A 55711-nucleotide genomic window follows, 5' to 3' on the forward strand; every position below is an offset into this window, starting at 1 on the left:
GCCGTCGGCTACCTCCACGGGACCGACCGGCGCTTCCAGATGGACCTGTTCGCCCGTCGGATGCGCGGGGAACTCGCCGCGGCGGTCGGCGAACAGGGCGTCGAGTCCGATCGGTTCCACGCACAGATGGATTTCACTGCGGCCGCGGAGGCGAACTGGGCCGCACTCGAAGAGACCGAGACAGGGGCCGACCTCTCGGCGTTCGCCGAGGGCGTCACCGACGCGACCGACGACGGGTCGCTCCCGGCGGAGTTCCAGCTGCTCGACTACGAGCCACGGGAGTGGACACCCGTCGACACCCTGCTCATCCAGAAGCAGATCGGCTGGGGACTGACCGGAAGTTTCCGGACGCTCCGGGTGGCCGCCGCTGCGGACGCCCTCGGCGCCGACGCCGCCGCCTCGCTGTACCCGAACCGACTCGACCACGACAGCCCCATTCTCCGCCCGTCGGCGACGTTCCAGCGGCGCGGGTCGGAAAGTGACCCATCCGCGGGCCGATCCGTCGACCCCGAACTGGCTCGCTGGACGTCCACGTTCGAGTGGCCAGATGGAGTCGGCTCGAACTCCTGGGTCGTCTCCGGGGAACATACTGCCAGCGGACGACCGCTGCTGGCGAACGACCCCCATCTGACCCTGCTGGCGCCGCCGGTGTGGTACCGACAGCACCTCCGGGCGCCGGACCTTCAGGTCGGTGGTGTGGCGTTCCCCGGAGTCCCGTTCGTCGTCATCGGGGAGAACGACGCCGGCGCCTGGGGCTTTACGAACGCCGGCGCGGACTCTATCGACTTCTATCGCTACGAGACAGACGGCGAGCAGTACCGGTACGGCGACGAGACGCGCTCGTTCGACGTCGCGGAACGGACCATCGAGGTCGCCGACGGCCGTGACAGGAGTGTGACGGTACGCAAGTCGGCCCACGGGCCCGTTCTGGAGCGGTACGGCCAGCGAGTCGGCGTCGCGTGGGTCGGGCTCCAGGCCACCCGGACCGCGGCGGCGATCCGGGACCTGAACTACAGCGGCGGGCGCGAGGAGGCGCTTGCGGCGCTCTCCCGGTTCGACCACCCCACCCAGAACGCCGTCTACGCCGACCGCGAGGGCAACACCGCCTACTACATGACAGGGCTCGTCCCCCGCCGACGGACCGGCGGGGAGCCGGTCCCCGGCGACAGGGTGTTCGACGGTTCGGCACGGGAGGGCGAGTGGCTGGGGTACGAGCCCTACGGCGTCCCGGACTACGACGCCTACGTCGCCAGCGAGGACAAGCCACAGGTGCTGGACCCCGACTACATCGCGACGGCGAACCAGCGTATCGTCGACGACGACCGACTGGACTACTACCTCGCGGAGGCCTACAGCGCTCCCTGGCGGGGCCAGCGCATATACGATCTTCTCGACCAGCGCGCGCTGAGCGACGAACCGATGGATCCCGAGTTCATGCGCCGCGTCCAGCGGGACGTCCGTGACGAGCGAGCGGCCATGTTCGTCCCGACGATTCTCGACGCTCGGTCGGCGATGGGGAGCGATGCACGCGCTGCGGCGGACGACCTCGACGGGTGGGACTACCGGATGGAGCGGGACTCACGGGCCGCGCTCGTCTTCGCGTCCTTCCTCGACGCCTACCGCTCGCAGATGTTCGACGACGCGTTCGAGGCCACGGGGCTCGACGACGCGTTCTATCCCAACGACTGGGTGCTGCTGACGCTCCCGTCCGACAGTCGGTGGTTCACGGATCCGCCTGCTGGCGAGTCCAGAAACCGGGCCGAGGTGATCGCCGCGGCCATGGACGACGCGGTCGCGGCTATCGAGGAGGCCGGCCACGAGGTGTACGGCGATTACAACCGGACCGACATCGACCACCCCTTCGACCAGTCGTTTCTGAACTACCCGCGGTACCCGACCGACGGGTCGCCGGCGACAGTCAGGAACGTCCGGGTCGAGTCCGGCGTCGGCAGCAGCTACCGCCTGCTCGCACGGTTCGACGGCGAGTCCTCGCTGTCGGTCATCCCCGGCGGCAACGACGGCAGCCCGTTCTCCGACCACTACGACGACCAGCTTCGGGCGTGGGCCGACGGCCGGTACCGTGAGCAGACGCCGACGACCGGCGGGGAAGTCGACATCCGGTTCACGGAGGTAACTGATGAGTAGCGCGCTCCTCGATACGCTCTACGCGCTCCAGACCGACCCGCGACGCCGACTCCTGGCGACGGCGGTAGCCGCCGCCGTGGGACTCGCGCTCGGCGCGGTTCACTGGGTCGGACTCGTCGCCGGCGGTGCGCTCGTGGGGCTGTGCTGGCCCCGACTCCGTGAGGCCCTCCTCGCTGGCTTCGGATTCGGTGTCGTCGTCGTGGTCGTCTTCCTCGCCAGGCTCGCCCTGGCAGGGACTCTCGCCGGCGCGCTCGGGATGGGTCCGCTTGTGGGTATCGCCGTCCTGACGCCACTGCTGGCCGGGTCGCTCGGGGCGCTCGTCCGTGGGCTCGTCCCCCCACCCCGGTAGCGACACTGCCGCCACGACCGTTCGTCGACACGTATTTTCCACTCGTTCCCCTACTACCGGTGTGAACGTTCGCCGGGAGCGCTCGATCCTGGCCGGGGTCGTCTTCGCCGTCCTGCTCGCGCAGGTGCTGCTCTATCCGGGCGTCGACACGCTCGTGCGGGCTCTGGGCGCCGAGACGGACCTCGACGCCAGTATGTGGTTCCTCGCCGCCGAGTTCGCGGCTTTCGTCGCCTTCGCGGGCGTCTGGGGGCTGTTGAGCGACGCCACCGGGCGACGGCTGCCGTTCATCGTCGCTGGAGCCGTCCTCGGTGGGCTCCTGTACGGACTGCTGGCGTGGTTACCGACTCTAACGACGGTCTCCTTCGAGACGGTCCTGCTCGTCCGGGCACTCCAGGGCGCGGCGACCATCGCTCCGTTCTCGCTGTCGATGACGATGCTGATGGACCTCTCGGGCGGCCACGGCAAGAACATGGGTGCTGCGGGCATCGCGATCGGGTCGGGGACGGCACTGGGGGCACCGCTCGGCGGCCAGCTATACGGCGTCTCGCCGACGCTCCCGCTGGCGGTCGCCGGCGGCCTCCTCCTGGTGGTCGCGTTCCTGGCGACGCTGCTGACCGACCGAAGCCCGGCCGACAGCGGGCGGATTCGCGACGCGCTGGCCGGCCTTCGGGGGACGCCGACGCTGGCGATCCCGTACACCTTCGGCTTCGTCGACCGCCTGACGGCCGGCTTCTTCGCGCTCGTCGGGACGCTGTACTTCCGGACGGCGTTCTCGCTGACGCCGGCGGAGACGGGCGTGATGCTCGCGCTCTTCTTCGCGCCGTTCGCCCTGCTGCAGTACCCCTTCGGCGTCCTCTCGGACCGTATCGGGCGGACGGTGCCGGTCGCCGCTGGGTCGACGCTCTACGGACTGGCGGTCGTCGGCGTCGGCCTCGCTCCCACGGTCCTGCTTGCCGGTGTCGGCATGGTCGTCGTCGGCGTCATCGGCGCCCTGATGGCGCCCGCGACGATGGCACTGGTCACCGACCTGGCCGGTGCGGCCGAACGCGGCGGGGCGATGGCCGGCTTCAACGCCGTCGGCAGCGTCGGCTTCCTCGCGGGCATCCTCGTGGGCGGCCTCGTCGCCGGCGAAGTGGGCTATCTCGCCGCATTCCTCGTCGCCGGTGGCGCCGAACTGGCGGTCGCGCTGCTGGCACTGCCGGGGCTGCTCGCGCTCGACCCGCCGGCACAGGAGCAGCCAGCGGACTGATTTCGCGACCACTCTGCCGGTACCTGGTTTTCGTCCACGGCTCCGACGGAAACGGTCTGTGTGGCCGGTAGAAACGCTATCGGACGTGTGCTAACAATTGTCTAGCTAGGTATAAGCTGTCGCCGAGCGTATATAAATTGATCGACTATGGCAACCACAGTTACAACCTCGGAATCGAGCGGCTCCCGGTGGGGTTCGCTCTCGACCGTCGAGAAGGTGCGCCTCGCCGCGTTCTCGCTCGTCGGGCTGGCGATCATCGGGCTCAACGTCGCGCTGACGCCCGTAGAGGTACTCCTGGCGCTGTTCCTCAGCTGGGGCGGTGAGTTCGGGATCCACCAGGTCCACGACATGGTGATCTCGGGACTGCTCTGGATCGCCATCCTCGTCCCGTTCGCGATCATGCTGTACCACCCGCGTGAACGGGTCAACACTATCCTGGCACCCGTCTTCGGCGTGATCGTCGTCGCGGTGTTCGCCTTCCTGGCGAACTCGCCGCTGTTCACGGGATTCATGACCACCAGCGCGCTCGCGGTCGTCGCGCTCGTGTTGCACCCGGCCGGCCGTTCGCTCATGCGGTTCGACATCGTCGACCGTGTCGACAGGCGCCTCGCCGGGCTGTTCACCCTCGGAGCCGTCCCGCTGCTCGCGTTCGCCGGCATCGAGACGCTCAAGCAGGTCGGCCCGATGGACGAGCACGTCCTGTTCGTCCACTACGGCGCGATGGCGATCACCGCCGCGCTCGTGGTGCTGATGGGGGCACTCGCCGTCTTCCGCAAGCGGGACTGGCGCTTCGCCGCCTGGAGTAGCGGCCTGCTCGCGATCGTCCTCGGCGTGGTATCGATCGGCTTCCCCGCCATCGAATCGAGCCTCGGACTGGTCGGCGGGGCGCTCCTGACCGTCTGGGCTATCGCCTTCGTCGCGGGCGTGGAGTACGTCCGCCGGGACGGCGATTCCGTCGACGAACACGGCGGTGGCGCTGTCTCCGAAGCAGTCTGAATACCGTGTTCTTCCGTCTGTGCGACGCTCCAGCGGGAGCTACGTCGCGTCTTCGAGTGCATCCAACGCCTCCGGGTTCTCGATGCTGGAGAGATTGCCCAGGTCCTCGCCACGGTAGACCGACGCGATAGCGCGGCGGACGATCTTCCCACTCTGGGTCTTCGGGAACGCGTCGACGAACAGCACCTCCCGCGGGCGGAACGGCTTCCCGAGTTCCGCGCCGACCGTCTCGCTGATCGCCGCCGCGAGGTCGTCGTCGGCCTCGTACTCGGGGTGGAGCACGACGTAGAGGACCACAGCCGTCCCCGTGGTGTCGTCCGGCGCGCCGACGGCGGCGGCCTGGTTGACCGCCGGGTGTTCGATGGCCGCGCCCTCGACCTCCGCGGGGCCGACCTTCCGGCCCGCGACGTTGAGCGTATCGTCGGCCCGACCGTGGAGGTACCAGAGGCCGTCCTCGGCCTTCTGGGCCCAGTCGCCGTGGTCCCACAGGTCCGGCCAGGTCGACCAGTACTCCGCGACGTAGCGCTCGTCGCCGTCCCACAGCGACCGCGTCATCGAGGGACAGGAGTCACGTGCGACCAGATACCCTCGCTCGTGGCTGTCGACGACCGACTCCCCCTCGCTGTCGACGATGTCGACGTCCATCCCGAGTCCTGGCCCACCGAGCGTACAGGGGTTCAGCGACTGGATCGGCATCGGCATCAGGAAACAGCCCATGATCTCGGTCCCGCCCGAGATGTTGATGATGGGGCACGATCCGTTCCCCACGTGCTCGTAGAACCACTCCCAGCTCTCCTCGTCCCAGGGCTCGCCGGTCGACCCGAGCAGTCGCAGACTGGAGAGGTCGTGGCCGTCCAGCCACTCTTCGCCCTGTTTGCGGAGCGCGCGGATAGCCGTCGGCGAGACGCCGAACACCGTCAGGTCGTGGCGGTCGATCATCGACCAGAAGCGGTCCGGCTCGGGGTGGTCGGGCGCGCCCTCGTACATGAAGACGGTCCCGCCGAAGGCGTGGTTGCCCAGCAGCGTCCAGGGCCCCATCATCCAGCCGATGTCGCTGACCCAGAAGAACCGGTCGGCCGGGTCGTGGTCGAAGCCGAAGTACACCTCCTTGGCGGCCTGCAACAGTGCGCCGGCGTGGGTGTGGACGATGCCCTTCGGTTTCCCGGTCGTCCCCGAGGAGTACAGTAGCATCGACGCCTGCGTGCTTGGCAGCGATTTCGCCTCGTAACTGTCCGGTTGGTCGCCGACTGCGTCGCGCCACCACTCGTCGCGTCGGGTCCACTGGAGCGTCTCCTCCGGGTCGTCGGCGGTCCCCACGCGGTCGTAGACGACGGTGTGTTCGACGCCGTCGCCGTCCAGGCGTTCGCTGGCGTCTTCGATGGCCTCGTCGGCACTCTCCTTGAGTCCGACGACCGACCCGCGACGGTAGAAGCCGTCGGCGGTGAACAGCACAGAACACTCGGCGTCGGCGAGTCGGGTCGCCGTCGCGTCGACGCCGAAGCCCGAGAAGATCGGCACGGCGATGGCGCCGACCTTCAGACAGCCATAGAGGATGGCCGCGACCTCCGGTACCATCGGCATGTAGAGGCCGACCGTATCGCCCGTCCCGACGCCGACGGATTCGAGATAGTTGGCGACCTGGCTGGCCTGGCGGTCGAGCGTGTGGAAACTGATCTCTCGGACGTCCCCGGGTTCCCCCTCCCAGACGATGGCGGCGTGATTGCGGCTCCCGCTGTCGCGGGCGGCGTGCCTGTCGAGGGCGTTGTAGGCGGCGTTGATCCGGCCGCCGGGGTACCAGTCGGTGAACTGCGGTCCGTCGTAGGTCTCGCCGCCGACCTCGCGGGACCGGCGCTCCCGGACTGCGTCGTACGGCTCGAAGAACTCGATGCCCAGATAGTCGACGAGTTCGTCCCAGAACCACTCGACGCCCGCGGGTGGATTCTCGCCCGCCTCGCCGGTCGTCCGCGCGACGAGTTCCTCGTAGTCCGCGATGTCGTAGGTCTGCATGAACTCCCAGACGTTCGTCGATGCGACGAACTCGCGGGACGGTACGTGTCGGTAGTCGCCCTCGTCGGTGCCCATACAGTCCACTCGATGACACAAGCCAAAGAAGTTGTGCGCCCGTGCGGTGATCAGGCCAGTCTGGGACACCGGCAAACCCTTTTGCCGTGGCCAGCCAAGGCCGATGTATGTACGTCCGGGACGCAAAAAACCGTGAGGAGGTCTGGCTGCTGGACCGCATCGAGGAGATGGGACTGGACGAGACAGCGTTCCGCTCCCGTGACTACGTCGTCGCCATCGACGAGCAGAGTCACGAGAAGGCCGGGTTCGGCCGGATCCGAATCCACAAGACCGACGACGCCGAGTACTGCGAACTGACGAGCATCGGTGTCCTCGACGAGTGGCGCGGGCAGGGCGTCGGTGCACACGTCATCGAGCGCCTGGTCGAGTACGCCACCGACGAGGGGTTCGACGTGGTCTACTCGCTGACGAACGCGGCGGCGTATCTGGGGCAGTTCGGCTTCGAGCGCATCGAGCCCGAACAACTGCCCGACAAACTGCGTGAGCGCCTGGTGACCAAACAGGAGAACATCCAGCCCGACGCCGTCCCGCTGCGACTCCAGGTCGACCGCTTCCGGATGCCCGACCGCTTCCGCGAGCGGTTCAAAGCCGCGTCGGCCCAGGAGGCCACCGAGTCCGAACCCGACGAGTCCGCCGAGGACTTCGGGATCGACCCGGACGAAGCGACCTACAAGTACGACACGAGCTAGCCCCAGACGTCGATCACTTCGACCTCGAACACGAGCGTCTTGCCGGCGAGTTCGTGGTTGAAGTCCACCTCGACGGCCTCCTCACGGACCGCGGTCACGTCGCCGTGCAGGTCGTTCTCGGCGTGGACGTGCATCCCGACCTCGGGTTCGGCGCCGACCATCGCCTCGAAGGTCGCGGGATCGTACTCCCTGACCTTGTCGTCGTCGACGGGGCCGTACGCCTCGTCCGGAGCGACCGTGATCGTCGCTTCCTCGCCCTCGCCGAGGCCGACGAGGGCGTCGTCCAGCCCGGCGATGACGTCGCGGTTCCCGACCCGGAAGGAGAGTGCCTTGTAGTTGCTCGGGTCGGCGTCCCGTGCCTCGGCCAGGCCGTGCTCCGCTGCGACCTCGTAGCGGGACGTGTCGAATATCGTCCCGTCCTCGAACCGACCCACGTACTCGATGGTGACGCCGTCGCCCGCTTCGATTGCCATGCACGCAGTTCGGAGCAGCAGTCTGATAAACGTCCCGTCGAACGAACTCAGAGCCGCTTCCGGTAGCAGACCAGCGTCATCGACTCGCTCCCGACGGTGAACTGCTCGGCCCGCACCCGCTCGAAGCCGATTCGTTCGTAGAACTCCTGGGCCCGACGCTGGGATCGGCCGGTGTTCAGGACGAGCGTCTCGATCCCGGCCTTCCGGGCGCGGCGTTCGAGCACGGTGTAGACCTGCCGGCCGAACCCGCGGCGCTGGTGGCTCGGGTCGACCCGCATCCGACACAGCTCCATCGTCCGTCCGGACGCGTCCGCGTCACAGACCTCGCCTGGTGGCGCGTAGGCGCCCATCGCGACGATGATCCCATCCAGTGTACCAACCAGGAACTCCCCGCCCCGGTCGTAGTAGTGCGACTGCAGGTCCTGGAGGTCCTCGTCGGCCGCGTCGGCGACGTACTCGTCGGCCGACAGCATCGCGACGTGGTGGAGTTCACGCAGTCTGTCGATGTCGGTGGGACGGGCACGGCGGATGTCGAGCGATAGCGTGGTCATGTGTCGATGGGAGGCCTGGTCTCGTACATCGAGAACTGCTCGCACAAGTCACTGACGGTCTCGTGAACGGCGGCCAGCGTCGTGTCGTCCCCCGGCGCGTCGACGACGCGAGCGATGCAGTCGGCGACGGTCCGGAGTTCCGCCGGGCCCATGCCGCGTGCGGCCAGCGCGGGGGTGCCCAGTCGGACGCCGCTGGCGACGGTCGGCGGCCGCGGGTCGCCCGGCACTGCGGACTTGCTGGTGACGATGCCGGCCTCGGCGAGCGAGTCCTCGACCGTCTGGCCTGTCGTCTCCGGGTGGGTGTCCTGGAGGTCGACGAGGACGAAGTGGTGGTCGGTACCGCCGGTGACCAGATCGAGACCGCGCTCGCGGAGGCGGTCGGCGAGCGCCACGGTGCCGTCGACGATACGGTCGACGTAGTCGGCGAAGGCGTCGGTCTGTGCCTCCCGGAAGCCGACGGCCTTCCCCGCGAGATTGTGGGCCAGCGGCCCGCCCTGGCAGCCGGGGAACACCGCTCGGTCGACGGCGTCGGCGTACTCGGGACTGGCCAGCACCATGCCGCCACGGCCCGCGCGGATGGTCTTGTGGGTCGACCCGGTCACCACGTCGGCGACGCCGACCGGCGAGGGGACCGCGCCGGCGGCGACCAGGCCGGTGATGTGGGCGATGTCGGCCACGTGGACGGCGTCGACGGCCTCGGCGATAGCCTGGAACCGTTCCCAGTCGGGGACGCGAGGATAGGCCGAGTACCCCGAGACGACGAGGTCCGGGGCGACGGTCTCGGCCTGCTCCCGCACCGCGCCGTAGTCGATGTAGCCGGACTCGGGGTCGACGTCGTAGTGAACGACTTCGTAGAGGTCCGAGACGGCCGAGGCGTCGTGGCCGTGTGAGAGGTGGCCGCCGCTTGCCAGCTCCAGCGAGAGGATAGTGTCACCGGGCTCCAGGACCGCCAGATAGGTCGCCAGATTCGACTGCGTACCTGAGTGGGGCTGGACGTTCGCGTGGTCGGCGTCGAACAGCGACTTCGCTCGCTCGACGGCCACGCTCTCAATCTCGTCGACGTGCTCACAGCCGCCGTAGTAGCGGTCGCCGGGGTAGCCCTCGGCGTACTTGTTAGTCAGCACCGACCCCTGGGCGCGCAGGACCGCCTCGCTCGCGTGGTTCTCGCTGGCGATCATCGACAGCGTCCTGCGCTGGCGGTCGCGTTCGGCGGCGAGACTCTTTGCGACCGTCGCGTCGGCCTCCATCAGTGGGTCGGGGCTCATGTGGAGAGCCAGCGGCGGTCCGGGTAAAGCTACTCTCCTGTCGGAACCGACACTATGTCGTCTGTGTCAATGTTGTCGTCACAGTCTTTAGGTGCGACCCGGCGGGACAGTACTCCATGGAGGTCCAGGAACGCGTCCACGTGATGCCGGTCGGCTACGAGAACGACCGGGTGGTGTTGCCGGCCCAGCGCCTCCGGGCCGACCACGTCGTCCTGCTGGCGTACACCGACGAGACAGATCACCCCTCGTACGTCGAGACCATCCGCGAGCGCCTCGACGAGGCGGGCATCGACCACGAGACGGTCCCGTGTGACATCTTCGACTTCTATGACTCCATCGGGACCGTCGCGGAGGTGGCGACGGCCTTCGCCGACGAGGACGTCCACGTCAACCTCGCCTCGGGCAGCAAGGTCACCGCGATCGGCGGCATGATCGCCTGCATGGCGACCGGCGCGACGCCGTACTACGTCCGGGCCGAGCGCTACGCCGCCGAGAGCGAGGGCGACGTCGCCGAGGGCATCCGGGAACTGACCGAACTACCGACCTATCCGATGGAGAGTCCCGACCGCCAGCACGTCGCAGTCCTCGACTACCTCGACCAGGACGGCCACGTCCGGAAGCGTGATCTCATCGAGTACGCCCGCGAGGCAGGATTGCCGGTGTTCGCGGACCGGGAGCCCGCCAACCGCAAGAGCGAGTACCGGCTACTGGACAGCAACGTGCTGGACCCCCTTCGAGAGGCGGGCTACGTCGCCGTCCGCGAGCGTGGCCGCTCGAAGGTCGTCGAGCTGACCGACACCGGTCGGGACACGCTCCGAGCGTTCAGCTACCGCCTGGAGGAGTCGCCCGACGGCGCGTCGGCGACGTGAACAACCATGCAAGACCGAGCGAACGCTTAAGCCCGCGCCGTCCGACGTCCCGCGCATGTTCGACCCCGAGGAGCTGGACCGCATCCGCGAGGCGAAAGCCGAGTGGGAGGACAGCGAGGTCCAGCCGACCGTCGACCGCTTCGGCGAACGCGAGGAGACGTTCACCACGGATACGGCGGGGCACGAGGTAGACCGGCTGTACACCCCCGCCGACGTCGCCGATCTGGACTACGACGAGGACCTGGGTTTCCCCGGCCAGGAGCCGTATACGCGCGGCGTCTACTCGACTGGCTACCGCGGGCGACTCTGGACGATGCGCCAGTACGCCGGGATGGGGACTGCTCGCGAGACCAACGAGCGGTTCAACTACCTGCTGGACCAGGGTCAGACCGGCCTCTCGATGGCGTTCGACCTGCCCACTCAGATGGGCTACGACTCCGACGACGCGATGGCGGCCGGCGAGGTCGGCAAGACCGGCGTCGCCATCGACTCGCTGCGGGACATGGAGACGGTCTTCGACGGGATCCCACTGGACGAGGTCTCGACCTCGATGACGATCAATGCGCCCGCCGCGGTCCTGCTGGCGATGTACATCGCCGTCGGCGACCGCCAGGGCGTCGACCGGGAGGAACTGCGTGGCACCATCCAGAACGACGTCCTCAAGGAGTACATCGCCCGGAACACGTTCATCTACCCGCCCGAGCCGTCGATGCGGCTCATCACCGACATCTTCGAGTTCTGTGCGACCGAGGTCCCCAGCTTCAACACCATCTCCATCTCGGGCTATCACATCCGCGAGGCGGGCTCGACGGCCGCCCAGGAGATCGCGTTCACGCTGGCCAACGGCCTGGCGTACGTCGAGGCGGCCATCGAGGCCGGCCTGGACGTCGACGAGTTCGCTCCGCAACTGTCCTTCTTCTTCGCCTCGTACAACAACATCTTCGAGGAGGTCGCGAAGTTCCGGGCGGCCCGCCGGCTGTGGGCGTCGCTGATCGACGAGCGGTACGACGCGGACGACCCCAAGTCGAAACAGCTGAAGTTCCACACCCAGACTGCCGGCTCGACCCTGACGGCCCAGCAGATCGAGAACAACGTCGTCCGGGTGGCCTACCAGGCGCTCGCGGCCGTCCTCGGTGGGACACAGAGCCTCCACACCAACGGGAAAGACGAGGCCATCGGCCTGCCGACCGAGAAGTCGGTGCGGACGGCCCTGCGGACCCAGCAGATCCTCGCCCACGAGTCCGGCGCCGCCGACACCATCGACCCGCTGGCCGGCAGTTACTACGTCGAATCGCTGACCGACGAACTGGAGGCAGACGCCCGCGATCTCATCGCCGAGGTCGATGACCGCGGCGGGATGCGCAAGGCCATCGAGACCCAGTGGGTCCAGCGCCAGATCCAGGACGTCGCCTTCGAGCGCCAGCGTGAGCAGGAGGCCGGCGACCGCATCATCGTCGGCGTCAACGAGTACGAGGTCGAAGAGGAGGGCGAGCAGGACATCGCGGAGGTCGACGAGGCACTGGAGGAGGCCCAGCGGGAGACCGTCGCCGCGCTACGTGCGGACCGAGACGACGAGGCGGTCGAGGACGCCCTCGAAGCACTCGAAGACGCGGCTCGGGGCGACGAGAACCTCATGCCGTACCTCGTCGACGCCGTGAAAGCCTACGCCACGACCGGCGAGATCTGTAACACCCTCCGGGACGTCTTCGGCGAGTACCAGCCCGGCTCGTCGATGTAGCAGCACGAATACCGCCATCGACTTTCGATTCGACTGTCTCCGACGGGCGAAACTTTACAATCTTAATGGTAACTGCATTGAATAGTGCCGCCGTAGTCTCAGGTATGTACCCCGAACCCTGCCGCGGGAGTGATCGGCCGTGACCACGACGGTGAGCGACCGCCGGCTGGCCGGACTCGTCGTCCTCGTGCTGGGAGCGCTGCTCGTCTTCCCGCTACTGATGATGACCGTCGGAATGTTCACCGGTGGGATGGGCGGTGGGATGTGGGGTGGCGGGATGTGGGGCGGTGGCATGCACGGCGACGGGATGTACGGTGACGGGATGCGCGGTGGCGGCATGTACGGCGGCGGCGCTGGCCCAGGCTGGCTGTGGGGGCTCGGGTTCGTGATCCCGCTGGTCTTCCTTGGCATCGTCGGTGCACTGGGCTACCTGCTCGTCCGGTCGGTCGGAACCGACGGCGCGGACGACCCGGCTGTCGAGGAACTCAGGCAGACCTACGCACGCGGCGAGTTGAGTGACGAGGAGTTCGAGCGGCGACTGGAACGACTGCGCGAGGAGTAGCCCCCTCGCCCGGAGTTAAATAGCGCCCGAACGAAGCCCCGCTATGCGATTCGATCACGCCGGCGTCGCCACCGACGACGCCGACGCGCTCGCGGCGTTGTACGCGACGGCCTTCGACGCGCCGGTCGCTCACGAGGAAACCTTCGACGGCCTGTCGGTGACCTTCCTCGATCTCGGCAACGGCTACTTCGAGCTACTGGAGCCACTGCCCGATGCCGAGGGGGCCATCCCACGCTACCTCGACCGCAACGGACCGGGTATCCACCACGTCGCGCTGGCGACCGCAGACATCGAGGCGGCGCTGGCAACTGCCGTCGACAACGGGATCGATCTCGTCGACGAGGAACCGCGACCGGGTGCGTGGGGCCACGAGGTCGCCTTCCTCCACCCACAATCGACTGGCGGCGTCCTCGTCGAGTTCGTCGAGCACTGAACCCTGTCAGGACTCGTCGACGAACCGCTCCCAGATCTGCTCGGCCCCTTCAGTGAGCTGTTCGGGTGGCTCGGCGAACCACGCGGCGCCGGTCAGTTCCGACTCGTCGACGTCTATGGACCCCTTCTTGTACTCGGCCTGGAAGTAGACGTCCAGCGTGTGGACGGAGCCGTCGGCGTCGGTGTCGGGGTAGTACTTGCGGTGAAAGACCTCCTCGACGCCGGTGATGGTACACCGGATACCGGTCTGCTCGTGGACCCGACGGACCGCGGTCTCCTGGATGGACTCGTACTGACCGCCCTTCCCGTCGCCGGGCAACGCCCAGAGGTCGGCACCCCGGCCCAGCACCATCAGGACTCGGTCGCGCGTGTCGTGTGCAGCCTGCTCCGGGATGTTCTCGCTCAGGTCGGGCAGCGACTCGCCGTCACGGGTGACGAAGACGACGCTGTTGCCGTCGTAGCCCGTCCCCTGGGTCGCCGAGTAGACGTCGGCGTACTCCTCGGGCGAGAGTTCGAACGTCTCCTCGGTGACCGGCACCTCGTCGTAGGCCGCCTCCAGGCGGTCGATCCGTCCTTTGACGTTCTGTTCGTTGATCTTGTCGGCGATGTCGACGTCGGTCTCCTTTGGCTCGGGGACCTCCAGTGACTCCAGTTCCTCGCGGGTCTCCTCGTCGACCTCGTCCCAGTCGATGGTGAACCCACCACCACCGGTGCCATCGTCTTCCTCTGTCATACCTTTGTGGTACCCGTCGACGCGGATAAACGACGCGGTGACTGTGAGCGGACATTGTCGATTGCTAGCAAACTTCTATGTGGTTGGCACGGTGACGTATCGACCATGGTCGAGGGGAGTCCCGACATCCACGAAGCGGCGCCCCACCTCGTCAGGAAGGGGGCCGAGGAGACCGACGCCGAGTTCGTCCGGTTCGAGAGCACGATGTATCCCAGCGACGGTGACGCCGACCTGGCCCACGAACCCTGGGGGCTCGACAACGACTTCGAACACGTCCACCCCAAGCAGAACGAGCGCTGGGAGGTGGTATCGGGTCGGCTCCGGGTCGCCGTCGACGGCGACGCAGAGACGCTCTCCGAAGGCGAAGCGGTCACGCTCCCGCGGGACGTGCCACACCGCCACTGGAACCCGACCAACGAGCCGATCCGTGTGATCTGGGAGCGCCGGCCGGCGTTCGAGGACGAGGCGTGGGCCGAGAGCGTCTACGCGCTGGCACAGGCCGGCGAGACCGACGAAGACGGCGTCCCCAGCCCCCTCCAGATCGCCGTCTGGATCGACGCCTACCCGAACGCGACTGCCTATCCCGCGGCCGTCCCGGTCGGCCTCCAACAGTTCGGCGCGTCACTGCTTGCCCCGATCGGCCGGCGTCTCGGCTACGAGGCGACCTACGAACGGGACGAGATAGAGCGCGGGTGAGAACAGTCTGGGGGTGCCCTGCCTTACTCGGCCAGCCAGGCGTCCTCGATTCGGAGTGTGCCCCGCGTCCCATCCCACTCGGTGTCGTACTCGAGTTCGAGACGCCGGTCCATGTGGGGGCCGTCGGTCACCAGCGTCTCGAACTCGCCGCCTTCCCCGAGGATGTGGACGCCGTACTCGTCCTTGAGCGCTTCGAGTTCGTCCAGCGCGTCGGCGTCGAGTGTGCGCCCGAGCCAGGACTCGTCGAGGCCGTAGGCGGCGACGCGGATGATCCTGATCTCGAAGCCGGCGTCGAGCATCGCGTCGGCCAGCGCTCGCGGGTCCTCCTGCCAGAGCGGGGCGAACACCTGCGCTTCGAGCCGTTCGGCCATCGCCTCGATGCGCGTGGTCTGGTACTCGCTCTCGACTGCGCCGGCGGTCACGCCCTTGATGCCGTCGTCGAGTTCGGCATCGAGGTCACGGAGCGCGGCCTCCAGCGGTTCGAGTTCCTCGTCGCCCTGGACACCCGCATCCGGGACGTCGTCGGCGCCGAAGTCGTCCGGTTCGACCTCCAGCAGCGGGATGCCGACGCTCTCGGCGGCCAGACTCGCCAGTCTCGTCGCCGGGACGTGGTACATGTACGAGTCGCCCTCGGGGTGGACCGTCACCAGTCGTTCGACCGAGTAACCGCGTTCGAGCGCCCGGTAGAGCGCCCACGAGGAGTCCTTGCCGCCGGAGAACAGCGAGACCCACGCGCCGTCTGTCATGAAGAAGGGTAGCCGACGGCGGTGTAAATCGCTGTCTATTCCGCTAGTTCGCCTTCTATCTCGTTGCGGCTGACGTAGGCCGCGACACGGACACCCAGCAGGCTGATGAGGATACCAGCGAGGATGAACACCGCCAGTCGGGTCCCTGCCTCCATGGTGAACCCCTGGATGACGACGACGCCGAGGTCGGTCTCGGTGACCCGGAACGGCTCGAAGACGCCGCCACGCTCCAGGAAGTACGCCGAGAAGCCCCGGACGACGAGGCCGACGGCCACTGCGCCGAACGGGAGGTTGACGTAGGCGCTGCGGATGCCCTCACGCTGGATCAGTTCGTCGAGTAGTCGGCCCAGCGAGGCCGCGAGCGCGGCCGCGGTGAGCCAGGGGACGCTGTCGAACGCGAAGCGGTTGACCAGGACGAACGACGCCGGGTTCTGGACGTCCGAGACGCCCAGTGCACCGGCGAACAGCCCAACGAGCGAGAGGCCGACCGCGACGACGTAGGTCACGAGCGACACCTGCCCCGAGTACAGCGCTTCCTTGGTCTCGCTGGGCAGGCGCGAGAGGTAGGTGTCGATCCCCAGGCCCTTGTAGATGAGGAACGCGCCGGCCGCGGCGGCGATGGCACCGATGGCGATGGTCGTCGAGTTTGCAACGACGAGCAGCACCGGAAACGCCAGCAGGGCCAGCCCGAGCGGAACCAGCACCGTCTTCCGGAGTTCCTCGTCGGCCAGGAACTGCTTGAGCAGGTAGTACGTCGACTCGATGTCTCTGGCCTGGCGAACGACGACCCGGTCGACGGCGTCGACCTGGACGCGGCTCTCGACGATCGGGACCAGGCGTTCGTCGTCGGCGCTATCGACGACGACGATGGCGGAATCGGGCTCGTACTCCGCAACCAACTCTTCCGTCTGTGAGGCGATGTGTCGGTCCGTCCCGACGCTGTCGGCACCACCGCCGACCACCGCCAGGACCGGGTCGCTCCCGTCGGCGTCGAGTTCGTCGGCGACACGGAGCCCTTCGAGGAGGCAGTTCACACGGCTGTCCTCGGGGTCGGCGACGCCGGTCTCGGTGATGAGCGGCTCGACGGCTGTCCGGCCGACGACCGGGTACGTCGTCGAGACGGGGCTGTCCCGGTCGATACACACCACCAGCGTGGTCACAGTGAGCCAGAGACGCCCGTGAAATAAAAAACCCTCGCGGGCGGGCGGTCATCGACGGAACTGGAGGCCGTCGACGTCGCCACCCCCGTCGAAGGCGCTCGCGACACCCGCACCGAGCGCGTACGCGACCTGCTGAGCGCCGCCGCGGAGCATCCCCGCCAGGCCACGCTCTGGGGTGAACTCCCTGACGGCGGTCTCCTCGCCCAGTCGCTCGCCCAGATACTCCTCGACGTCCTCGCGGGTGCCGAGTTCGTCGACGAGTCCGCGCTCCGCGGCGTCCTCGCCCAGGAAGATCCGGGCCTCCGTCTCCCGCAGCGTCTCGCTGTCCATCTCGCGGCCCTCGGCGACGGTCTCGACGAACTGGTCGTAGTAGTCGTCGACGATCCCCTGGAGGTACGCCCGTTCGTCCTCGGTCATCTCCTTCAGCGGCGTCCCTGCGTCCTTGTACTCGCCGGCCGTGAACTGCTCGTAGGAGAGGCCGGCCCGGTCGGCCAGGTCCTTGGCGTTGACACGCGAGCCGATGACGCCGATCGAGCCGACGATCGACCCGTCGCGCGCCCAGAGTTCGTCACACCCGGCGGCGATGTCGTAGCCGCCGCTGGCACAGACGTCGGTCGCGTAGGCGATTGTCGGTCCCTCGAAGCGTTCGGCAGCCAGTCGGATATCCTCACTGGGGACGATCTGTCCGCCGGGCGTGTTGAGTTTCAGGAGGAGTGCCTGTGCGCCACGGTCGTCGTCCGCCTGCTCGATCTGGTCGACGATGTCGTCTGCGCTGGCGCCAGTGGGTGGCGTGGTGATCCCACCGCCGCCGTCGCGGGTGATCGGCCCCTCGACGGCTACCTCTGCCACGTTGTACGAGGGAAACAGCGTCTCGGCGATGTTTCCGCCGATCTTGAGCGCGCCCAGTATCGTCCCGATGACCAGCAGGACACCGATCAGGTCTGCGAGGTCGGCCGAGAACCGCAGGAACAGGAGCCAGCCGACCACCGCTGCCACCACAGCAGCGACGACTGCGATGGCGACCCTGGCGAGGCCCGACGCCGAGACCATTATTGGTACATCCCCAGCGGCCGGGCACTCGTGCTGTCGTCCCCGCTCTCTTGGAGTTGCTCGGCCAGCCGCTGTTTGGCCTTTGCGATCTGGTCCGCCTGTTCGACCAGGGCCTCGGTGTCGACTTCGAAGTCACCGAGCGGGCCGATGGCCGTCTCCAGAACGGCCCTGGCGGCCGCCGGGTCCGGGAACTGCTGGTCGGCCTCGACGACGAGTCCGACGCCCGTCAGCCCGGTTCGCTGGGCCTCGTGGATCAGCGCGCCGGTCGGCCCCGTGACCGCCCCGGCTTCGTTCGGGAGCGGGACATCGGCGTCCTCGAGCATCTCGGCGCCGTCGCCAGTCGCGATGCCGTACACCTCCGGAGGCTCGTCGTTCTGGTCGGCAGGCATCCCGCTGAGAAAGAGCGGTGTCACGTCGTTGGCGTCGAACCAGCTGACGAGACAGCCGGCGAACTCGGTCGCCCCGGACGGCGAGACCGGCGCGTCGCTCTGGAGGACCAGCAGGTCCTCCTCGGGATTCGCGTAGATGCGGACCGGTGGCCTGACGGTCGGGTCTCCCTCCGCGTAGACGGCTATCTCGGGCAGGCCATCGCAGTGACAGGAGGCGTAGTACTCCATGTCGTAGACGTCGACGAGATGGTCTGCGGCGATCTTCCCAACGAGGCCGAGGCCGGGAAGCCCCTCGACGAGTGTCGGTGAGTCGAGGGCGATATCGTCCCGGTGTACCTGTACGTGCGCCATACCTGATAGTCGGCCGCCGTCGGCTTGAAAGCCGGGGCTACGCCCGGTCGGACAGCCCTTCGAAACCCACAAGCGACCCGCCGGCAAATCCGGTGGCAATGGAAGCACTGGAACGGTATCGCCCCATCGTCGACGACTTCGAGGCGTTCCGCGCGGCCTGTGAGCGCCCGCTCCCGTCGGCGATCCGGGTCAACACGATCAAAGCGACCGTCGAGCAGGTCGTCGCCGCATTGGACGAGGCGGGTATCGCTGCGGACCCGGTCGACTGGCACGACCGCCTGTTCGTCCTTCCCGAGGAGTCTGCCGGCGCGAACTGGCCGTACTTCCACGGCTGGATCCACGGCCAGGAGGAGGTCTCGGCGGTCCCGGCGACAGTCCTGGACCCGCAACCGGGCGAACGTGTCTGGGACGCCTGTGCAGCCCCCGGCAGCAAGACGACGCAACTCGCGGCGCTGATGGACGACATCGGCGAGGTGGTCGCCACGGACAACAACCTCGGGCGGATCTCGGCCCTGCGGACCAACACCGAACGACTCGGCGCGACCAGCGTCGCGGTCACCCACGAGGACGGCCGCAACCACTCGCTCAAACCCTTCGACGGCGCCGGCTACGACCGCGCACTCGTCGACGTCCCCTGCTCGTGTGAGGGCACCATCCGCAAGAACCCAGACGCGCTCGAAGACTGGTCGATGAGCCACGTCGAGGGCGTCGCCGGCGTCCAGAAGGGCATCCTCACGCGGGCTGTCCAGGTCACCGAGCCCGGCGGGACGGTCGTCTACTCCACGTGTACGTTCGCCCCCGAGGAGAACGAAGCAGTGCTGGACCACGTTCTCGACGCCGAAGACTGCGCCCTCGTCGACTACGAACTGCCGTTGACCCACTGCGACGGCATCACCGAGTGGGAGGGCGAGTCGTTCGACCCCGCGGTCGCGAAGGCCAAACGCATCTACCCACACCACAACGACACGGGTGGGTTCTTCTGTGCGAAACTGGAGGTGACCGGATGAGCAACGACAGCACGCAGTTCACGCGACTCCCCGCGACTGACGACGAGCGCGAGGACGCCGACCGAGCCACGAGAACGGAGGTTCTCGACTTCTGGACCGAGCGCTTCGGCGTCCCACCCGAGACCTTCGCCGACCACACCTTCTGGGAGCGCGGGGCCGGCAAGATCTGGCTCTACCGTGGCAATCCCCCGTCGCCGGTCGACATCGAGGGCCTGGGGATGACCTTCCTGCGGACGCGACAGGAACACTGGAAGCCGACGCTGGAAGCGGTCCAGCGGTTCGGTCACCACGCGACGACCAACGTCGTCCACCTCGATCGAGAGCAGGCGGCCGCGTTCGTCGCCGGTGAGGACCAGGAGGTAGCGTGGGACGGCGATTGGGGCTATCTCGTCGTCACCCACGACGTCGCCGGCGACTCCGAACCGGTCGGTGTCGGGCTCTTCGTCTACGGTGAACTGCGGTCCCAGGTCCCGAAGGGCCGCCGCCGCGAACTCCGCGATTAGGTCTGTCGGTTCTGGACCGGGAACGCCACTTCGACGGTCGCTTTGTACTCCGTGATCCCGCCGTCGGTGACGTTGGCCGTCCAGTCCTCCACTTCGACGCCGTGAATGTCGTCGATAGTCTCGCTCGCACGCTCGACCGCCTCGGCGGCCGCATCTTCCCAGCTCTCGGTCGACGTGCCGAGTACTTTGATGATCTTGATAGCTGTCATCGCCGCGAGCGTACCCGCCGTTCGTTGTTAGGTATAAACACACTAGCGGATCGCCGCCGGTACGGGCCACCGGTAAGCACTCTATAGCGATCGCCCGACCCTCGGCGGAGTTTTATAACCGGAGACGCGGCCACCCGTCCCCGTGACCTGATCAGTACCGCGGCGCGGTCAGCGATCGTGTCCCGTCCCGCGTCGCGCCCCGTCCAGGGACCTGTCAGCCCCCATCACGCTCACGGACCGTTCCACCGCTCAGGCCCTCCCACTCCACACGGTACCCCAATCGTGAGAGGACGGCACTGTCGTCGTCGATGCCATGCTCGTCGAGCGTCGATTCGACCTCGGCCAGTGACATCCCGGCCGCTATCTCCTCGTCGAGGGCCGCGAGGACCGTCGGTCGGATCAGTGTCCGTCCGACCCGTTCGTGTTCCGGGAAGGCCTTGTCCTCGATGGCGTCCTCGCTGACGCCGTACTCCGCTGCCAGTGCCGACAGTGTCACGACGTCGCTCCCGGGGTTCAGTGACGTCGGCAGCGAGTCTGCGCTCTCGGCGACGAGTCGCTGTTCGTAGGGCCGCAAGGCGTCCCGGACGTCCTTGACACGGACCGTCCCCGAATACGGGATCGCCCGGTGATCGTGCGCCTCGATGGCCTCCCCGACGCCCAGCGAGTCGTCGACTGCCACCAGCATCTCGACGTCTTCCAGGTCGGACAGTCGGGATAGCTTCTTCTCGACGTACTCCGGCGTCCAGAACCCCATGATCTCGAAGTACACACGGAACGCCGGGTCTCCGGATGGTGTGTCACGGACGCCGGTATCGCTTCCCGGTCGCCAGTCGAACGCGAAATCCGGCACGACGACGTGTTCACCGGCCTCCAGTGGCGCTGGCTCACGGATTAGTTCCCAGTCCAGTCCCAGCGCTTCGAAGCGAGCAGCGAACTCCGCTTCGACGCCGCTGTCGTACGTGACCTCGGTGATCGGTTCGACACCTGGCACAGAGACGTCCGCCGCCGACAGATGCATCTCCCGTTCAGTCCCGCGGTCGTCGATCGTCGCGGTGAGGGTCCATTCGGACGCTGTCGCGACCGTCCGCAGGAGGCGTGCGAAGCGCGTCCCGTAGCGTCTGGTGTTCGAGAACAACGCGTCCGGACCGGTGACGACGACCTCCTGGCCACCGGGTGTTCGCTGGATCTCGTAGAGCAATCGAAGCCGTTTGATCGTCGATACCAGTGTCGTCGGGTCGGACGACCGGACCCGTACTTCGGTCGCGTCGAACAGCGCCGTCTGTGCCAGCGAGAGGTTGTACTGCGCGACGAGTTGTTCGGGATCCCACCGCGAGTCGACTGCCGTCAGTAGCTGTCGCTGCTCCCGGTCCGCGTAGAGCGCTGTTTCCAGCGCATCGGTGGAGATCCCCAGGTGATCTCCCGCCCTCGCCAGCGCTGTCGCGCGCTCTGACTCGGTGACCACGTCGACCGACTCCGCAGCCTCGAAGACCTGTCTGCGCGCCCGTTCCGGTAGCACGTCGGCACGTGTCTCGAAGGTCGCCTCGCGCTCGACGACCTTCGCCAACCCTCGTACCAGTTTGAAATCGTCGGCATCCCGTTCGAGATCGGTGAGCGCCCCTTCGAGGGCTGCCCGTTGCTCCCCGACGTGACCCTGGAAGACGCCCAGCACTCGGGCAGCGAGATCGGCCCACTCCGGAGCGACGAACTGTGGCTGGTATCCCCCACCGGCGCGTGAAATACGGAGCAGGTTCTTCGTCAGCACGGTCTATCCGAGGACACCGCGATACAAATGGGCACCGACCCGACCGGTGGTCCCGGAATCGACCACTCGGACCACGACGGATATCATCGGTTGCACGAGTGACGCGTGGTAAGCGGCGCTTTGTCGCTGCTGTGTGTCGTCCTCCGGTGTGCCGACGACCGGGCTACCGGCGACGGGCGGCGACGTTCTCCTCCGCGGTCTCCTCGGTGACGAGTTCGTAGAGCAGTGCCCGTGAGCCGTCGGCGTTCGGTCTGAGAATTCGTCCGAGGCGCTGCGTGAACTCCCGTTCGGAGCCGCTGCCCGAGAGCACCACGGCGACGTTGGCGTCGGGCACGTCGACACCCTCGTCGAGGACGTTCGCCGTGACGACACGGGAGTACGCTCCGGACCGGAAGCGGTCGAGGATCTCCCGTCGCTCGCTGGCACTCGTCTCGTGGGTGATCGCCGGCAACAGGAACCGCTCGGAGAGGCGGTAGACGAGGTCGGTGAAGGCCGTAAAGACGATGATCCGATCGCCGCGGTGGCGGTCCAGGATCTCGGCGAGGCGCTCGACCTTCCGTTCGGCGTTCATCATGACCTCGCGGGCCCGCTGTTTGGCCAGCAGCGCCTCGCGGGCCTTCGGGTCGGTCCCCGAACGCTTGACGAGTTCCTGGTAGTCGCTCCCAGACTGGAGCCGGATGCCCGATTGTGCGAGGTAGTCGGTGAAGGTCCCCTGTGCGTCCTCGTAGCGCTCGCGCTCGGCCGGTGTCAGCGATACCTCGATACGCTTGATGTCGTAGTCCGCCAAGTGTTCACCCGCGAGGTCGTCGATGGCGACCCGCTGGACGAGCGGGCCGACGAGATTCTCGATCACCTCGTGGGCGCCGTCGGGGCGCTCGAACGTCGCGGTCAGGCCCATCCGCGCGGGTGCGGCGAGGAGACGGGCGATGTCGCGGTAGCCTTCCCCACCGAGGTGATGGACCTCGTCGAAGACGACGAGACCGAACCGGTCCCCGAGTTCGTCCGCCCGGAGATATGCGGAGTCGTAGGTCGCGACGGTGACGTCCTCGACGCGCTGCTCGCCGCCGCCGAGGCGACCGATCGGAACGTCGAACTCCCGCTGGAGCTCCTGTTGCCACTGTTCCAGCAGGTCGATCGTCGGGACGACCACGAGCGTCGGCGTTTCCAGTGCGACCATCGCAGCGATGCCGATGACCGTCTTGCCGCTCCCGGTCGGCAGTTCCAGACAGCCCCGGTCACCCGCCGCACGCCAGGCGTCCAGCGCCGTCTGTTGGTACTCTCGGAGGTCGTAGGTAGTCGAGAGCGACAGTTCGGTGAGGTCCAGCACGTGGTCGGTGTACGCGACGCTACGCTCGTCGAGCGTTCGGCGAAGGGACGCGTACCGGTAGGCGGGCGCTCGCGCGGTCTTCGAGCGGGCATCGGCCTCGACCCCTGGGAGATCGTGCGGGGCGTCACCCTGGAGTCGGATAGTCCCGTCCTCGAAGGAGAGCGTGAGCGACACAGCGGTAGCTCCGTGGGCGGCCGGTGTAAATGCTACGCCCGCAGAGTCGGTCCGCGTTGCTCACTCCACTGTCGTCGCGCGCTGGCCGGGATCGGCTGCCAGCCAGATGTGGTAGTCGAGCGTGAACAGTCGCATACCGAGCGCTTCGACGCGGTGGGTCGCTCGCACGTCCTCGCCGTCGCGCTCGACGACGAGTCGCTCGTCCAGAGGCAGCCGAACGCCGAACCCGCGGACGACGAGATACAGCCCCGCGTCGTCGCTGTTGTCGGGCGCACGGACCGACGAGAGCACGAGTCCGGTCCCGTCGGCCCCGCCGTTCTCGACGCGGAGGATTCCGGTCAGGTTCCCACCGGGGAGCGGGAACGCTACACGGAGGTACGGTCGGCCGTCGGCCTCGTACCGGTCGTAGACGCCGACGTATGTCATCTGTCGACCGTCCTCGACCCGATCTGCGTTCGACCGGATCCAGGCCCGCTGGCCGGCGCGGCCCTCGCCAGTATCGACTCCGACCACCCTACCACGCAGCGCAGCCTCGTTCGTGGCTGCCCGCAGCGGGACCGAGAGCTGTCCGATCCGGGTGACCACTGGTCGGTACAGCACTGCCAGGGTGCCCCACGGTGGCGACCAGTCCGGCTTGACCGCGAGTTCGTACGCGCCCGACCGCTCGTAGAACCGCGCGACTGCGGGCGCGACGGCGTCGGGGTCGAACCCTGGCTGGGCGTACGAATCGAGGCTGTCCAGCATCCCCGAGACGATGTCGTCGGTGGTCAGTCCGCGCCGTTCGAGGAACTCCGTGCCGACGTGCCAGCCACCCGAGAGCCGGCTGAACGGGATCCCGGGGCGACGCGCTCGTGTGGATGGGATTGCGAGCCGCCACCCGACCAGCGCCGGGAGCGCGAACGCGTAGGCGTTGAGCTGTCCGTGATAGGTCACCATCAGACCGAACGACGAGGGACTGATGCCGAGGTACGTCCCGCCCGTCGCTCGTGCCAGCCCGTAGAGGACGGCAAAGCCCATCGAGACGGTCACGGACAGCGAGGCGATACCGAGCAGGACCTGCTGGCTGGCTCGTTCCCTGCGGGGGACCACGCCGACGAGGACGGTCAGCGAGAACAGCGCAACTGCCGTCGTAAAGCCCGCCACGGCGGTAAATTCGACGACAGCGGCCAGCGGGAGGTCCAGCGCGGCGGCCGTGATCCCGAGGCCGATGATTCCCGGCCCGACCACGATGACGGCCGTCGTCGCCTGGAGCAATGTCCCGAGGCGACCACCTGGGCTATCGCGTCCTGCCAGTCCGGCCAGCACGGGAAGCACAGAGCCTGCATAGTGGAAGTGGACGATGGTCAGCGTGACGATAACGGGCTGGAACACGAGCGAGACGCCGGCGCGGTCGATCAGCAGTGCGACCCCACCGACGACGATGTAGGCCAGGCCAGCGTCGACCGATAGCTCGGCGATCGGCCACGGACCGCGGCCGAGCAGTCGCCACGCGCCGAAACCGGCGACGACCATCGTCGCCACCGTCCAGGGCAGCGCGGTCACGGTCGCCCGGAGACCCGGCGTCATCGTCAGGGAGACGACACCCGGCACTGCCAGGACTGGCTGTCCGACGACGGCGATCCGGTACCACACCGACCGCGAGCCGTCGCGGCGTGGCGTGTCCGCCGTCCGCAGGGCCAGTGGGACGAGCACCAGCATCGCCAGTGCGACGATCTCACGGATGGGACCGAAGACGTCGAGGACGACGACCGCCACCCAGCCGACAGCACCGAGTCCGGCACTGGCATCGGCGACCGTGAGGGACCAGTGGTCGCCAGTACCGCCCGCTCCCGCAGCCATCTCCGTCAGTCCTCCGGCGGCGTCCGCAGACAGTTCCGTGCCGTCGGCAGGTCGTCCGCCAGCGAGCCGGCGACGACACCGAGTGCTGCCATCCCGACGGTCGTCACGACGGGGTTGTACGGACCGAGCGCGACGCCCGGTGTCGAGACGACCGCGCCGGCCGTGAGCGCGACGGGTGCGAGCCCTGCGAGGTAGGCCAGCCAGGCCGACCGCCAGCGCCAGAGCAGTATCGCTCCGACGGCGAGTTCGACGACCCCGAGGAGGACGACTGCCTCGCCGGCCACCCCGCTCAGGCCCAACCGCTGAAACGGGGCGAGTTCGTCGGGGTGGCCGACAAGGAGCTTCGGGACCAGCCCCTGGTAGACCCAGATGAGCGCCAGTCCGATCCGGGCGACTGCGTGAGCGAGGAGGGCTCGATAGCTCGTCTCCGGCGGCGTGCCGTCCTCGACCCACCGGGCCAGCACATCGAAACTGAGTGCCGTTGCCCACCCAAGCAGCGGCCGGAACGCGATGCGGTCGATCAGGCGGCCGAGCGCACCCCAGCGCGTCTCGTAGTTGTACTCCGTCAGGAACCGCAGGCCGTCGTCGGTCTCGACGTACCGCCAGAATCCGCGCCCCTCGGTGATGAGCGAGCGCGCCTGGTCGCTCGCGAACGAGAGGACGGACGTGGTCTCGCCCCCGTCCTCGTTGGTCGCGACGGATTCGCCGGTCCCCGCGACCGCGAGCCCGAACCCGATGTTCGTCCGGTAGGTGAACCGCTGTGGTTCGCCGTCCTCTCGCGGCAGGTAGTCGATCTCCGAGAACCGCAGATCCCACCGCTCGTGTTCCCCGGGATCCTGCGTTCGGTCCCAGACGTCGTCCAGCGGGCCGTCGACGCGCCGCTCGACGTAGATCGCGTCCCGGTTCACAGCACTCCCCCACCCGGTGACTGCGCGGGGACCGTCCGCCGGTCCGGTCGCATACACCGCGGCAGACGGGCCACCGCCACATAGTTCCCGGTGGCCAGACCGCTTGCGTTTCTGAATTCTTTTACCCGTTGGAACCCTTTCTCCGCCCATGACCGAGCAGGACGCTGCCGAAGACCAGACGGCGCCCGACGAGGGTGACGCCGAGGAGATCGACATCGAGGAGGCGCCCGACGATGTCGACACGGCCGACATCGACCTCGACGACGTCGTCGGTGAAGACGGTGACTTCGAGGCCGACGACGACCTCGTCGACCGGGTCTCCGAGTCGGACGCCGAGGACGTGGCCCGTGAACTGGCCGCCCTGCGCGAGCGAACGGAGCGTCTCGAAGCGGACCTGGAATCGACCGAGGCCGAGCGCGACGAACTGGCGTCGAAACTGAAACGCAAGCAGGCCGACTTCCAGAACTTCAAGAAGCGGATGGAGAAGCGCCAGGAAGAGGAGAAACAACGGGCCACCGAGGATCTGGTGACCCGCCTGTTCGACGTTCGGGACAACCTCCAGCGCGCACTCGAACAGGACGAGGACGCCGACATCCGCGACGGCGTCGAGGCGACGCTGCGCCAGTTCGACGACGTGCTCGACGCGGAGGGCGTCGAGGTCATCGATCCCGACCCCGGCGAGGAGGTCGACCCGACACAGCATCAGGTACTCGCGCGGGTCGACAGCGAGGAGGAACCGGGCGCTATCGCCGACGTCCATCGGCCCGGCTACGAGATGGCCGAGAAGGTCCTTCGAGAAGCGCAGGTTACCGTTAGTGAGGAGTAGGAGACGCCGACCACCGGGAGGCGTCTCCGAAGTGGCGAACGGCGAGAGGAGCGAGCCGCGAGCTTGCGGTTGCAGTGGTGGATAACGAGGGGCCACCGGGAGGCGTCTCCGAAGTGGCGAGCGGAACGAGCCTGCGGTTGCGGGCAGCCGATCCCGGGCGTTCCGCGGCGAAAAACGGTCGAATTGCGGTACTTATTATACGCTCCGGTACCTGCTCGCAGAATCGGAGAATTCTGGACACAGAAGCCCACTCCGTACAGTTCTCCCGTCGACCCATCTAGCAACTTTTAACCGGCCCAATCCGGTAGAAGCGTGTAAGATGGCGAGCAACAAGATTCTGGGTATCGACCTTGGGACCACGAACAGCGCGTTCGCGGTCATGGAAGGTGGCGACCCCGAAATCATCGTCAACGCCGAGGGCGAACGCACGACACCCTCCGTCGTCGCGTTCGACGACGGCGAACGGCTTGTCGGCAAGCCCGCGAAGAATCAGGCGGTCAAGAACCCCGAGCAGACCATCCAGTCGATCAAGCGCCACATGGGCGAAGACGACTACACGGTCACGCTCGACGGCGAGGAGTACACGCCCGAGCAGGTCTCGGCGATGATCCTCCAGAAGATCAAGCGCGACGCCGAGGAGTATCTCGGCGACGACATCGAGAAGGCGGTCATCACGGTCCCCGCGTACTTCAACGACCGCCAGCGCCAGGCGACCAAGGACGCCGGCGAGATCGCCGGCTTCGAGGTCGAACGCATCGTCAACGAGCCCACGGCCGCGGCGATGGCCTACGGGCTGGACGACGAGTCCGACCAGACGGTGCTCGTCTACGACCTCGGTGGGGGGACCTTCGACGTCTCTATTCTCGACCTCGGCGGCGGTGTCTACGAGGTCGTCGCCACGAACGGGGACAACAGCCTCGGTGGCGACGACTGGGACGAGGCGATCATCGACTACCTCGCCGACGAGTTCGAGGACGAACACGGCATCGACCTCCGCGAGGACCGACAGGCCCTCCAGCGGTTGACCGAGGCCGCCGAGGAGGCCAAGATCGAGCTCTCCTCGCGCAAGGAGACACGGATCAACGAGCCGTTCATCGCGACGACCGACGACGGCCCGCTCGACCTGGAGAGCAAGCTCACCCGTGCGAAGTTCGAATCGCTGACCGAGGACCTCATCCAGCGGACGGTCGGCCCGACGGAGCAGGCGCTCTCGGACGCCGGCTACGACAAGGGCGACATCGACGAGGTCATCCTCGTCGGCGGCTCGACCCGGATGCCACAGGTCCAGGAGCAGGTCGAGGAGATGACTGGCCAGTCCCCGAAGAAGAACGTCAACCCTGACGAGGCCGTCGCGCTGGGTGCGGCGATCCAGGGTGGCGTCCTCTCGGGCGATGTCGACGACATCGTCCTGCTGGACGTGACGCCGCTCTCGCTCGGTGTCGAGGTCAAGGGCGGCCTGTTCGAACGGCTCATCGAGAAGAACACCACGATTCCGACCGAGGAATCGAAGATCTTCACGACCGCCCAGGACAACCAGACGCAGGTCCAGATCCGCGTCTTCCAGGGCGAACGTGAGATTGCCGAGGAGAACGAACTGCTCGGCGCGTTCTCGCTGACCGGCATCCCGCCGGCGCCGGCGGGAACGCCCCAGATCGAGGTGACGTTCAACATCGACGAGAACGGCATCGTCAACGTCGAAGCCGAGGACAAGGGTTCAGGCAACAAGGAAGACATCACCATCGAGGGCGGCGCTGGGCTCTCTGACGAGCAGATAGAGGAGATGCAGGAGGAAGCCGAACAGCACCAGGAAGAGGACCAACAGCGCCGTGAGCGCATCGAGGCCCGTAACGAGGCCGAAGCGTCGATCCGCCGTGCCGAGACCCTCATCGAGGAGAACGAGGAGGAGATCGACGCGGACCTGATCGAGGACATCGAAGCCAAGATCGAGGACGTCGAGGAGGCCCTCGAAGACGAGGACGCGACGAAGGAGGACTACGAAGAAGTCACCGAAGCCCTCTCGGAGGAACTCCAGGAGATCGGCAAGCAGATGTACGAGGGCCAGGCCCAGCAGGCCGCCGGCGGTGCGGCAGGCGGTGCCGCTGGCGCTGGACCGGGCGGCGCAGCAGGTCCCGGCGGTGCCGGTCCGGGCGCTGGGGCCGGCCAGGGCGAGGAGTACGTCGACGCCGACTTCGAAGACGTTGAGGACGACGACGAGTCGTCTTCCTGAGCCCGTCAGAAATCGAAGATTTCTGAGGACGTCGACGAGAACGACGACTCCTCGCGTTACTCGTCGTCGTTCTCGTCGGCTCGATAGACGAGCACAGCGAGTCTATCGGTGTTTCGAAAAACGACCGTAGTGAGTTTTTCGAAGAGGACGAGGACTGCAAAGACGAGTCCAAGTCGCCTGCTCGGAAGTCGCGCGCAACGAAGTGAGCACGTCTTCCGGTGCCTCCGCGAACGGAGTGGGCGGGGGCCAGTGAATCTCCGATTCACGGTGAGTCGGAACGCGACCAGCGGGAGCTTCCTCGAGGACGCGAGTAACGCTGGTCGACGGAGACCGCTTTGTGTCGGCGCGTGTCTACGGCTGTTCGGCCGGCACGTACAGGGACAGCATCGTTCGGCTCAGTCCTCCAGAATATTCACGAAGTAATGTACAAATTCATCGTCGATAGAAGAGTATAAATCCGGGTCGGGAGAACGTCCACGCAGCATATGGTGGGACGACGAACGGTACTTCGGGGGATAGCTGGTACGAGTGCGGCCGGACTCGCCGGCTGCTCGATACTGGGCTCACAGAACAGGCAATCGGTGACGTTCGAGGGGGACTCGGTCCCAGATTCGATCAGTGACACCAGTCAGTCCGCGGCGCCGACCCCAGCCGTTACAGACACTGTCGCTCGCGAGGGGTCGAAGTCACTGGTGCTCTCGTCGAGTCCCGGGACGAGTTCGCGGGCACAGATCACGACAGCGTCGGCTGTCTCGACACCAGTCGACGCGAGCGTGGCAGTGCGACCCCTCGTCGACGAGGGGCCGGAGAACAACGTCACCTTCGCGGTGATAGACGCACAGAGTTCCTCCGAGGTCCAGGTGCTGCTGAGCGACTACTACGAGACGACGCAGGTACGTGTCTGGGAGGACGCGACGACAGACAATCCACTGACGACACTCGAACTCGCGCCGCAGCTGTCGACCGGGCAGTGGAGTGAACTCTCGCTTCGAACCGACGAGGGAGAACTTCGAGCCGCTGTGGACGACACCGAGAAGCGCACTGACATCCCGTCGACCCTCTTCGGGTCGGAAGTATACGTGGCCGTCGCCGCCAACGCCTGGGGGAACGGACACCCCATCGAACTGGCGGTCGACAACCTCGAACTGGTCTGGCATTGACATCCTCCCGCGCCTGAAGACGCGGGAATCCCGACCGCCGGTGGGATATTGTGGTTTACGACGTAGCCTGTTCTCGCGGTGCAAAGCGGCCGCTCTCTGAGTCGAACAGGTACACCGATGGCTGTGCCAACCAGCCGTTACTCCTATCTCCCCCGTCACAGGCGAGACTCGGAGATACTTTCTGTCGGATGTTCTCAGCGCCGTTCACGTCTGCGTTCGCTACCGTTTCACACTCATCGCAGACGTACAACCCGCGTTCAACCCGGTTCCCATCACGTTCCTGGCCACAATGCGAACACGTCTTTGACGTAGCGCGTTCTGGGACTTTTTCCAGCGCGATACCTTCTTTTTCTGCCTTGTAGGTCAGTAGGTCAGTGAACCGGTCGAACGCCCACGAGTGCAGATCGAGATTGCCGTGTGGTCCCCAATCTGTCACCTCATCGGCCTCGTCGTCCTCACGAATGCCGGAGAGGTCACCGACCACGATCGTCCCAACACCCTCGTCCACACACCGGTCAACGATGTGTTTCGAGAGCGTGTGGAAGTAGTGGGTTCGACGAGCCGACTTCTTCTGGTGTAGCCGCGTGGCTTGCTCGGAGGTCGAGTCGTCACACCGAGCGATCCGTTTGCTGAAGTAGTAGTCGTCCTGCTTCAGACAGTTCATCGGATACAGCTCGGCGTGACCGTCCTCGTAGGCGAGGGCTGCGAAGTTGTTGATGCCAAGATCAATACCCACGGTCTTCTCGCCAGGCGTTTCAGCACGTTCTATCTCGACCTTGCACAGGAAGTGCAGTTCCCATTCGTCACCCGTCCAGACAGCCCGTACCTGTTGGACACTCTCGACAGTGGAGAGGTCAACGTCGGGCTGGGTCTGGTATTCACAGAGGATGAAATCCGACCAGTAGTCCTTGAGGTTCGACCCCTTGGAAAGTCGGACGCGACCGTATTTGCTGTCGAGTTTGAAGCCAGCGGCTTTGAAGGTGACCGTGCTTCGTGGGTGTTCATCGCCGTGTTTGCGGTAGCCGGGCGGGTTCGCTCGTGTATCTCCGTTGCGTCGTTTGCCGTACCAGCCGTTGAACGCCTCAGCGAGTTCTTGAAGAACGCGCTGGCTTGACTGAGAATGGAGGTCATCGTAGCGTTCGTGGCTCTTGAGATACGCGGTGAGTTCGTTGTGACCAGGGATGTGGTCGGTCTCGGACCAGATGCGGTCACACGTCCACCGGCCGACGTTCCAGAGTTTCGAGGCGGCGAACCCGAGCGAATCGAGGTCGTCAGACACCTGTGACTGGTTCCTGATGGAGGCAGTATAGGTGCGGGTGACGACCTGATTCGCCATACATACCCTATGTAGACAAGCCGACTTGAAATCATGGATTCCAGACGTGGAATATCCAGTCGTATCGGGACAACGTGGTTCACAGAGAGTCGTGTCGGGTTCATCCTGGCCCTAAAGGACCAGGCATTCTCCTTGCGTCTCTGTAACCCGGCGCAGGCTGGCGGCTACGCGTCGTCGCCGTGTATCTGTTCGCCGTGGAACAGCCGGTTCGCGATGGTGAACGTCTGTTCGCGCTCGCGGCGGGTCGGGAAGTGAGCGGCCATGTAGCGAGCGGTCGCGATCAGCGGTAGCCGACATTCGAAGTCGGTCTCGGCGAACTCGCTCTGGCGGAACGTCGCCTCGACGTTCTGGAGCGTGTGGAAGCCGGCGTCCTCGCGGAGCAGGCCCTCGCCGAGTGTCTGTTTCAAGGCAGCCACGTCGCCGCCGGCGTCGAAGTGCTCGCTAACGAGTCGGCCGGCGTCGTTCACACGGCCCTGTTCGTCGAACGTCGCCAGCAGGTCCGCACGGACGTCGACAGGGTCGCGCTCGGAGTCGCCGGGTTCCGGCAGCGGTGCCGGGGGCGTGTTGAGGAACCGGTCGAGGTAGACCGACATCGCGCCGTCGAAGCAGGGCCGGTAGGCCTCGACAGCGTCCGTACGCGCCGCCAGCGCGTGGGCGGCGTTGGCGTAGCTGAACGTGTGGTGGACCGTGTTCCAGTCGGCGAACTCGTTGCTCGTGGCGAACTGGGCGACCCGGCGGGTCGCCGCCAGCGCGACGGCGCGGGTCAACTGCTCGGCTGTCGCCCCGTCACGGATGGCGTCCCGGAGTGCGTCGACGACGACGTCGGGGTCGTCGGCCAGCAGCGTCTCGACGAAACCGTCCGGGCGGTCCCAGGTTCGACCCTGGCCGGCCGCGACGAGGTCCTCCAGCGCGTCGTGGGCGTCGAAACAGAGCGCGGCCACGTCGACGGGCTGGCGCCACTGTGACCGCTCTTCGCTGCGGGTTCCGTCGGTGAACTGGTCGACGGTCGACGCGAGCACGTCCTCGGCGTGGTCCCAGCCGACGTGGTCCAGCGTCTCGACGGCCTTGTTCACGAAGTCGAGCGTGTGACTGGTGTTCAGGTAGAGGTGGTCCGTGGCCGCAGCCAACAGTATCTCGACGACGTCTTCGGGCGGGAGGACGGCCGCGGCGGTCCGGAGACAGCGCTCGGCGCCGTCGCTGTCACGGACCTCGCAGGTCTCGCGGAACCAGGATTTCAGGCGGGCTTTCGAGAGGTCGCTGTTGCCGAGTTCGTACTGTGGGAACCGCGGAGCCTCGCCGGCGCAGTCGTCGGCGACCTCGCTGACGCCGACGTACATCGCACGCAGTTTCTCGCCGTGGCCGACGTCGTCGTAGAGGTTCGCCATCGCGCCGAGGATCGTCAGCCCGCTGGACCATCCGCTGGCCCGGTACTGCGTGCCGAACTCGACGGCTTTCTCGACGGGCGTCGCGAACCCCTCACGCAGGTCGTCGAGATTGATGACGGCCTTGGCGGTCACCAGATCGAGGTTCTCCTGCATCCCGTCGACGAGTCGGTTCCGCCAGTGGGTCTCGGGCGGGACGTCCGGATCGGGGTCGGGATCGATGTAGATGGTACCGTCACGGATCTCGACCGGGAACGTCTGGACGTCGTCGGCCCAGGGATCGAGCGTGTCGCCACAGGCCAACTCGAACCGGGCGTGGTGCCAGTGACAGGTCAGGAGGCCGTCGTCGACGGTCCCCTTCGCGAGGGGGAATCCCATGTGCGGACAGCGGTTGTCGACGGCGTAGACGGTGTCTTCGTGGTGGAACAGGGCGATAGATCGCCCCTCCATCTGGATCAGTTGTGGAGAGTCGGCCGTCAGGTCGGCGAGCGGGAGACACTCACGGTAGCGTTCGTCGGTCGACATATGTGAACTGACGGCACAGACGGCTGTAAAGATTCGCAGAACTGCGTTCCAGTAGGGTTCCCGAGAGGTTCAGCTGCTGTCGGCCGACAGGGTCGTCTCGTCGAGGATCACCGTCCGTTCGTCGGGTGCGCCGACGGGGCGACCGGTCCAGACGACGGCGACAGTGTCTCCGGCTTCGAGGTAGAATCCGACCGAGGCGTCGCCGTCGAGGTAGTCGCCGTCGTCGTCGCTGTCGACGCGCGGGTCGTCCACGGTGAACGAGTCGCCCGCTGCGACTGGGAGCCCATCCCTGTCGGCCCAGGTCACCGTCGTCGAGGTGTTGCGGCCAGCGTCGGTGACGACTACGGCCAGCGAGCGAGTAGCGGTGTCGGTGAGGCGGTCGCCGCCGTCGTGGGTCAGCGTTACCGACCCGGTTTCCGCGTCGAAAGCTGTCGCGAAAGTGACGTCCGGCGCCGAGGTCCGCAGGTCCGCGCCCGGCCCGACGGCCAGCGCTGCGAGCCCTGCGATGGCGAGCACCGCCAGGCCCCAGATAGCCAGCCGTTCGGCCGTGATCGCCCCCCGCGTCGCCGACGGTCGCGCTGTCATCGTTCGGTAGTCCGCAGGCTCCGAAATAAGCTCCCCGGTCCGGCGGGGGCGCTCGCTTCGTGGACGAACGTTCCAGTGGCGACGATGTAGGAATCGATTCGTCACTGTAGCGGCCGCTCAGCCCGTCACCCGGGGCTCACTCGGCGGTGAAACGTCGGAGAGGATCGGCAGCGACAGATCCACACGCCGCAGTAGCTGTGCGTTGATCGCGACGATGACCGTGCTCAGGGACATCAACAGGGCCCCGACCGCCGGCGAGAGGAGGATTCCGATCGGGGCCAGTACACCCGCCGCCAGTGGGATCGCAAAGACGTTGTAGCCGGCGGCCCAGACGATGTTCTCCTGCATCTTCCGGTAGCTCGCTGTGCTGAGTTTCACGAGTCGGACGACGTCCATCGGGTTGTTCTGCACGAGGATAACGTCAGCCGACTGGACGGCCACGTCGGTCCCACTCCCGATTGCGATGCCCACGTCCGCCCGGGCCAACGCCGGCGCGTCGTTCACGCCGTCACCGACCATCCCGACCAGCTTCCCCTGGTCCTGGAGTTCCTGGACCTTCGTGTCCTTGTCCGCGGGAAGTACCTCGGCGAAGACGGTATCGATCCCAAGTTCGTCGGCGACTGCTTCGGCGACATCCCGCGAGTCCCCCGTCAGCATCGCGACTTCGATACCGATGTCGTGCAGTGCGTCGACGACAGCGTAGCTCTCCTCGCGAATCACGTCGGCCATCGCGAACGCCGCGAGCAGCTCCCCCTCGCGAACGAGATACACGACCGTCTGGGCGTTCTCGCCGGCGTCGTCGGCGAAGGCCGCAAGGTCGGCCGGGACGGTGGTATCGAGGTGTTCGAGGAGGTTCGGGCCGCCGACGTACACCTCCTGGCCGTCGACAGTCGCCCGGACGCCCCGTCCTTTCATCGCCTCGAAGTCGGTCGTGTTGGGGGCGTCGATCCCGCGTTCCGTTGCCTCCTGTCGGATAGCGCGTGCGATCATGTGTTCGGAATCGCCTTCCACCGACGCGGCGAGTGAGAGTGCCTGCTCCTCGTCGACTCCCTCGACGGTCGCGATCCCGACGACACCGTGCTCACCCTCGGTGAGCGTCCCGGTCTTGTCGAACACGATCGTGTCGAGTTCGCGGGCTCGCTCCATCGCGATCCGGTCACGGACGAGTATCCCGTTCCGTGCCGCAAGCGACGTGTTGATCGCGACGACCAGTGGGATCGCGAGACCCAGCGCGTGGGGACAGGCGATGACCAGCACGGTGACCACGCGTTCGACGACGGCCGCATCGAAGGTCGTCGCGATAGTCCAGGCGACCGCGGTCACAGCAGCAGCCCCCACAGCCACGTAGAACAGCCACCCGGCCGCCCGGTCCGCGAGCACCTGCGTCCGTGACCTGCTCTGTTGGGCCTCCTCGACGAGTCGCATGATGCCGGCGAGGGTCGTCTCGTCACCGGTCGCGCCGACACGAACGCGGAGGCTCCCGTCACCGTTGACCGTCCCACCGATGACCTCCTCGCCCGGTTCCTTCGAGACGGGTCTGGATTCCCCGGTGATCATCGCCTCGTCGACCTCCGAGCTCCCCTCCGTGACCACGCCGTCGACGGGGACGCTCGCGCCGGGCCGTACCAGGACGAGGTCTCCCTCTGTAAGATCGCTCACCGGGACCGCCTCGATGTCACCCGCTTCGGTGAGGCGCTCGGCGGTATCCGGCAGCAGTTTCGCCAGTTCGTCGAGCGCGCTGGAAGCCCGGCGCACCGACCGCATCTCGACCCAGTGGCCCAGCAGCATGATATCGATCAGTGTCACCAGTTCCCAGAAGAACGCCGACTGCGTGGGGAAGACGACACTCGCGAGGCTGTAGACGAACGCGACGGTGATCGCCATCGAGATGAGGGTCATCATCCCCGGTGAACGGTCCCGGAGTTCGGGGACGGCCATCCGGAGGAACGGTACCCCACCGTACCCGAAGACGACGACCGCGAACACGGGGGTGATCCACTCGCTTCCAGGGACTGTCGGGACGGAGAAGCCCAGCCACGCCTGGAGCGTGGGACTGTAGAGGAGCACCGGAATCGAGAGGAGCGTCGAGACGAAGAACCGCCGCCGGAACAGTTGCTCGTGTCCCTCGTGCATCCCGCCGTGAGATTCATGTCCGCCGTGGTCTCGCTGTCCGTTGTGGGGCTGCTGTCCATTGTTGTCTCCGTGTCTCCCGTGTTCGTGGGGACCAACGGTCTCGTCGTGTTCCGACCTCGCCGCTGTCCCGTGTTCGTGGTCTCCGTGCGTGTCGGCGGTGTCGTCCGGTGGGGTGTTCGAAACCATCGTGTGCTCCTCGGCGTAAGTGCCTTCTGTTGACACTAGACGACCAGGTGTAAAGTATTCCACTGACAGGGGGGTTTTTCCGAGCGTCTACCCATCGTTCCGGCATGGTTGGGGGGAACCGAACCCGGCGGGCAGTCCTCGCCGGTATCGGCGGTGTCGGCCTGGCTGGCCTCGCGAAGTACGTCTCCGAACCGACAGGAGAGATACATCTCGAATTCGAATCGGGGCCCACCGATCGTTCGAACGGGCAGTCACAGCGAACTGCCGGGACTGTTACCGACACGACCCCCGAAGCGGAACCGACTGCCTCATCCGAGCCCACGGCCGAACCGACGCCGCAGTGTCGGTCGGCACTCGACTCTGGGTTCGAGCAGCCGCTCGAAGACCAGTTCCGGACCGGCGGGCATCGTGTCGAGCGGACGACCGAGTACGCACGCTCCGGCGATCACGGCGTCCTGATGCGGGCCCAAAGCAGCGACTTCGAGTCCGTCCTCCTGACTGAGGCGGTATTCTGCGGACGTGTAACCGCCGAAGTCGATGCCAGGAAGGTCTCCGATGACGTTCGCAGGAGCGTCTTCAGTCTGGGACTGGTGGATACAGAATCACGGGCGAAAGTGACAGTCAGCCCCACCGCAGTCGAAAGCAAATTTCAGGTCCAGGAGTGGGATACCGACGGTGGCGTGACTGGTTGGTCGACCGTCACGCGGTCCCCCGAAACAGACTGGGCGTCGTTCACGCTATCTACCTCACCATCCGCAGCAACGGGCAGCCTCGATGGTGAATCGTGGCAGTATCAGACCACTCTCGACTGGACGACCCGACCGGTCAGGGTCCAGCTACGGACGCTCACGGCGCTTTCGGGCCCGGATGTCGCCGCAGCGTTCGACAACCTCTCCGTGCGGACCGAGTAGCCGGCGATCCTGGACCCGTTCTTTTCAAGTACGTCAATCGTATACACCTCCAATAACGAATGAGCCAGGATTTCTACGAGATACTGGGCGTCTCGCGAGACGCCTCCGAGGACGAGATCCAGGAGGCGTACCGGGAGAAAGCCAGGGAGTACCACCCCGACGTCAGCGACGACCCCAACGCCGAGGAGAAGTTCAAGCAGGCAAAGAAGGCAAAGGAGGTACTGACCGACGAGGAGAAACGCCAGATGTACGACCAGATGGGCCACGAGCGCTTCGAGCAGGCCGAGAAGCGCGGTGGCGCAGGCGGCGGGGCCGGCGGCCGCGGCGGGATGGGGGGCGACCCGTTCGGCGGCGCCGGCGGCTTCGACATGCAGGACATCTTCGACCAGTTCTTCGGCGGCGGTGGCGGCCGTCGCGGCGGTGGCAACCGACCCCGGCAGGGCCAGGACCTCCAGACGCGGATGGAGATCGACCTCGAAGAGGCCTACGAGGGCGCGACCAAGCAGTTGACCGTCACCCGACCCGAGCAGTGTGACGACTGCGACGGGAAGGGCCACCCGCCGGGAGCGGACTCCCAGACCTGTCCGGAGTGTAACGGCCAGGGCCAGACCACGCGGGTCCAGCAGACGCCGATGGGGCGGGTCCAGCAGACCACGACCTGTCGTCGGTGCGAGGGCGACGGCACGCTGTACGACGAGACGTGCTCGACCTGTGGCGGCAACGGCGTCGTCAACAACGAGGCGAGCCTGGAGGTCGAGATTCCGGCCGGCATCGCCGACGGGCAGAGCCTCCGGATGGAACGCGAGGGTGCGCCGGGTGAACGCGGCGGGCCCAACGGCGACCTGCTCATCGAGGTCACCGTCCGGGACCACCCGGAGTTCGAGCGCGAGGGTGACGACCTCTCACACCAGCATCCGATCTCGTTCCCACAGGCGGTCTTCGGGGACACCATCACGGTGCCGACGCTGGACGGCAACGTCGAGGTCGACGTCCCCAGTGGCACCCAGAGCGGCGAGGTGTTCCGCCTCGAAGGCAAGGGGATGCCACGCCTCCGCCGGCGGGGGAAGGGCGACCTCTACGTCCAGGTCCAGGTCGTCACGCCGGACTCGCTCAACAGCGAGCAGAAGGAGGCCCTCGAACAGTTCGCCGAGGCTGGCGGGGAGGAGGTCGAGGTCGAGGAGGGCTTCTTCGAGAAACTGAAGAACTCGCTGTAGTGCGGGAGCGGCGTAGCGCTCGCAGGAATCACTCACCGCTCGCAGGTGTCTCCGCGCCGTCGAGACGGGATTCGTACTTCTCTAGGGCGGTGTCGAGCGCATCGCCGGCGTCCACGTCGAGTTCGGCACACAGCGCTAGCAGCGCGAACAGCGTATCGCCGAGTTCGTCTTCGGCGACAGCGGCCGCGTCGGGGTCGCCCCCGTAGGCCGTCGACTCGTTGAGTTCCTTGGCGACCTCGCCCAGTTCCGAGGCCAGGTCCAGCAGTCGGTAGGCAGGTGGGGCTTCGAGGTCGTGCTCGTCGACGAAGGCGGCGACGCGGTCCTGGTCGTCCATAGCGGGACCGCTCGGCCGTCGCAAATCCGCTTTGTGGTTTCCGGCCGGTTTTTGCCCGCGCGGGACCAACTTCTGGTCATGGAGACACTCGGAGACCTCGTCGCAGCGGCCCGCGAGCACGACGGCGTGCTGTTCAGTTCGCCCGAGCGGAGTGCGCCCTACAGCTACCACGACTTCGCGACGAACGTCTGGAAAGGGGGGAATCTCCTGCGTCACTATGGTGTCCGCGAGGGGATGCGCGTGGCAGTCGTCGCCGGGCCCAAGGATCCTGCCGAGGACGACGAACCAGGCTATCTACGGGACACCCCGGACGCCGTGCTGGCGTTCCTCGCGGCGGCGCTGGACGGCGCGGTCGTGGACATGGACCCGCCGGGTGCCGTCGACGCGACGGCGCTGGTCGCGCCCGCGGCGTGGCTCGACCGCTACGAACTCGGGCCGGGGACGAAGGCGCTGGCCTACGGCGGTCCCAGCGACGACCCGACCGTCGCCCAGTTCGAGCGCGAACTGTGGAGCGAGAACCCGTTGGCGCCACCGGCCGAACTCACCCCCCAGGACCCGGCACTGGCGGGATCGGAGACGTTCACGCACGGCGCGCTGTTGGCCGCGAGCGAGCGCGTCGCCGCCGAGTACGATATCGAGGAGGGGACGACCGTCGCGCTGCGAGCGCCGGTTACCACTGCGGGGGCGCTCGTCGCTGGCGTGCTCGCCCCGATGCGTGTCGGCGGGACGGTACTGCTGGGGCGAGACAGCGACGAGGTGGGTGACGTGGCAGTCGCGACAGCGGAGTCGGTCCCGGAAGAACGGATGATCCGGCCGAGCGACGTTACGGCGGAACTGCTGTAGGTCTCAGTGTGATGCGCGGTACTCGCCGTGCTTGACGCCAAGCAGAAGCGTCAGCACGCCGAACACGAGCAGGCCGCCCATCACCATCATCACGGTGCTCGTCGTCATCGGGCTCATGAACGTCCCGACTGCGAGGACGCCGAACAGGACGAGAAACGCCACACCCGTCTTGATTTCGTCGAATTCCATGGCAGTCGTCGGTTAGGACCAGAGGACTGTAACTGTCGCGGTCGGTCCGACTGGCGATCAGCCCTTCGGTCGGACCAGGTCCGCGAGTGTCACCAGGCCGCCGAGCAGCCAGCCCAGCGGCACCGAGATCCCCAACCAGATGAGGACGTAGGCCAGTCCCTGGCGTTCGAAGTTCTCGATGAAGAACTGCGCGACGGCGTTGTTCCGGCCGAGTACGTCGAACAGGAGCCACCGCGAGAGCGTGTCACTCACGGAGAGCGCGACCTGGGGAGCGGCAGTCGAGTACAGCGCCGCGACGACCGGCGGCAGGAAGATGGCGGTCACGGCGAACGGATAGGCCAGCAGGACAGTCGTGACGCGTCCGCCGACCGAGCGCGTGCCGACTGCCAGGGCCGCCGAGACGGTCGCGACACCGCCGGCGGCCGCGACGGCGGCCAGTTCGCCCGTCGCGAGGTCGAACTGGAACCGCGCCAGCGCTGTCAGCCCGCCCCAGACGACCAGCGAGAGCAGGACGACGCCGATGACGCCCAGTCGAGCCGCCGTACCGTCGATGCGCCGGGCCTGATAGCGGACGACGACACCGAACAGAACGAGCGGATACAGCAGTGCGATAACCGGGACGCCCAGCCCCGACCAGAGTCGATACAATAGCATACCGAGCTGTGAATCGGGGGTCCAGGTACCCAGCACCGTATCGCCCGCGTTGCGCTGTCGCGGGTAGACGAGCTCCATCCAGGTCTCGTGTAACCGCTTCAGGTCGATGCGGACGCCCCCGACGACCCCCTGACTCCCGACAGACATACGCGGAGGTTTGGCCCCACCAGCGTTAAAGTTTTGAGGCTCCTTCGCGGTTCCCCCGGTGGCGAAGACAGGACCTACGATCAGTCCCAGGCGTCGGGTCCGAAGTCGGGGTTGATCCGACGGTCCACCCGTTCGATGTCGTCGATGCGGGCGATCTCGTCGTCGGCTAGGGACAGCCCGGCGCTCTCGAAGTTGTCGGCGATGTGGTCCCGGCCGGTCGCCTTCGGGATGGCGGTGACGCCCTTCTCGCGGAGCCACGCGAGGCTGACCTGGGCCTCGCTGACGTCGTGGGCCGCGGCGATGTCGGCTAGCACGTCGTGGCCGAACACCTCGCCGCGAGCCAGCGGGGAGTACGCGACCAGTTCGTAGTCGTGTTCTGCGGCGTGGGATCGCAGTTCCCGCTGCTGGAGGAACGGGTGCATCTCGACCTGGTTGGCGAAGAGGGGTGCGTCGAGGACATCCATCGCGCGCTCGACGTGGTGTGGCTCGAAGTTCGAGACACCGACCCGGTCGATGGCGCCCTCGTCGTACAGTTCGTCGAAGGCTGCCAGGGTCGACTCGGGGTCGTAGGCGCCCGACGGCCAGTGGACGTACAGCAGGTCGACGCTGTCGACGCCCAGATCAGCGAGGCTGTCCTCGACCGAGGCGTGCACGTCGTCGGAGGCCAGGTTCGACGTCCAGACCTTCGTCGCCAGGAAGACGTCCTCGCGGGCCACGTCGGCGGCCGCGATACCGTCACCGACGGCGGCCTCGTTGCCGTAGGCCTGCGCCGTGTCGATATGCCGGTACCCGACCTCGAGCGCGGTCTGTACGCTCTCCCCACACTGTTGTGGGTCGTCGTTCTGCCAGGTACCCAGCCCGAGCATCGGCATCTCCCGTGATCGCGGCATGGCGTCGACAGCGCGGTCCGTTTGATTCATCGGGAGCGCTATGCGATCGGCCTGGAAAACCGTTGGGGAAACGGCGGCGGGTGCCGGCTCCAAACCGACATATTCAGGACGGGGACCCTCTAACAGTCCGCGTATGACAGACGGTAGTGCAGACGTGTCTCGTCGGGCCTTCCTGCAGACGGCCGCGGGGGCCACGGCAGCATCGGCCGCTGCAGGAACCGCTGTTGCACAGGAAGAGGGCACCGACAGCGGCGGAGGCGGCGGTGGCGGCCCGCCGGACTTCGGTGGGTACCTGGACCAGGTCGGCAACTTCGACGGCTCGGTCACCGACGCCACCGGCCAGGACTCGGCGACAGTCCAGGTCGGTGTCGAAGCCAACGGCGGCGCCTACGGGTTCGGCCCGGCGGCCATCCACGTCGACAACGGCGCGACGGTCCAGTGGGAGTGGACCGGCAACGGCGGCGGTCACAACGTCGTCCAGGCCAACGGTGACACGCTCGACTCGGGGAGTTCGGTCGCTTCGAGCGGTGTCAACTACGAGCACACCTTCGAAGAAGACGGTATCTACAACTACTACTGTTCGCCCCACGAGGGGCTCCAGATGAAGGGATCGATCGTCGTCGGGACCGACTACCCGACCCAGAGCAGCGGCAGTAGCGGTGGCTCGTCCGGCCCGCCACAAGTCCCCGGCAGCGCGAAGACACTGGGCGTCGCGACGTCGTTCGTCCTCGTCGCCACGCTGGGCATGGCCTACTTCTTCATGCGCTACGGCGGTAACTACGAGACGCCGGAGTAGCCTCAGACCGAGTCGGGACCGGTCCGGATCTCCAGGTCTACGTCACGCCGTTGCCCCTCGATATCCGCGACCACCCGTTCGACGATCCGCTGTGCCTCCTTCTGGATGAGCGGTTTCACCTTCTCGATGACCCACTCCATCGAGACCAGTCGCGGCAGGTCGACGGCGTCCGACGAGGCAGAATCCGGGTCGAACGCGATCCGGAGGACGACACGTGAGGCGTCCTCGACATCCGCGGGTACGTCTTCGGGGTCTGGTTCGACCGCCCAGTACCCCTCCGCGTCGATGTCCTTGACGATCCGCCAGTCGATCCGTGTCGGCGGGTCGACCTCGGTCACCTCCGAGCGGGCGGTATAGGAGAGCTTCCACCACGAGAACACGAGGTCGTAGCGCGTCCCCGGCGTCCCGTCGCCGTCCTGTTCGACGCGGTCGATGTACTCCGAGTACCGCGCGTACCCCGGAAAGTCCAGGAGGAACTCGTAGATCTCCTCTGGCGGCACGTAGACGACCGTGCTGACCTCTACTTCGTCCACACCCCATACAGCGAGGGTCGTGGTCGTAAACTTTCGGGGGACGGCGACGCGGCCAGGCAGGATTTGCCGAAACATACCTATGGGACATAAATCAGAACAGCAAATATTATCACGCTGTATCCGATAGGGACGGTATCATGAGTGCACCAGACACCACGCACGTCGAGGCAACCGAGGAGACGAACGCGACCGGCTGGGAGGCTGTTCAGGAGCTGCCCCCGAGCGCGAAACTCGTCGCGAAGGTCCTGGAGTACAACGGCACGCTGACCCAGAGTCAGCTGGCAGAGGAGACGATGTTACCGCCCCGGACCGTCCGCTACGCGCTCAATCGACTGGAGGACGTCGGCGTCGTCGACTCGCGGTTCTCCTTCTCCGACGCGCGAAAGCGGATCTACGCCCTCTCGGTCGAGTAGGGCCCGCAGGACAACGTTGATTAGTTGTCCTTTCGACTGTTCTCGTATGCAGGTCGCCCTGATAGGCGTCGGCCAGGCTGGCGGGAAGGTCAGCCAGGCCCTCGCCGAATTCGACTACCAGATGGGGTTCGACGCCATCTGTGGTGCGGTAGCGGTCAACACTGCACGTGCAGACCTCCAGAACCTCGATATCGACACGATACTGATCGGCCAGGACCGCGTGAAGGGTCACGGCGTCGGCGGTGACAACGAACTCGGCGCCCAGATCATGCAGGAGAACGCCACCGAGGTGATGGACGACCTCGGCGGCCGCCTGACGACCGAAGCCGAGGCTATCTTCGTCGTCGCCGGTCTGGGCGGCGGCACCGGTTCCGGTGGCGCGCCGATGCTCACCCGGGAACTCAAGCGCATCTACGACATCCCCGTCTACGTGCTCGGCATCCTCCCCGGCCGTGACGAGGGAGCACTGTACCAGATCAACGCCGGCCGGTCACTGAAGACCTGTGCCCGCGAGGCCGACGCCCTCCTCCTCGTGGACAACGACGCCTGGCGATCCAGCGGAGACAGTGTCGCCGCCGGCTACGAACGCATCAACGACGCTATCTCCCAGCGCGTCGGCCTCCTGTTGGCCTCCGGCGAGGCCGTCGAGGGGGTCGGTGAGAGCGTCGTCGACTCCTCGGAGATCATCAACACGCTCCGTGGCGGCGGCATCGCCGCGCTGGGCTACGCCAGCGCACCGGCCAGCGAGGATGCCGGCGAGAACATCAACGCGATCACGAGTGTCACACGGTCGGCACTGCTGTCGAGCATGAGCCTCCCGAACGCCGTCGAAGCGGAGTCGGCGCTGCTGGTCATCGCCGGCGACCCCGAACGCCTCTCCCGGAAGGGGATCGAACGGGCACGGCGCTGGCTCGAGGACGAGACCGGCAGCATGGAGGTCCGTGGCGGTGATTTCCCGCTGGATTCGGACAAGATCGCCGCGCTCGTCCTGCTCTCGGGCGTCGAACGCTCGACGCGCGTCGACGAGTTCATGGAGCGCGCCAGTGAGGCCGCCGCACAGGAGGCCAACACCACCGACGTCGACGAGTACGCCTCCGACGACCTCGACAGTCTGATGTAGCGGTCGTCAGGCGTGGCTACCGCAACGACTCGGTGCCCGCGTCCTCCGTCCCGGCCAGCCCCGCGTCGGTGATACGGAACTGGGCGGTCCCGCCGGCCGGTTTCGCACGGTGTTTCTCCAGCGTCGCCCGGCGGTTCCCGCCACGGAACCGCTCCAGTCGGAGGATGGCACCCGACCAGTGGTTCAGCGTGTGCCCGCCCAGCGCCGACGAGCGGTCGCTGTCCGGGTCGGTGAAGACCTGGTTCGTAAAGAGGACGGCCAGGTCGTGTTTGCGGGCCAGCGAGAGCAGGTGCGTGATCTGGCGGGCGACGTCCCGCAACGTCTCGCCGCCGTCACCGTCGTCCCTGCGGAGCCGGTAGAACCCCGTCGCGCTGTCGACGACGATCAGTTCGACCTCGTCGGCGAACTCCGCTGCGTCCTGGACGGCCTCGCTCTGCTCGTCGTAGTCCAGCGCCTCGGTGACGATGAGCCGCCCAGCGAGGTCGTCGACGGTCTGGTCGGTCCCGTCGGTGCGGCCCGCCGCGATCTGTTCCATCCGGGCCGCCGAGAGCCCTTCCGTGTCGATGTAGAGAGCCACGTCGCCCGCGGCCGCGACCTCGATGGCCGCAGACAGCGCGAGGTTCGTCTTGCCGGCCGCTGGCGGACCGTACACCTGTGTGACGGCCCCCCGTTCTAGCCCCCCGTCCAGCAGGCTGTCGACCGGCTCGCAGCCGGTCGAGACGTAATCGCTCACGGACATGGGTTGGTCGTGTCCGGATAAAAACGCTCGCAACTCTCACCCGTAGTGTTTAGGTACGCAAATTCGACTACAAACAGCCAGAAAGCCCCGGCTGGCTGAACTCGGGGGCCTCGCTGCGCTCCAGTAGGTGCTTGCGTCGGCCGCCATCGTTCAGCCAGCCGCCCCTTTCAGCCCCACCCGTAGCCGGTTGGTCAACCGAGCTGGGTGGGGCTGAAAGGGGCCGCGTTCTCGGCGAACCCCGACGACGCAAGCACCTACTGGAGCGCAGCGAGTCGCGGGAGCCGAGAACGCGGGGGCTTTCTGGCTCTGGGAACTCTTGACTGCTACAGTAAACACCACTTCTCACTCGCGCCGCGGGAGAAAGCGGTCGATGGTCGCGACGACGGCCTCGACGTCGTCGATCTCGTCGCGGGCGAACCGCATGTCGAGGTCCCACCGGCGGTGCAGCACGATACCGTCGTCTGTCGTGCTGTAGGACTCGAAGCGGTCCCACGTGTATACTGTTCTCCCGAACGCGATGGAGCGGCCGACCCCGGCGTCGCTGAGCGTGTACGTGTGGGCGTTCGTCCGGTTGAACGGCATCGTCGAGACCGGCAACAGGAGCTGCCCGACGATCACGAGCCAGCCGACGTGTTCGAACCAGAACACTGCGCCCAGACACGCCAGGCCCAGGACGAACACCGGTGCCATCGTTAGGACGAGCCGGTTCCGTGCGCGGTCGGGCCAGCCGGCGGTGAACGACTCGTACTCGGTCGCACCGGCCAGCACGGTGTCGGTGTAACGGGACCGCGCGACGAACACGAGCGCTGCGCCCGGCACCACCGCCGCGATGGCTCCGAAGAAGAACGCGACGAGCGCGACGACGCCGAACGTCGGGGCCAGCAACAGCGACCCAAGACCGTAGACGCCTGCGAGCGCCGCGGGCAGCCAGCGCACCCGAGAGCTCCCGAGCCGAACTGCGAGCGCCGTCCGGCGCCAGGTCGCCAGCCAGCCGAGCGTGGTGACTGCCGCGAGGGTCAGGATACCGACGCCGTAGAGGGCGCCTGCGTCGCCGATGCCGCCCTGGACGACGGCCGCCAGTACCGGCGCTGTTGCCAGCAGTCCGAGGTAGAACCCCAGCGCGAGTGCGAACGCGCCGTCGGTGGTCCGTTCGGCGCGGTCGAGGGCGACTGTAGACATCTGTCCGGAAGCTCTCACCCAGAATATAAAAACCGGTCGACCTGTCTGAGATCACGTCTCCACGTGTCGGGCGAGCACCGCTTCGACGGTTTCGGGGTCCTCCAGATCGTCGAGTGCGAACCGCAGGTCGACGTACCAAGGGCGATGCAACACGAGCGCGTCCGTCGTTCGCGAGTACCCCTCGAAGTCCGACCAGGGGCGGAGCGTGCACGCGGCCGTCGTCTCGACGGCCAGTCCTGCCGTCGTCGCTTCGTACCGCAGCGGCCGGCCGATCAGGAGACAGCCCGTGCCTGTCCAGAACAGCAACTGGGCCGTGTGTTCGATGATTCCTGACCGCGCGACCGCACCGACGGCTAGACTGGCTAGCCCGACCGTGACACCGACGGCTCGAACCAGGCGTCTTGTCCTGTCCGGCCACCTCGCTCGCCAGCGTGCTCGAACGTCCAGGCCAGCGGTCACGGATCGGGTATATCTGGTCCGGGACATCGTGACCAGCACGAATCCCACCATTCCTACCGCGGCCCCGGTGACGAACACGAGGATGGTGTAGCCCCTCGTGCCACCCGCCAGTACGAAGTAGGTGGGCAGTGCGACGACGATTCCTGGAACGGTAGTGAGCCAGCGAGCACGCGTCCCGCCGAGACGGACTGCGGTCGCCGGCCGACGCCTGGTGGCGAGCCAGCCTGCGGGAACGAAAACGAGTCCGGGCGCGAGGAGGACCAGCGCGAACGTCGTCGAATCGAGCGGTCGCTGTGGCCACAGAGCCAGCGTCGCGGCGGTCGCAGCGAGCGACCACGCGTAGAGGCCGAGTGCGACGCCGAACCGCAGGTCGGTAGCTTCGGCTCGATCGATGGAGGGAACCGGCATTGAACGGACGTCTCGACGGGCAGAAATAAAGGGTTCCGTTGCTCCCTCGCCGACGCCGGCACGCGTAAGTGGATTCCCGGTCAACTACGGGCGTGATCGTCGTCGCGACGGAGGACTTCGAGGTGTACCACGGCGTGGTCAACGAGCTCCGGGACCGTGGGACGGAATTCACTACAATCGAGCCGGGCGACACCTGGCCCGAGGACACGGCGGTGGCAGTTATCGCGGCGGGCGAACGGGTCGAGGTCCCCGAGGGCGTCCCGGTGGTCCAGGCGGACCCCGAGGAACCGCGACGAGCCGTCGAGGAGGTCATGGCGACACTTCGGGGCGAGGGCGGCCGGACCGTCGTCGGTATCGACCCTGGCGAGCGACCGGGTATCGCCGTCCTCCACGGCGAGATGGTCGTCGCGGCGTTCCAGGTCCCCGCCGCGGAGGCGCCAGAGGTCGTCAGCCGCGAGGTCGCGGACGCCGTCGAGCCCGTGGTCCGCATCGGCGACGGCGCCCGACTCGTGGGCTCACGACTCGTCGACGACATCGAGGACGTCCCCATCGAACTGGTCGACGAAACTGGGACGACGCCGTATCTCGGAACCGGCGCCCGCGGGATGGGCGACGTGCTCGCAGCAGTGAACATCGCTCGACTGGCGGGCGAGGAGATACAGAGCCGCGACATCGACCCGACCGCCGGCGAACTCCAGCGCATCAAGGACCGCTCGCGCGAGGAGAGCGATACCAATCGTGCTATCGGCGATACGCTGGCCCGACGGGTCGCGGTCGGCGAGTTGACCATCGCCGAGGCGCTGGCGGAACACCGCGACGACGCGGCCGACGAGGCGTGATCAGTCCCGGACCGCTCGCTCGGCTCGGTCCATCACCGAGCGAATCGACAGGCCCGTCGCTTCGGCGACGGCGACGGTGTCGTCGTACTCGGCACTGACGTCGAAGACCGAGCCCTCGGCGTCGCTGGCGACCTTCACGTCGACCGCGTAGGTCTCGCCGTCGATCTCGACGTCCGCCGACACTATCTCGCGATCGGCCACCCAGCGGTGACCGGCGCCGTGTTCGCGGACACCCAGCGTCCCGGTTTCGGTGGCGAGGCGGCGAGCGACCCGCTGGGCGTCCTCGGGCTTGCAGATAACCTTCACGAGGTGGCCCGGTCGGGACTTCTTCATCGTGGCCGGGAGGATCGAGACGTCCCTGGCACCCGCCTCGGCCAGCGAGCGCTGGAGGTCCCCGAGTACCTCCGGCGGGACGTCGTCGACGTTCGTCTCCAGGACGGTGATCTCGTCGCGCCGGAGGCGACCCTCGTCGTCGCCGACCGTCGCACGCAGGACGTTGGGTCGCTCCTCGAAGTCGTGTCCGCCTGCACCGTAGCCCGACTGCTCGATCCGGAGCGAGGGCAGCGACGGGACGCCGTCTGCGAGGTGTGCCAGTATCGCGGCGCCGGTCGGGGTCAGGAGCTCTTCGTCGATGGGGCCTCCCTGGAGCGACCAGTCCGCTCGCTCGGCGATCTCGACGACGGCGGGCGTCGGCACGGGGTAAGTGCCGTGGCTCATCTCGACGGTGCCGCCGCCGGCCGACAGCGGCGTCGTCACGACGCGCTCGACGTCGAGGTCGTCCAGAAGGAGGCAGGCACCGACCACGTCCGCGATGGCGTCGTCGGCACCGACCTCGTGGAAGTGGGTCTCGGCGAGGTCGGTCCCGTGGACGGCCGCCTCGGCCTCCCCGAGGATCTCGAAGATGGCGAGTGCGTCCGATTCGACAGTCGACGGGAGGTCCATCCCCGCGACGATGTCGACGACCTCCTCGTAGTGTCGGTGCGGGCCGTGGCCTTCGGCGTGCGTGTGGTCGTGGCCGTGAGCATCGTCGTCCGGCCTCTCGTCCAGTAACACCTCGACGCGGGTGGCGCTGATCCCACTGCGGTCGACCGTCGAGACGGCGTACTCGACGCTGAGGCTGTCGATGACCGGGGCCAGCGCGCTCCGGTCGGCGCCGGCAGCCAGGAGGGCGCCCAGAACCATGTCGCCGGCGGCGCCGGTCCGGCCGTCGAAAGCGAGTGTTCGCATAGCTCGACCCTCGCTCCGGGCAGTAAAAAGCCCTCATACTACCGGCTATAAGCATGTGAAGATTTTTGCCACCCCAGAGTGGCAAAATCCTTCACGAAGTGATAGCCTGCAGTATCAGGAACGGCGGACGATGTGGACGTCGTAGGCGTCGTCGACCGCGGCCTCGCCGATGGGGACGACGATGTTGTCCGCGTCGTCGCTCCCGAGGAAGACGACCGTCGCGTCGACGTCGCGGGCGACGCGTTTCACCATCTCGGAGAGTTCGCTGGCCGACTGTGCGCTGACGTCGTCGTAACGCAATTCGGCGTCGTCGGTCGTCTCCTCGATCTTCCGGCGGAGGTCGCTTGCCGCCGTCTCGACCGCGAAATCCTCGTCGGGATCGACGCGGCGGCGTCGCTCGACGTAGTCCGCGCCGGTCGGGATGAAACTGACGGCGACGACGTCGGTGTCCATGGCGGCGGCGTAGGTGACCGCGCGGTCGAGTGCTGCCTCTGCGAGCGGCGATCCGTCGAAGGGGACGAGAAAGACCATATCCCCGGTATCGCACCCAGCCTTATCAATCACGGCGATGGCGGCAGCCGTCGGTGGCTTTCGGGCGGCTGTGGGGGTGACCCTCACACGACCGCAACCGGCATCACTGCTGCCCAGCGAACGGCGTGTATGTCGACGATACTGGACTCTACCCCCGAAGCTGTCGAGACTGCCGCGCAGTGCATCCGCGACGGCGGCGTCGTGGTCGCGCCGAGCGACACCAACATGGCGCTGACCGTCGATCCGCACGATGCCGATGCCATCGAGCGTGTCTACGACATCAAGGACCGCCCGAGGCACAAGCCACTGACGCTGTTCGTGCGTGATCCCGACGACTGGCGACGGTTCGGGACCCACCCTGATCCGGCGGTCGTCGACGCGCTGGCCGACGCGTTCTGGCCGGGGCCGTTGAACATCGTCCTCGAAGCGGCCGATGGCGACCGCCACGACCGACTCTCGATGGACGGCACCGTCTCTATCGGCTGTCTCTCGAACCCCGTCTGGCGCGATCTGGCCGCGGCCGTCGACGGGCCGCTGGCGATGACCTCGGCCAACCAGTCCGGCACCGTCGACGACGACACGCTCGTGACGGTCGAGACTGCCATCGAACACGTGGGGGAGGCCGTCGACTACGTCCTCGCGGGGGAACCACAGGGGACGACCCGCGCGTCGACCATCCTCTCGCTGGCGGCCGGGGACGAGGGGGACGCGACGGTACTCCGACGGGGCGATATCGACGCGAAAGCGGTCGAGAACGCCGCGCCGTTGCGCGTCGACTGAACTGTGGTAGCACGCCACATAAAAACCCGTCGCCACGCGATTTGCCCGCCGGTAGCATAAAGCATATCTCCCGGGATACCCGAGTTCTCTCTACCTTCACTCTACTATGAACGAAGTCCAACTGGAAGTGGCGAAAGCGTACCCGAACGACTCGGGGCGCGGGATCGCCCGGCTCGACCCCGATACGCTGTTGCATCTCAAGCTCTCGCCCGGCGACATCATCGAGATCGAGGGGAGTGATACCACCGCGGCCAAGGTCTGGCGCGCGGACCGGCAGGACTGGAACACCGACACCGTCCGCATCGACGGCTTCACGCGACAGAATGCCGACGTGGGCATCGGCGAACGCGTGACCATCCGGAAGGCCGACGCCGAGAAGGCGGACAAGCTCGTTCTGGCACCTCCGGAGGAGGCGTCGGTGCAGTTCGGCTCCGACGCGGCCGGCATGGTCAAACGGCAGATCCTCAAGCGACCGGTCGTCGAGCGCGACATCGTCCCGGTGATGTCCTCGACGAACCACCCGTTCATGCGCTCGCCCGGCCAGGCCATCCCCCTGATCGCCGTCGAGACCGAACCGGAGGGCGTCTGTCTCATCACCGAGGACACCGAGGTCGAACTCCGCGAGGAACCGATCTCGGGCTTCGAGAAGACCGGCGGCGGCATCACCTACGAGGACATCGGTGGGCTCCAGAACGAGATCCAGCGGGTCCGCGAGATGGTCGAGTTGCCGATGAAACATCCCCAGATCTTCAAGAAACTCGGCATCGAGCCACCACAGGGGGTGCTGTTGCATGGCCCACCCGGCACGGGCAAGACCCTGCTGGCGAAGGCCGTCGCCAACGAGACCTCGGCCAGTTTCTTCTCTATCGCCGGGCCGGAGATCATCTCGAAGTACTACGGGGAGAGCGAACAGCAGCTACGTGAGATCTTCGAGGACGCCAGCGAAGAGGCGCCCTCGATCATCTTCATCGACGAACTGGACTCCATCGCACCGAAACGCGAAGACGTCACCGGCGAGGTCGAGCGCCGGGTCGTCGCGCAACTGCTGACGATGATGGACGGCCTCGAATCGCGGGGCCAGGTCATCGTCATCGCTGCGACCAACCGTGTCGACAGCGTCGATCCCGCACTCCGGCGCCCCGGCCGGTTCGACCGCGAGATCGAGATCGGCGTCCCGGACGAGGTCGGCCGCGAGGAGATCCTCCAGATCCACACCCGCGGGATGCCCCTCTCGGACGACGTCAACCTCGCGAAGATGGCGACCGAGACCCACGGCTTCGTCGGTGCCGACATCGAGAGCCTGACCAAGGAGGCCGCGATGAAGGCCCTGCGACGCTACCTCCCGGAGATCGACCTGGACGAGGAGGACATCCCGCCGAGCCTCATCGACCGGATGATCATCAAGCGCGAGGACTTCAAGGGCGCGCTCAACGAGGTGAGTCCAAGCGCCATGCGGGAGGTCCTCGTCGAGTTGCCGAAGGTCTCCTGGGACAGCGTCGGCGGCCTGGAGGAGGCCAAACAGGAGGTCCAGGAGGCCGTCGAGTGGCCGATGAACTCCCCCGAGAAGTTCGAGCGCATGGGCGTCACGCCACCGTCGGGTGTGCTGCTGTACGGGCCACCCGGCACCGGCAAGACGCTGATGGCGAAAGCCGTCGCCAACGAGACCGACGCCAACTTCATCTCGGTCCGTGGCCCGCAACTGCTCAGCAAGTGGGTCGGTGAGAGCGAGAAGGCCATCCGCCAGACCTTCCGGAAGGCCCGGCAGGTCGCGCCGACGGTGATCTTCTTCGACGAACTCGACTCGCTGGCACCCGGACGCGGCGGCGACATGGGCTCGAACGTCTCCGAGCGCGTCGTCAACCAACTGTTGACCGAACTCGACGGCCTCGAAGAGATGGAGGACGTCATGGTCATCGGCGCCACCAACCGGCCGGACATGATCGACCCGGCGCTGATCCGCTCGGGCCGGTTCGACCGCCTGGTGATGATCGGCGAACCGGACATCGAGGGTCGCGAGCAGATCCTCAAGATCCACACGGACGATACGCCGCTCTCGCCGGACGTCAGCCTGCGTGAACTGGCCGAGATCAGTGACGGCTTCGTCGGCTCCGATCTGGAGTCGATCGCCCGCGAAGCGGCCATCGAGGCCCTGCGCGAGGCCGACGACGCCGAAGAGGTCGAGATGCGTCACTTCCGGCAGGCCATGGACAACGTCCGTCCGACCGTGACCGACGACATCCGCGAATATTACGAGCGCATGGAGGAGGACTTCAAGGGTGGCGGCTCCAGTCCACAGCAGCGCCGTGGCGGCAGCGGTCGCATCGGCTTCCAGTAGCCCGTCGGCTGTCTCTCGTGTTTCCTAGGCTTCGATCGCGTCCCGCCAGCGGAACGTATCCGTGTACTGTGTGAACCGTTCGATTCTCCCGTCGGCGATGTCGTGGACGTGTGCGAACTGGGCCGTCAGATCCGTTCCAGTCGCGGTCGCTGTGCCCGTCGCTCGACCGAGGACGACCATCGTGTCCCCTGCCTCGACGATCCGTTCGATCGTCAGTTCGAGGTCGTCCAGTTGCGACAGCGTGGGTCAGAAGACGTCCTCGACCACGGCATCGACGCCCCGATGTGTTCCGCCGAACGTCAGGCCGTCCGGTTCGATCCATTCGATGTCGTCGGCCATGAAACTCCTCACTGTCTCGATATCGCCGTCGTTGAATGCCTGGTAAGCTCGTTCGACGAGTTCACGGTTCGAGTCTATCTGCGGTTGTGACATGTTTGCACACCAGCAAGACGTTCGCCGGGGAGAGAAATATAGACGTATTATCATTTGCTGGCGGGATAACCGCCACTCTGCCGGTCGGACCTGAACTGGTATTCAGTCCTTGGTAACCGATCTATCCGCCAAGCGCCTGCTGGAGAGTCGCTCATCGGTTCCCGCGGTGTAGACCATGGAACTGGCGCACTCAACAGCTAGCTGGATTCCCGTCGGTCCCGTCGACCCGCGTGTTGTCGCCCTGGACGGTGTTCTGGCAGACGAGGCTGTTCGCCTGTGCCTGGGCGGTCGTCTCGCCGTTGACGTCGTCCGGGGTCCCGGTCACGAACTCGATGCCGTAGGAGCCGCTGTAGTCAGCGACGTCGTTACCAGTCGCCGCGACCACGTCGCCGCTTCCGGTGTAGAACCACATCCCCTGAGCGCTGGTCCGGCGGACCGTGTTGTCGGAGATAGTGGCCGTGTCTCCGGCACCGATCCGGCCGCTGATCGGGCCGCCCCGGACAGTCAGGCCCGTCACCGTGATACCGTCGACGTCGTTGACCCTGAGGTTGGCGTTCGAGCCCCGGCCATCGCGGACGAGTGTGCTGTCGGTGACAGTGGTGTCGGGTGCGTCGAGCGCGACGAGTTCCTCGCCGCTGCCGATACTGGAGCCGCCATCCACGCGGACGCCGTCGAGGGTCGCCCCCGCCGCGTCGACAGTGATTCCCGTCTCCGAAAGGGAGCCACTCCCGACCTCGATTGTCGCCGGGTTCGAGGGGTCCTGTGACGTGATCGTCACGTCCTTGTCGACCGTGATGGTGGCGTCGCTGTCGTACGTCTCGCCGCTCTCCAGCCTGATGGTGTCGCCCGGGCTCGCGTTGTCGATGGCCGTCTGGACCGACTCGGTCGGCGCGAGATTCGCCGGTGGCGTGCTCGCACCGGTCGCGTCCGTCGGGATCTCGTACTCCCGCAGGACGAACGACTCCTCGGAGTCGGGGTTGACCCACACGATCGCGACGGTGTCGCCCTCGGCGAAGTCGAAGCCGACCGAGATGTCGCCGGTGGCCGATCCGTGACCGTCGTCGACCGTCACGGTGTCGCCGGCGCTGACCGGGAAACTCGCGACCGCGCTCCCGCTCTGGCCGGCCCACTGTTCTCGCACGGTGTCACCGTCGGCGTCCCGGAGCTGGATCGCCAGTGCCAGGGTGTTGCCGTCGGTGAACTGGTCGCCGTTCTCGTGGGCGACGGTCAGCGTGCCGTTCTGTGCGTCGTAGTCGAACGCGAAGGTCGCCTGAGGGGCCGGCGACCCGGTCCCGCTGAGGAACGCGAACGCGGTCACGGCGACGACACTCGAGAGAATCACGACGACGGCGACCATCAGGATGTTGGAGATAACTGGTGAGACAGCGCGGTCGAGCGGGGAATCGGCAGACGACATCGGTACCTATCTCTCGTTCAGTGGGTCGGATGTAAAAGCAGTCGGACGAACTCGGCGACTGATACCCAGTTCGTCGAGGCCGACTCACCCGCGAGGATGGACCGTCGCCGATATCGTCTGTTCCGGACGGAGTGCGATGGTCGGTCGGAAGGAGAGCGGTTCGTCGACGGCGACGTCGAGATCGACGTGGCCGACCATCGTCGCCAGTGCCAGCGTCAACTCCACGCGGGCGAACTCCATCCCGATGCAGTATCTGGGGCCGCCACTGAACGGGAAGTAGGCGTACTCGGGCCTGTCGGCGGCCCGGTCCCAGCGGTCCGGGTCGAACCGCTCGGGGGCGTCCCAGTACCGCTCGTCGCGGTGGGGGACCCACTGGGGGATCAGGACCTGTGCGCCCGCTGGCAGGTCGTACTCGCCGAGCGTCACCGGATCAAGGGTCTGGCGATTGATCCCCATCGTCGGCGGATAGAGCCGGAGCGTCTCCCTGACGACGTTCCGGGTCCGGGACAGGGATTCGTAGGCTGTTCCGTCGGGTATCGGTCCGTCGACCACGTCGTCGTACTCTGCCCGGAGTGACGCGGCGACCTCGGGATGGTCGCTCAGGAGATACCAGACGTAGGTCAGCGCCAGGCCGGGCGATTCGTGGCCGGCCAGCAGGAGACCGACGACGTTGTGGCGGACCTCCTGGGCGGAGAGCGTGCCGGCCT

General features: G+C 66.8%; 54 protein-coding genes and 1 pseudogene (2 of these 55 running past the window's edge). 24 read left to right on the top strand and 31 right to left on the bottom strand.

All coding sequences use genetic code 11. The features are described from left to right. The 4 genes from Hhyl2_RS03495 to Hhyl2_RS03510 all read left to right on the top strand — a co-directional run. Positions 1 to 2145 carry the 3' portion of a penicillin acylase family protein gene (locus tag Hhyl2_RS03495; protein WP_483549341.1) on the top strand. Its footprint begins 240 nt before the window's first position, so only the last 2145 of its 2385 coding nucleotides appear in the window; its start codon lies beyond the left edge, outside the window; it ends in the stop codon at positions 2143 to 2145. Beyond that, positions 2138 to 2494: a hypothetical protein gene (locus tag Hhyl2_RS03500; protein WP_483549342.1), complete on the top strand. Its 357-nt coding sequence runs from the start codon at positions 2138 to 2140 to the stop codon at positions 2492 to 2494. Before Hhyl2_RS03495 ends, Hhyl2_RS03500 begins: the two co-directional genes overlap by 8 nt. Positions 2495 to 2555: 61 nt before the next feature. Continuing rightward, entirely contained in the window at positions 2556 to 3743 is a 1188-nt protein-coding gene (locus Hhyl2_RS03505) for an MFS transporter (RefSeq protein ID WP_483549343.1), read from the top strand. A gap of 147 nt (positions 3744 to 3890) precedes the next feature. After that, positions 3891 to 4739: a hypothetical protein gene (locus Hhyl2_RS03510; protein ID WP_483549344.1), complete on the top strand. Its 849-nt coding sequence runs from the start codon at positions 3891 to 3893 to the stop codon at positions 4737 to 4739. Between the two features lie 39 nt (positions 4740 to 4778). Here the strand turns inward: Hhyl2_RS03510 and Hhyl2_RS03515 are convergent, their stop codons facing one another. Continuing rightward, positions 4779 to 6821, bottom strand: a complete 2043-nt coding sequence (locus Hhyl2_RS03515; protein WP_483549345.1) for an AMP-binding protein — start codon at positions 6819 to 6821, stop codon at positions 4779 to 4781. 107 nt (positions 6822 to 6928) lie between these two features. On the opposite strand from Hhyl2_RS03515, the gene Hhyl2_RS03520 reads away from it, so the two are divergent. Then, on the top strand, positions 6929 to 7510 hold the full coding sequence (locus Hhyl2_RS03520) for a GNAT family N-acetyltransferase (RefSeq protein WP_483549346.1): 582 nt from the start codon (positions 6929 to 6931) through the stop codon (positions 7508 to 7510). Here the strand turns inward: Hhyl2_RS03520 and Hhyl2_RS03525 are convergent. The 3 genes from Hhyl2_RS03525 to Hhyl2_RS03535 are packed head-to-tail and all read right to left on the bottom strand — an operon-like array spanning position 7507 to position 9799. Then, a complete protein-coding gene (locus tag Hhyl2_RS03525; RefSeq protein ID WP_483549347.1) occupies positions 7507 to 7983 on the bottom strand; it encodes an FKBP-type peptidyl-prolyl cis-trans isomerase in 477 nt (158 codons plus the stop codon). The genes Hhyl2_RS03520 and Hhyl2_RS03525 overlap by 4 nt on opposite strands. Positions 7984 to 8030: 47 nt before the next feature. Continuing rightward, entirely contained in the window at positions 8031 to 8534 is a 504-nt protein-coding gene (locus Hhyl2_RS03530; RefSeq protein ID WP_483549348.1) for a GNAT family N-acetyltransferase, read from the bottom strand. After that, positions 8531 to 9799 carry a serine hydroxymethyltransferase gene (locus Hhyl2_RS03535; protein WP_483549349.1) on the bottom strand — a complete coding sequence of 423 codons (1269 nt, stop codon included), beginning with the start codon at positions 9797 to 9799 and terminating at the stop codon, positions 8531 to 8533. Before Hhyl2_RS03535 ends, Hhyl2_RS03530 begins: the two co-directional genes overlap by 4 nt. 116 nt (positions 9800 to 9915) lie before the next feature. On the opposite strand from Hhyl2_RS03535, the gene Hhyl2_RS03540 reads away from it, so the two are divergent. From Hhyl2_RS03540 to mce, 4 genes are all read left to right on the top strand, one after another. After that, entirely contained in the window at positions 9916 to 10668 is a 753-nt protein-coding gene (locus Hhyl2_RS03540; RefSeq protein ID WP_483549350.1) for an HFX_2341 family transcriptional regulator domain-containing protein, read from the top strand. A 55-nt stretch (positions 10669 to 10723) separates the two neighbouring features. After that, on the top strand, positions 10724 to 12406 hold the full coding sequence (locus tag Hhyl2_RS03545; protein ID WP_483549351.1) for an acyl-CoA mutase large subunit family protein: 1683 nt from the start codon (positions 10724 to 10726) through the stop codon (positions 12404 to 12406). A gap of 139 nt (positions 12407 to 12545) precedes the next feature. Next, positions 12546 to 12968, top strand: coding sequence for an SHOCT domain-containing protein (locus tag Hhyl2_RS03550; RefSeq protein ID WP_483549352.1), 423 nt, complete (start codon positions 12546 to 12548; stop codon positions 12966 to 12968). Positions 12969 to 13011: 43 nt separating this feature from the next. After that, the gene (mce, locus tag Hhyl2_RS03555; protein ID WP_483549353.1) at positions 13012 to 13401 is read left to right on the top strand and encodes a methylmalonyl-CoA epimerase; all 390 of its coding nucleotides are present in this window, start codon (positions 13012 to 13014) and stop codon (positions 13399 to 13401) included. A gap of 6 nt (positions 13402 to 13407) precedes the next feature. On the opposite strand, the gene Hhyl2_RS03560 is transcribed toward mce, so the two are convergent. Further along, entirely contained in the window at positions 13408 to 14133 is a 726-nt protein-coding gene (locus Hhyl2_RS03560) for an NUDIX domain-containing protein (protein ID WP_483549354.1), read from the bottom strand. 105 nt (positions 14134 to 14238) lie between these two features. On the opposite strand from Hhyl2_RS03560, the gene Hhyl2_RS03565 reads away from it, so the two are divergent. Then, positions 14239 to 14829, top strand: coding sequence for a cupin domain-containing protein (locus Hhyl2_RS03565; protein WP_483549355.1), 591 nt, complete (start codon positions 14239 to 14241; stop codon positions 14827 to 14829). 23 nt (positions 14830 to 14852) lie between these two features. On the opposite strand, the gene Hhyl2_RS03570 is transcribed toward Hhyl2_RS03565, so the two are convergent. The 4 genes from Hhyl2_RS03570 to Hhyl2_RS03585 are packed head-to-tail and all read right to left on the bottom strand — an operon-like array spanning position 14853 to position 18525. Next, the gene (locus Hhyl2_RS03570) at positions 14853 to 15575 is read right to left on the bottom strand and encodes a diphthine--ammonia ligase (RefSeq protein WP_483549356.1); all 723 of its coding nucleotides are present in this window, start codon (positions 15573 to 15575) and stop codon (positions 14853 to 14855) included. A 35-nt stretch (positions 15576 to 15610) separates the two neighbouring features. After that, a complete protein-coding gene (locus Hhyl2_RS03575) occupies positions 15611 to 16735 on the bottom strand; it encodes a DUF373 family protein (protein ID WP_483549357.1) in 1125 nt (374 codons plus the stop codon). A 48-nt stretch (positions 16736 to 16783) separates the two neighbouring features. Next, positions 16784 to 17785: a signal peptide peptidase SppA gene (gene sppA / locus Hhyl2_RS03580; RefSeq protein WP_483549359.1), complete on the bottom strand. Its 1002-nt coding sequence runs from the start codon at positions 17783 to 17785 to the stop codon at positions 16784 to 16786. After that, entirely contained in the window at positions 17785 to 18525 is a 741-nt protein-coding gene (locus tag Hhyl2_RS03585) for a proteasome assembly chaperone family protein (protein WP_483549360.1), read from the bottom strand. The genes sppA and Hhyl2_RS03585 overlap by 1 nt, the downstream gene beginning before the upstream one ends. Before the next feature lie 98 nt (positions 18526 to 18623). Here Hhyl2_RS03585 and Hhyl2_RS03590 point away from each other — a divergent pair, with 98 nt between their 5' ends. Next, complete coding sequence (locus Hhyl2_RS03590) at positions 18624 to 19532, top strand: RsmB/NOP family class I SAM-dependent RNA methyltransferase (RefSeq protein ID WP_483549362.1); 909 nt, start codon at positions 18624 to 18626, stop codon at positions 19530 to 19532. Continuing rightward, positions 19529 to 20035 (top strand): DUF7122 family protein, encoded by a 507-nt coding sequence (locus tag Hhyl2_RS03595; protein ID WP_483549363.1) that lies wholly within the window; start codon positions 19529 to 19531, stop codon positions 20033 to 20035. The genes Hhyl2_RS03590 and Hhyl2_RS03595 overlap by 4 nt, the downstream gene beginning before the upstream one ends. Here the strand turns inward: Hhyl2_RS03595 and Hhyl2_RS03600 are convergent. From Hhyl2_RS03600 to Hhyl2_RS03620, 5 genes are all read right to left on the bottom strand, one after another. Further along, on the bottom strand, positions 20032 to 20244 hold the full coding sequence (locus tag Hhyl2_RS03600) for a dodecin family protein (protein ID WP_483549364.1): 213 nt from the start codon (positions 20242 to 20244) through the stop codon (positions 20032 to 20034). The genes Hhyl2_RS03595 and Hhyl2_RS03600 overlap by 4 nt on opposite strands. A gap of 214 nt (positions 20245 to 20458) precedes the next feature. Next, entirely contained in the window at positions 20459 to 22006 is a 1548-nt protein-coding gene (locus Hhyl2_RS03605; RefSeq protein ID WP_483549365.1) for a DUF790 family protein, read from the bottom strand. 163 nt (positions 22007 to 22169) lie between these two features. Further along, complete coding sequence (locus tag Hhyl2_RS03610; protein ID WP_483549366.1) at positions 22170 to 23507, bottom strand: DEAD/DEAH box helicase family protein; 1338 nt, start codon at positions 23505 to 23507, stop codon at positions 22170 to 22172. Positions 23508 to 23567: 60 nt separating this feature from the next. Further along, entirely contained in the window at positions 23568 to 25346 is a 1779-nt protein-coding gene (locus Hhyl2_RS03615; RefSeq protein WP_483549367.1) for a YndJ family protein, read from the bottom strand. 5 nt (positions 25347 to 25351) lie between these two features. After that, on the bottom strand, positions 25352 to 26254 hold the full coding sequence (locus Hhyl2_RS03620; protein ID WP_483549368.1) for a DoxX-like family protein: 903 nt from the start codon (positions 26252 to 26254) through the stop codon (positions 25352 to 25354). Between the two features lie 148 nt (positions 26255 to 26402). Here Hhyl2_RS03620 and Hhyl2_RS03625 point away from each other — a divergent pair, with 148 nt between their 5' ends. The 3 genes from Hhyl2_RS03625 (at position 26403) to Hhyl2_RS03635 (ending at position 30467) form a co-directional block, all read left to right on the top strand. Next, the gene (locus Hhyl2_RS03625) at positions 26403 to 27080 is read left to right on the top strand and encodes a nucleotide exchange factor GrpE (protein ID WP_483549369.1); all 678 of its coding nucleotides are present in this window, start codon (positions 26403 to 26405) and stop codon (positions 27078 to 27080) included. Between the two features lie 319 nt (positions 27081 to 27399). Continuing rightward, positions 27400 to 29307 (top strand): molecular chaperone DnaK, encoded by a 1908-nt coding sequence (gene dnaK / locus Hhyl2_RS03630; protein WP_483549370.1) that lies wholly within the window; start codon positions 27400 to 27402, stop codon positions 29305 to 29307. A 485-nt stretch (positions 29308 to 29792) separates the two neighbouring features. After that, on the top strand, positions 29793 to 30467 hold the full coding sequence (locus Hhyl2_RS03635) for a hypothetical protein (RefSeq protein ID WP_483549371.1): 675 nt from the start codon (positions 29793 to 29795) through the stop codon (positions 30465 to 30467). A 55-nt stretch (positions 30468 to 30522) separates the two neighbouring features. Here the strand turns inward: Hhyl2_RS03635 and Hhyl2_RS03640 are convergent, their stop codons facing one another. The 4 genes from Hhyl2_RS03640 to Hhyl2_RS03655 form a co-directional block, all read right to left on the bottom strand. Next, entirely contained in the window at positions 30523 to 31803 is a 1281-nt protein-coding gene (locus Hhyl2_RS03640) for an RNA-guided endonuclease InsQ/TnpB family protein (protein WP_483549372.1), read from the bottom strand. A gap of 164 nt (positions 31804 to 31967) precedes the next feature. Next, a complete protein-coding gene (locus Hhyl2_RS03645) occupies positions 31968 to 33710 on the bottom strand; it encodes a Rieske (2Fe-2S) protein (RefSeq protein WP_483549373.1) in 1743 nt (580 codons plus the stop codon). A gap of 69 nt (positions 33711 to 33779) precedes the next feature. Then, a complete protein-coding gene (locus Hhyl2_RS03650) occupies positions 33780 to 34295 on the bottom strand; it encodes a hypothetical protein (protein ID WP_483549374.1) in 516 nt (171 codons plus the stop codon). Between the two features lie 117 nt (positions 34296 to 34412). Then, a complete protein-coding gene (locus tag Hhyl2_RS03655; protein ID WP_483550546.1) occupies positions 34413 to 36428 on the bottom strand; it encodes a copper-translocating P-type ATPase in 2016 nt (671 codons plus the stop codon). Positions 36429 to 36718: 290 nt separating this feature from the next. Between Hhyl2_RS03655 and Hhyl2_RS03660 the strand changes: the two genes are divergently transcribed. Next, complete coding sequence (locus tag Hhyl2_RS03660) at positions 36719 to 37525, top strand: hypothetical protein (RefSeq protein ID WP_483549375.1); 807 nt, start codon at positions 36719 to 36721, stop codon at positions 37523 to 37525. Positions 37526 to 37584: 59 nt separating this feature from the next. Further along, the gene (dnaJ, locus tag Hhyl2_RS03665) at positions 37585 to 38739 is read left to right on the top strand and encodes a molecular chaperone DnaJ (protein WP_483549376.1); all 1155 of its coding nucleotides are present in this window, start codon (positions 37585 to 37587) and stop codon (positions 38737 to 38739) included. Positions 38740 to 38767: 28 nt separating this feature from the next. Here the strand turns inward: dnaJ and Hhyl2_RS03670 are convergent, their stop codons facing one another. Further along, positions 38768 to 39073, bottom strand: coding sequence for a MazG nucleotide pyrophosphohydrolase domain-containing protein (locus tag Hhyl2_RS03670; RefSeq protein WP_483549377.1), 306 nt, complete (start codon positions 39071 to 39073; stop codon positions 38768 to 38770). A 78-nt stretch (positions 39074 to 39151) separates the two neighbouring features. Here Hhyl2_RS03670 and Hhyl2_RS03675 point away from each other — a divergent pair, with 78 nt between their 5' ends. Beyond that, positions 39152 to 39916 carry a hypothetical protein gene (locus Hhyl2_RS03675; RefSeq protein ID WP_483549378.1) on the top strand — a complete coding sequence of 255 codons (765 nt, stop codon included), beginning with the start codon at positions 39152 to 39154 and terminating at the stop codon, positions 39914 to 39916. Positions 39917 to 39919: 3 nt separating this feature from the next. On the opposite strand, the gene Hhyl2_RS03680 is transcribed toward Hhyl2_RS03675, so the two are convergent. From Hhyl2_RS03680 to Hhyl2_RS03690, 3 genes are all read right to left on the bottom strand, one after another. Beyond that, positions 39920 to 40105, bottom strand: a complete 186-nt coding sequence (locus Hhyl2_RS03680; protein WP_483549379.1) for a DUF7333 family protein — start codon at positions 40103 to 40105, stop codon at positions 39920 to 39922. Between the two features lie 57 nt (positions 40106 to 40162). Further along, positions 40163 to 40906, bottom strand: coding sequence for a hypothetical protein (locus Hhyl2_RS03685; RefSeq protein WP_483549380.1), 744 nt, complete (start codon positions 40904 to 40906; stop codon positions 40163 to 40165). Between the two features lie 80 nt (positions 40907 to 40986). Next, positions 40987 to 41778, bottom strand: coding sequence for an aldo/keto reductase (locus Hhyl2_RS03690; protein WP_483550547.1), 792 nt, complete (start codon positions 41776 to 41778; stop codon positions 40987 to 40989). Between the two features lie 151 nt (positions 41779 to 41929). On the opposite strand from Hhyl2_RS03690, the gene Hhyl2_RS03695 reads away from it, so the two are divergent. After that, positions 41930 to 42592, top strand: coding sequence for a halocyanin domain-containing protein (locus Hhyl2_RS03695; protein WP_483549381.1), 663 nt, complete (start codon positions 41930 to 41932; stop codon positions 42590 to 42592). 2 nt (positions 42593 to 42594) lie between these two features. On the opposite strand, the gene Hhyl2_RS03700 is transcribed toward Hhyl2_RS03695, so the two are convergent. After that, on the bottom strand, positions 42595 to 43125 hold the full coding sequence (locus Hhyl2_RS03700) for an SRPBCC family protein (protein WP_483549382.1): 531 nt from the start codon (positions 43123 to 43125) through the stop codon (positions 42595 to 42597). A gap of 137 nt (positions 43126 to 43262) precedes the next feature. Here Hhyl2_RS03700 and Hhyl2_RS03705 point away from each other — a divergent pair, with 137 nt between their 5' ends. Together Hhyl2_RS03705 and Hhyl2_RS03710 are read left to right on the top strand one after the other, a co-directional pair. Then, the gene (locus tag Hhyl2_RS03705; RefSeq protein WP_483549383.1) at positions 43263 to 43538 is read left to right on the top strand and encodes a winged helix-turn-helix transcriptional regulator; all 276 of its coding nucleotides are present in this window, start codon (positions 43263 to 43265) and stop codon (positions 43536 to 43538) included. A 46-nt stretch (positions 43539 to 43584) separates the two neighbouring features. Next, complete coding sequence (locus Hhyl2_RS03710) at positions 43585 to 44658, top strand: tubulin/FtsZ family protein (protein ID WP_483549384.1); 1074 nt, start codon at positions 43585 to 43587, stop codon at positions 44656 to 44658. Between the two features lie 16 nt (positions 44659 to 44674). On the opposite strand, the gene radB is transcribed toward Hhyl2_RS03710, so the two are convergent. The 3 genes from radB to Hhyl2_RS03725 form a co-directional block, all read right to left on the bottom strand. Further along, positions 44675 to 45391, bottom strand: a complete 717-nt coding sequence (gene radB / locus Hhyl2_RS03715; protein ID WP_483549385.1) for a DNA repair and recombination protein RadB — start codon at positions 45389 to 45391, stop codon at positions 44675 to 44677. Positions 45392 to 45739: 348 nt separating this feature from the next. Then, positions 45740 to 46576, bottom strand: coding sequence for a hypothetical protein (locus tag Hhyl2_RS03720; protein WP_483549386.1), 837 nt, complete (start codon positions 46574 to 46576; stop codon positions 45740 to 45742). Positions 46577 to 46627: 51 nt separating this feature from the next. Further along, a complete protein-coding gene (locus Hhyl2_RS03725) occupies positions 46628 to 47443 on the bottom strand; it encodes a hypothetical protein (protein ID WP_483549387.1) in 816 nt (271 codons plus the stop codon). Between the two features lie 92 nt (positions 47444 to 47535). Between Hhyl2_RS03725 and Hhyl2_RS03730 the strand changes: the two genes are divergently transcribed. After that, positions 47536 to 48282 carry a hypothetical protein gene (locus Hhyl2_RS03730; protein WP_483549388.1) on the top strand — a complete coding sequence of 249 codons (747 nt, stop codon included), beginning with the start codon at positions 47536 to 47538 and terminating at the stop codon, positions 48280 to 48282. Here the strand turns inward: Hhyl2_RS03730 and larC are convergent, their stop codons facing one another. Both larC and Hhyl2_RS03740 read right to left on the bottom strand, forming a co-directional pair. Then, entirely contained in the window at positions 48283 to 49509 is a 1227-nt protein-coding gene (larC, locus tag Hhyl2_RS03735; protein ID WP_483549389.1) for a nickel pincer cofactor biosynthesis protein LarC, read from the bottom strand. It abuts the gene before it with no gap. Between the two features lie 114 nt (positions 49510 to 49623). Then, entirely contained in the window at positions 49624 to 50040 is a 417-nt protein-coding gene (locus Hhyl2_RS03740) for a universal stress protein (protein WP_483549390.1), read from the bottom strand. A 129-nt stretch (positions 50041 to 50169) separates the two neighbouring features. On the opposite strand from Hhyl2_RS03740, the gene Hhyl2_RS03745 reads away from it, so the two are divergent. After that, positions 50170 to 50820, top strand: coding sequence for an L-threonylcarbamoyladenylate synthase (locus Hhyl2_RS03745; RefSeq protein ID WP_483549391.1), 651 nt, complete (start codon positions 50170 to 50172; stop codon positions 50818 to 50820). A 106-nt stretch (positions 50821 to 50926) separates the two neighbouring features. Further along, positions 50927 to 53155 carry a CDC48 family AAA ATPase gene (locus Hhyl2_RS03750; RefSeq protein ID WP_483549392.1) on the top strand — a complete coding sequence of 743 codons (2229 nt, stop codon included), beginning with the start codon at positions 50927 to 50929 and terminating at the stop codon, positions 53153 to 53155. A 24-nt stretch (positions 53156 to 53179) separates the two neighbouring features. Here the strand turns inward: Hhyl2_RS03750 and Hhyl2_RS03755 are convergent. The 3 genes and pseudogenes from Hhyl2_RS03755 to Hhyl2_RS03765 all read right to left on the bottom strand — a co-directional run. Further along, positions 53180 to 53641, bottom strand: a pseudogene (locus tag Hhyl2_RS03755) (nuclear transport factor 2 family protein). A 136-nt stretch (positions 53642 to 53777) separates the two neighbouring features. Further along, positions 53778 to 55004, bottom strand: a complete 1227-nt coding sequence (locus tag Hhyl2_RS03760; RefSeq protein ID WP_483549393.1) for a type IV pilin domain-containing protein — start codon at positions 55002 to 55004, stop codon at positions 53778 to 53780. An 84-nt stretch (positions 55005 to 55088) separates the two neighbouring features. After that, positions 55089 to 55711, bottom strand: the 3' portion of a protein-coding gene (locus Hhyl2_RS03765) for a cytochrome P450 (protein ID WP_483549394.1). Its footprint extends 697 nt past the window's final position; 623 of the gene's 1320 nt are visible here — the last part of the coding sequence; its start codon lies beyond the right edge, outside the window — the gene reads right to left on this strand; its stop codon occupies positions 55089 to 55091.

The organism is Haloarcula sp. H-hyl2, assembly GCF_056934385.1.

What these genes read in the sequence shown, in the direction of transcription:
- Hhyl2_RS03500 (WP_483549342.1), top strand. Translation starts at nt 2,138, where the DNA reads ATGAGTAGCGCGCTCCTCGATACGCTCTACGCGCTCCAGACCGACCCG.
- Hhyl2_RS03510 (WP_483549344.1), top strand. Translation starts at nt 3,891, where the DNA reads ATGGCAACCACAGTTACAACCTCGGAATCGAGCGGCTCCCGGTGGGGT.
- Hhyl2_RS03515 (WP_483549345.1), bottom strand. Translation starts at nt 6,821, where the DNA reads ATGGGCACCGACGAGGGCGACTACCGACACGTACCGTCCCGCGAGTTC.
- Hhyl2_RS03520 (WP_483549346.1), top strand. Translation starts at nt 6,929, where the DNA reads ATGTACGTCCGGGACGCAAAAAACCGTGAGGAGGTCTGGCTGCTGGAC.
- Hhyl2_RS03525 (WP_483549347.1), bottom strand. Translation starts at nt 7,983, where the DNA reads ATGGCAATCGAAGCGGGCGACGGCGTCACCATCGAGTACGTGGGTCGG.
- Hhyl2_RS03530 (WP_483549348.1), bottom strand. Translation starts at nt 8,534, where the DNA reads ATGACCACGCTATCGCTCGACATCCGCCGTGCCCGTCCCACCGACATC.
- Hhyl2_RS03535 (WP_483549349.1), bottom strand. Translation starts at nt 9,799, where the DNA reads ATGAGCCCCGACCCACTGATGGAGGCCGACGCGACGGTCGCAAAGAGT.
- Hhyl2_RS03540 (WP_483549350.1), top strand. Translation starts at nt 9,916, where the DNA reads ATGGAGGTCCAGGAACGCGTCCACGTGATGCCGGTCGGCTACGAGAAC.
- Hhyl2_RS03545 (WP_483549351.1), top strand. Translation starts at nt 10,724, where the DNA reads ATGTTCGACCCCGAGGAGCTGGACCGCATCCGCGAGGCGAAAGCCGAG.
- mce (WP_483549353.1), top strand. Translation starts at nt 13,012, where the DNA reads ATGCGATTCGATCACGCCGGCGTCGCCACCGACGACGCCGACGCGCTC.
- Hhyl2_RS03560 (WP_483549354.1), bottom strand. Translation starts at nt 14,133, where the DNA reads ATGACAGAGGAAGACGATGGCACCGGTGGTGGTGGGTTCACCATCGAC.
- Hhyl2_RS03565 (WP_483549355.1), top strand. Translation starts at nt 14,239, where the DNA reads ATGGTCGAGGGGAGTCCCGACATCCACGAAGCGGCGCCCCACCTCGTC.
- Hhyl2_RS03570 (WP_483549356.1), bottom strand. Translation starts at nt 15,575, where the DNA reads ATGACAGACGGCGCGTGGGTCTCGCTGTTCTCCGGCGGCAAGGACTCC.
- sppA (WP_483549359.1), bottom strand. Translation starts at nt 17,785, where the DNA reads ATGGTCTCGGCGTCGGGCCTCGCCAGGGTCGCCATCGCAGTCGTCGCT.
- Hhyl2_RS03585 (WP_483549360.1), bottom strand. Translation starts at nt 18,525, where the DNA reads ATGGCGCACGTACAGGTACACCGGGACGATATCGCCCTCGACTCACCG.
- Hhyl2_RS03590 (WP_483549362.1), top strand. Translation starts at nt 18,624, where the DNA reads ATGGAAGCACTGGAACGGTATCGCCCCATCGTCGACGACTTCGAGGCG.
- Hhyl2_RS03595 (WP_483549363.1), top strand. Translation starts at nt 19,529, where the DNA reads ATGAGCAACGACAGCACGCAGTTCACGCGACTCCCCGCGACTGACGAC.
- Hhyl2_RS03600 (WP_483549364.1), bottom strand. Translation starts at nt 20,244, where the DNA reads ATGACAGCTATCAAGATCATCAAAGTACTCGGCACGTCGACCGAGAGC.
- Hhyl2_RS03615 (WP_483549367.1), bottom strand. Translation starts at nt 25,346, where the DNA reads ATGGCTGCGGGAGCGGGCGGTACTGGCGACCACTGGTCCCTCACGGTC.
- Hhyl2_RS03625 (WP_483549369.1), top strand. Translation starts at nt 26,403, where the DNA reads ATGACCGAGCAGGACGCTGCCGAAGACCAGACGGCGCCCGACGAGGGT.
- dnaK (WP_483549370.1), top strand. Translation starts at nt 27,400, where the DNA reads ATGGCGAGCAACAAGATTCTGGGTATCGACCTTGGGACCACGAACAGC.
- Hhyl2_RS03635 (WP_483549371.1), top strand. Translation starts at nt 29,793, where the DNA reads ATGGTGGGACGACGAACGGTACTTCGGGGGATAGCTGGTACGAGTGCG.
- Hhyl2_RS03640 (WP_483549372.1), bottom strand. Translation starts at nt 31,803, where the DNA reads ATGGCGAATCAGGTCGTCACCCGCACCTATACTGCCTCCATCAGGAAC.
- Hhyl2_RS03645 (WP_483549373.1), bottom strand. Translation starts at nt 33,710, where the DNA reads ATGTCGACCGACGAACGCTACCGTGAGTGTCTCCCGCTCGCCGACCTG.
- Hhyl2_RS03650 (WP_483549374.1), bottom strand. Translation starts at nt 34,295, where the DNA reads ATGACAGCGCGACCGTCGGCGACGCGGGGGGCGATCACGGCCGAACGG.
- Hhyl2_RS03655 (WP_483550546.1), bottom strand. Translation starts at nt 36,428, where the DNA reads ATGCACGAGGGACACGAGCAACTGTTCCGGCGGCGGTTCTTCGTCTCG.
- Hhyl2_RS03660 (WP_483549375.1), top strand. Translation starts at nt 36,719, where the DNA reads ATGGTTGGGGGGAACCGAACCCGGCGGGCAGTCCTCGCCGGTATCGGC.
- dnaJ (WP_483549376.1), top strand. Translation starts at nt 37,585, where the DNA reads ATGAGCCAGGATTTCTACGAGATACTGGGCGTCTCGCGAGACGCCTCC.
- Hhyl2_RS03670 (WP_483549377.1), bottom strand. Translation starts at nt 39,073, where the DNA reads ATGGACGACCAGGACCGCGTCGCCGCCTTCGTCGACGAGCACGACCTC.
- Hhyl2_RS03675 (WP_483549378.1), top strand. Translation starts at nt 39,152, where the DNA reads ATGGAGACACTCGGAGACCTCGTCGCAGCGGCCCGCGAGCACGACGGC.
- Hhyl2_RS03680 (WP_483549379.1), bottom strand. Translation starts at nt 40,105, where the DNA reads ATGGAATTCGACGAAATCAAGACGGGTGTGGCGTTTCTCGTCCTGTTC.
- Hhyl2_RS03685 (WP_483549380.1), bottom strand. Translation starts at nt 40,906, where the DNA reads ATGTCTGTCGGGAGTCAGGGGGTCGTCGGGGGCGTCCGCATCGACCTG.
- Hhyl2_RS03690 (WP_483550547.1), bottom strand. Translation starts at nt 41,778, where the DNA reads ATGCCGATGCTCGGGCTGGGTACCTGGCAGAACGACGACCCACAACAG.
- Hhyl2_RS03695 (WP_483549381.1), top strand. Translation starts at nt 41,930, where the DNA reads ATGACAGACGGTAGTGCAGACGTGTCTCGTCGGGCCTTCCTGCAGACG.
- Hhyl2_RS03705 (WP_483549383.1), top strand. Translation starts at nt 43,263, where the DNA reads ATGAGTGCACCAGACACCACGCACGTCGAGGCAACCGAGGAGACGAAC.
- Hhyl2_RS03710 (WP_483549384.1), top strand. Translation starts at nt 43,585, where the DNA reads ATGCAGGTCGCCCTGATAGGCGTCGGCCAGGCTGGCGGGAAGGTCAGC.
- Hhyl2_RS03720 (WP_483549386.1), bottom strand. Translation starts at nt 46,576, where the DNA reads ATGTCTACAGTCGCCCTCGACCGCGCCGAACGGACCACCGACGGCGCG.
- Hhyl2_RS03725 (WP_483549387.1), bottom strand. Translation starts at nt 47,443, where the DNA reads ATGCCGGTTCCCTCCATCGATCGAGCCGAAGCTACCGACCTGCGGTTC.
- larC (WP_483549389.1), bottom strand. Translation starts at nt 49,509, where the DNA reads ATGCGAACACTCGCTTTCGACGGCCGGACCGGCGCCGCCGGCGACATG.
- Hhyl2_RS03740 (WP_483549390.1), bottom strand. Translation starts at nt 50,040, where the DNA reads ATGGTCTTTCTCGTCCCCTTCGACGGATCGCCGCTCGCAGAGGCAGCA.
- Hhyl2_RS03745 (WP_483549391.1), top strand. Translation starts at nt 50,170, where the DNA reads ATGTCGACGATACTGGACTCTACCCCCGAAGCTGTCGAGACTGCCGCG.
- Hhyl2_RS03750 (WP_483549392.1), top strand. Translation starts at nt 50,927, where the DNA reads ATGAACGAAGTCCAACTGGAAGTGGCGAAAGCGTACCCGAACGACTCG.
- Hhyl2_RS03760 (WP_483549393.1), bottom strand. Translation starts at nt 55,004, where the DNA reads ATGTCGTCTGCCGATTCCCCGCTCGACCGCGCTGTCTCACCAGTTATC.